Origin of the sequence: Polaribacter marinaquae, from assembly GCF_038019025.1 — a bacterium.
GTDB classification, from domain to species: Bacteria; Bacteroidota; Bacteroidia; order Flavobacteriales; family Flavobacteriaceae; genus Polaribacter; species Polaribacter marinaquae.
Genome location: NZ_CP150496.1, coordinates 27,501 through 85,171 on the forward strand (window position 1 = coordinate 27,501; position 57,671 = coordinate 85,171).

The following is a 57,671-nucleotide window of genomic DNA, read 5'->3' on the forward strand; positions in this document are numbered from 1 at the left end:
CAGTCATTTTTTCTTTTTTACTCCATTCTGGTTGTAAAAATAACTGACATTTATTTGAAACTTTAGCAGCTTGTTGTTCTGCAAAATCAAAATCTGATTTGTTATGAATAATCATTTTAAGTTCATCTGCTTCAGGATAACACTCATCTAAAGGTAATTTTGTTTTTTTAGGAGACAGACAAAACCAATCCCATTTTCCTGAAAAGGAATATGCACCTGAGGTTTCTATGTGTGTTTTTATATTATTATTTTGTAATAAATCAGTAATATAATCCATAGACCACATTAAAGGTTCACCACCAGTAATTACAACTGTTTTAGCGTATTTTTTAACATTGTCTACTATTTTATCTGCTAATGTTGGTGGGTGTAATTCTGCGTTCCAACTTTCTTTAACATCGCACCAATGGCAACCTACATCGCAACCACCAACTCTTATAAAATATGCGGCTGTACCCGTGTGAGCGCCTTCACCTTGTATTGTATAAAATTCTTCCATTAGAGGAAGCATTATACCTTTGTTTACTAAATCTTTTGTATTTTTATCCATCTTCATTAAAATCTACCATAATGGTTTAAGTTTGCAAAGGTAGTTTTTTGTAATTCAAGAATAAAAAGAATAATAAATTAATTCTAAATGCTTAATTATCAAAACATTTTTGTAAATTTGCACTCCTTTTTACGAGAACAGATTTAGAAAAGGAATTAAAAAAACAATTTATAAAAACAACTCTTTGCGTTTACGTCGTTAGAAATCTGTAAAACAATAAGATACAAAATTATTTTAGACACATGTCTGAAGAAACAAAAAACACTGAAGAGCAGGTAGCTGCAACTGAAGTACAAGAAACAGCAACTCCTGCTGTAGATCCAAAACAATTTTTAGCTGATTTTAACTGGCACAAGTACGAACAAGGTATTGAAGCTGTAGATGAAGATAAATTAAAAGCATTTGAAACTGCTTTAGAAGGAACTGTTGGATTTGTAAATGAGCGTGATGTAATTGAAGGAACTGTAATTAGAATTACAGATAGAGATGCAATTATAGACATCAACTCTAAATCTGAAGGAGTTATCTCTTTAAATGAATTCCGTTACAACCAAGGTTTATCAGAAGGAGATAAAGTAGAAGTATTAGTTGACAAAAGAGAAGATTCTTCTGGTCAGTTAGTATTATCTCACAAAAAAGCAAGAGTAATTAAAGCATGGGAACGTGTAAACAATGCTCATGAAACTGGTGAAGTAGTTAACGGTTTTGTTAAGTGTAGAACTAGAGGTGGTATGATTGTAGATGTTTTCGGTATCGAAGCATTCTTACCAGGATCTCAAATTGATGTTAAGCCAATTAGAGATTACGATCAATACGTAGAGAAAACTATGGAATTCAAAGTTGTGAAAATCAACCACGAATTTAAAAACGTTGTTGTATCTCACAAAGCTCTTATTGAAGCTGATATTGAATTACAGAAAAAAGAAATCATTGGTCAGTTAGAAAAAGGACAAGTATTAGAAGGTATTGTTAAAAACATTACTTCTTATGGTGTATTTGTTGATTTAGGTGGTGTTGATGGTTTAGTACATATTACAGATTTATCTTGGTCTAGAATTAACCACCCGAATGAGGTTGTTGAATTAGATCAAAAATTAAACGTTGTAATTTTAGACTTTGATGATAACAAATCTAGAATCCAATTAGGATTAAAACAATTATCTGCGCATCCTTGGGAAGCTTTAGATACTGACTTAAAAGTTGGTGACAAAGTAACTGGAGAAGTTGTAGTAATTGCAGATTATGGTGCATTTGTAGAAGTAGAACAAGGAGTAGAAGGATTAATTCACGTTTCTGAAATGTCTTGGTCAACTCACTTACGTTCTGCACAAGACTTCGTAAAAGTTGGTGATAAAGTAGAAGCGCAAGTTTTAACTTTAGATAGAGAAGACAGAAAAATGTCTCTTGGTATCAAGCAATTACACCCAGATCCTTGGACAGATATTACAACTAAATTCCCAGTAGGTTCTACTCATACAGGTACTGTAAGAAACTATACTAACTTTGGTGTTTTCGTAGAATTAGAAGAAGGAATCGATGGTTTAGTATATATTTCTGACTTATCTTGGACTAAGAAAATTAAGCATCCATCAGACTTTGTTACTGTTGGAGACAAATTAGAAGTACAAGTATTAGAATTAGATGTAGAGAACAGAAAGTTAAACTTAGGTCATAAGCAAACTCAAGATAACCCTTGGGATGCTCACGAAGCTACGTATGCAATCGGTTCTACACACGAAGGAACAATCAAAGAAAAGAATGATAAAGGAGCAGTTGTAACTTTTGCTGATGGAGTAGAAGGTTTTGCACCAACAAGATTCTTAGAAAAAGAAGATGGTTCTAAATTAGGAAAAGGAGATACAATCGAATTTGTAGTTTTAGAATTTTCTAAAGAATACAGAAGAGTTGTAGTTTCTCATACTTCTATCTTTAGAGAAGAAGAAAAGAGAAATGTAAAAGCAGCAGTTAAAAAATCTGCAGACGCAGAAAAAACTACACTTGGAGACATAGGTGGTTTAGCAGCTCTTAAAAAGAAAATGGAAGCTGGTAACAAAAAGTAATCTTACTTTTTAACAAGCCGATATTTATAATATCTAAAAGCCGATGCAGTTTTGCATCGGCTTTTTTATTTCTATTATTTGGGCGTTACCTTTTAGGTAGGGCTTTACACACTCGCTTTTTGTTCATACTTCACAAAAGAGCTCAAACAAATGCTACAATCCCTAACGCAACTATTTGCTAGCCAATTGCAAAGTATAAAGTCAGTACATGTTAATTTATTTTAGATAACCATTTAATAAATTTATCTTTGTGTATCTAAAATAAAGACAAAAAATATAATGACACTTATAAAATCAATATCAGGTATTAGAGGAACAATTGGTGGTAAAACTGCAGACAATTTAACCCCAATAGACGCAGTAAAATTTGCATCCGCTTACGGTGCTTTTATCAAAAACAGAAATCCTAATAAAGATAAAATAACTGTTGTAATTGGTAGAGATGCCCGTATTTCTGGAAAAATGATTTCTAGTTTGGTTGCAAATACTTTAGTTGGTTTAGGCATAAACGTTGTAGACTTAGGTTTATCTACTACACCAACAGTAGAAGTTGCTGTACCTTTAGAAAATGCAGAAGGTGGTATAATTTTAACAGCTTCACATAATCCGAAACAATGGAATGCCTTAAAATTATTAAATGAAAAAGGTGAGTTTTTAAATGGATCTGAAGGAGAAAAAATTTTAGCATTAGCAGAAAGTGAAGATTTTGAATTTGCAGATGTTGATGATTTAGGAGTGTATTCTAAAGATGCTTCTTATTTAGAAAAGCACATTCAAGAAGTTTTAAATTTAGAATTGGTAGATGTAGAGGCTATTAAAAATGCAAATTTTAAAGTTGTTGTAGATGGTGTTAATTCTACCGGAGGAATTTTTATACCTGCTTTATTAAAAGAGTTAAATGTAGAATGCGTAGAATTATATTGTACACCAAACGGACAATTTCCACACAATCCAGAACCTTTAAAAGAGCATTTAACAGACATTTCTGAACTGGTTGTTAAAGAAAAAGCAGATTTTGGTATTGTTGTAGATCCAGATGTAGATAGATTAGCTTTAATTTCTGAAGATGGTTCTATGTTCGGAGAAGAATATACTTTAGTAGCTTGTGCCGATTATGTTTTAGGAAAACTAGGTGGCGGTAATACAGTTTCTAACTTATCTTCTTCTAGAGCTTTAAGGGATGTTACAGAAAAACATGGCGGAACTTATACCGCATCTGCTGTTGGTGAAGTAAATGTTGTAATAAAAATGAAAGAAACTAACACTGTAATTGGTGGAGAAGGTAATGGAGGAATTATTTATCCGGCATCTCATTATGGTAGAGATTCTTTAGTTGGTGTTGCACTATTTTTAAGCCATTTAGCAAATAATAAAATGTCTTGTAAAGAATTAAGAGATTCTTATCCAAGTTATTTTATGAGTAAAAATAAAATTCAATTAACGCCAGAAATTAATGTTGATGCTATTTTAGAAACAATGGCAACAACTTATAAAGATGAAGATGTGAATACTATAGATGGTGTAAAAATAGATTTTGCTGATGAATGGATTCATTTAAGAAAATCTAATACAGAACCAATTATTAGAATTTATACAGAAGCTAAATCTCAAACAGCAGCAGATAATTTAGCAGAGAGATTTATAAAAGAAATTAAAGCAATTATTTAAAATAATTTAGATTGAAAAAAAACATTTTAGTTTTAGCGATACTTTTTTTTAGTACGCTTACTGTTTTAGGACAACAAAATAAAAAGTTTTCTAAGAAAAATAAGGTAGTAAATAAAGGTAAGTTTTTTGTTTATTGGGGATGGAATTGGTCTAGTTACACAGATTCTGATATCCGTTTTAAAGGTAAAGATTATGATTTTACATTATCTGATGTTAAGGCACAAGATAGACCAACTAAGTTTTCTGTAAATAATTATTTTAACCCTGGTAATATAACAATTCCTCAGAATAACTATAGAATTGGTTACTTTTTTAAAGAAAACTATACAATTTCTATTGGTGTAGATCACATGAAATATGTGGTTAACAACGATCAAAATGTTACTATAAATGGTAATATTAATATTGGAAATGCAAAATATGATGGTACCTATAACAATCAGAATATACAATTAACAGAAGATTTTTTAAGATTTGAGCACACAGATGGTTTAAATTATGTAAATGTAGAAGTTAAAAGATTTGATAATATAGATCATTGGTTCGGATTAGATTTAAAAAACCTTCAAATAAATTTAACTGAAGGAATTGGAGTAGGAGGTTTGTATCCTAGAACAGATACATCGCTTTTAGGTAAAGAAAGACATGATAACTTTCATTTATCTGGTTGGGGAGTTTCTGTTGGTGCCGGATTAAATATAACATTTTTAAAACATTTTTATATTCAATCAGATTATAAAATTGGTTATATAAACATGCCAGATATTAAAACATCTTTAAGTTCTGCAGATTCTGCCTCTCAAAGTTTTTATTTTTTCGAGAATAATATATTAATAGGAGGAAGATTCAGAATTTTTTAAAACAGTTTACAATGAATTTAGAAGCATATTTTGATAAGTTTAGAAAAAATATAGTTGGTATAAACCAAAAATTTGAATCTCCTTATGGTTTGCAAAATCTAATTTACACAGATTGGACGGCTAGCGGTAGATTATATCATCCTATAGAAGAAAAATTGTTACATAAGTTTGGACCATTTGTTGCAAATACACATACAGAAACTTCTACTTCTGGTGCAGCAATGACTTTAGCTTATCACGAAGCTAGAAAAATTATTAAACGTCATGTTAACGCAAATGAAAACGATGTTTTAATAACTTCGGGTTCTGGTATGACAGGAGTTGTAAATAAGTTTCAAAGAATTCTAGGACTAAAAGTTTCTGAAAGTTTAAAAAATTATACAGAATTACCAGAAGAAATAAGACCTATAGTTTTTATTTCTCATATGGAACATCATTCTAATCAAACCTCTTGGTTAGAAACTATTGCAGATGTAGAAGTTGTGCCTTGCAATAATGAAGGTTTAGTTTGTTTAGAAAGTTTTGAAAAAAGCATTAAAAAACACGAACACAGAAAAATTAAAATAGCTTCTATAACTTCTTGTTCTAATGTAACAGGTATAAAAACCGATTATCATAAAGTAGCAAAATTGATTCATAGTTATAATGGTTTATGTTTTGTAGATTTTGCTTGTTGTGCACCTTATGTAGATATAAACATGCATCCAGAATCAGAAGATGAATATTTAGATGCTGTTTTCTTTTCTCCTCATAAATTTTTAGGAGGACCAGGAAGTTCTGGCGTATTAATTTTTAATAAAAGTTTGTATAAGAACACAATACCTGATAATCCAGGTGGCGGAACGGTAAGTTATACAAATCCTTGGGGACAACATGATTATTTTGATGATGTAGAAACAAGAGAGGATGGCGGAACACCTGCTTTTTTGCAAACAATTAGAATCGCACTTTCAATTCAGTTGAAAGAAGAAATGGGAACTGATAAAATTAAAGCGAGAGAAGACGAAATTAATAAAGTTGTTTTTAAAACTTTAGAGAATTTAAACGGAGTAAAAATTTTAGCACCAAACCATAAGGACAGATTAAGTATTTTTTCTTTTTATTTCGAAAAATATCATTTTAATCTTGTGGTAAAGCTTTTAAATGATCGCTTTGGAATACAAACAAGAGGTGGATGTTCTTGTGCAGGAACTTATGGTCATTATTTGTTAAATGTTGACCAAGAAACTTCTAATAGAATTAAAGACGAAATTTTACATGGTTGTAATACTCAAAAACCAGGTTGGGTTCGTCTCTCTGTGCATCCAACAATAACAAATAAAGAATTAGAATTTGTTTGTAATTCTTTAAAAGAACTGTCTGTAAACATAGAAGATTGGGCTAAAGATTATGAATATGATAGCTTAAAGAATGATTATTCTCATAAATCTGTTACACCAATAGAACAAAACTTAGTTAAAGAGTGGTTTAACTTATAGTCTATAAAAATTCAGCCGGAACTTTATCTCTATGCTTAAATCTTTTGTGAGACCAAAGATAGAATTCTGGTTGATTTAAAATATTTTTTTCTGTCAATTCGGTATATAAATCTGTAATTTGATAATTTTCAAAGTCTTTAGCATTTTCAGTTATCAGTTGAAATTCAGTTTTATAATAACCTCTTTTAACTTTTTTAGTTACATAATTGATCACTACTAAATCAAACTTTTTTGCAAGCATTTCTGCACCCGTATGCACCGGAACTTTTATATTAAAAAAATCTCTCCAATAATAAGTTTTATGTGGTTGTGGAGATTGATCGCTTAATAAAATATATGCACCTTGTTTTTTATCAGAAAACCTTTGTTGCATACCTCTAACCATATCAGAAGTTTTATATCCAATAACTCCAAACTTTTCTCTTGAATCTCTAACTTTTTTTTCGAAGTACTTATTATTAAGTTTTGTGTACGCACCCAAAACATCAATATTTAAAACTTTAGGTAAACTTGTAGACCATTCCCAATTGGCTTGATGAGCCCCAACCAATGCGATGCTTTTTCCTTCTTTAGCAAATTTATTTACCAATTGTGGATTTTCATAAGTATATCTTTTCAAAATTTCTTTTTCAGAAATAGAAAAAGCTTTTACGCTTTCCATCATCAAATCCATTAAATGTTTAAAGAATTTTTTTCTGATAATTAAAAGTTCTTTTAAAGGTTTGTTAGGAAAAGCTAATTGTAAATTATCTAAAACTACTTTTTTTCGATATCCAATTACATAATAAATTAGAAAATAGAAAAAATCTGATTTTAAATATAAGATTCTCATTGGTAACTTAGAAAGCAACCAAATTAATGGATAACTAATGGCAAAGACAATAAATTGCATATATAAATTTTAGTGTTGCAAATATCGTATATATATTTAAAATGAAAAGATAAATACTAATGGGTTTTTATTAAGTTTGTTACATGATAGAAAATATAAATAAGGCAATATTATTATTAATGATTGCTAATGTATTAATTTCGATGAAGGGTTTTAAAGAGTATTCATTTCTCGATAAATACAAGTTTCAGGTTAGTAGAATTTTATCAGGAGAGAAAATTAGAATGTTAACTTCTGGCTTTTTACATGTAGATTGGTTGCATTTAGGTTTAAATATGTATGCTTTGTATCTTTTTGGAGATATTGTAACGCAACGTACAAGTACTAGTAATTTCTTAATTATTTATTTTGGAAGCTTGTTAGCTGGAAGTTTATATTCATTTAAAGAGCATAAAAAAGAACCTTATTATAGTGCTGTTGGAGCATCTGGAGCAGTTTCTGGAACTATTTTTTCAGCTATTTTATTAAATCCAGGTATGAAACTATATCTTTTGTTTATACCAATTCCAATTCCAGGATATATTTTTGGAATTGGTTACATATTATATTCTATTTATGGTTTGAAAAATCAAGTTGGTAATGTTGGTCATTCTGCGCATTTAGGAGGAGCAATAGGAGGGTTTATTCTTACAATCATTCTAAATTCCTATTTATTTACATATAACTTAGCTACCATTATATTGTTAGCAGTACCAATAATATTTTTATTAGTTTTTGGAGATAAACTGCCAAAAAAATAAATTACAAGGTTTAGTTTTTAGCAAAAAAAAAGCTTCATAATTTCTTATGAAGCTTTTGAGCGAAAGACCAGGTTCGAACTGGCGACATTCAGCTTGGAAGGCTGACGCTCTACCAACTGAGCTACTTTCGCGTGGTAAAGAGATGCAAATATATAACGTTTTTTAACATCTGCAAGCATTTTTTTTACAAAAAAGATACATTTTTTTAATGTTCTTAATAATGAAATAGTTAGCTATTCATTTTTTTACAAAAAATAATTTTTGAGCTTAAATTATAAGTATTTTAACTTCTAATAATGATTTTAATTCTGCTGAAATTTTACTTTTTTTTAAAAATTAAGAATTTGGCTTATTTATAAAACTGAAGTTCGGTTTTATCTTTGCTGTATAATTATATGTTTAACCCCCAATTTAATCATTATGAAAAATTTTAAACTAGTAGTAATTTTAGCATTATTTGCATTTTCTGCATCAGCACAAGATCTTGCAATGACCACAGTAAACAATTATGGTACTTACACTCCAATAGAAGAAAAAGAAGAGATTATACCATTATTAAATGAATCAAAATACACCTACAAATACAAAGGAGAAAATGTAGTTGTTGTATTTTCTGAAGACAAACATGTAGAGTATTTTAATGAAGGAAAGTACTTTATTAAATCTGACATTTCTTGGGTTTCAGAAGATGAGTGTTATATGACATTACAAGAATCAAATCTTCCTAATTTTCCTTTTAAAAAAGGAATTAAATTAAAAATGAAGATTACAAAAATAAAAAGAGGTTATATTTTTTACGAGTCTACTTTAGGTGGTAGAACTTGGGAAGGAAGAATGAGAAAGTTATATTAATCCCCTAAATTAATATATTCCCCTAAGTTAAATTATACCCCTAATAAATTATAATTTATAAAGTCCAGTTTGTTTGTTCAAACTGGGCTTTTATGTTTCTATTCGTAAAGTGTTTTTAGCTATTTAAGAATATGATCTTGTTTCTAATTTCATAATTAAATCCAAAGAAATAGAGAAATTAAGAATTTTGCTTATTTATAAAACTGAAGTTCGGTTTTATCTTTGCTGTATAATTATATGTTTAACCCCCAATTTAATCATTATGAAAAATTTTAAACTAGTAGTAATTTTAGCATTATTTGCATTTTCGGTATCAGCACAAGATTTTGCAATTACCACAGTAAACAATTATGACACTTATACTTCAATAGAAGAAAAAGAAGAGATTGTACCATTATTAAAAGAAACAAAATACACCTACAAATACAAAGGAGAAAATGTGGTTGTAGTATTTTCTGAAGACCAACATGTAGAATATTTTAATGAAGGAAAATACTTTATTAAATCTGACATTTCTTGGGTTTCAGAAGATGAATGTTATATGACATTACAAGAATCAAATCTTCCTAATTTTCCTTTTTAAAAAGGAATTAAATTAAAAATGAAGATTACAAAAATAAAAAGAGGTTACATTTTTTACGAGTCTACTTTAGGTGGTAGAACTTGGGAAGGAAGAATGAGAAAGTTATATTAATCCCCCAAATTAATATATTCCCCTTAATTAAATTATACCCCTAATATATTATAATTTATAAACCCCAGTTATTAAGCATTTGTTTAATAACTGGGGTTTAAAGTTTTATAAAGTATTTTATATTATAAATTTAGTCAATTGGTAAAGTATTAGATATTGTATTAATTAGTTTCTCAAAATCACTAGATTTATCAAAGAAATCTTGAGCTCCGTATCTTAAACAAGTTCTTTTTAATTCTCGGCTTGTAGAAGAAACGTATACTTTAGGTAGCTTATTATTTTCTTTAAACCATTTTAGTAGTTCAATTCCATTGCCATCTGGTAAGCTTAAATCTAAGGTTACAATATCAACATCAGTTTCTTTCAAATAAGAAATTGCTTCATGTAGAGTTGGCGTTAATCGTATATTTTTAAAAGGCAGAACTCTCTTACTTGCATTAAGAATTTTTTCTCCAATTAAAGGGTTATCTTCTACAATTAGCATGTTTTTTTGTGGATGTTTCAATTATTAATTAAGTTTAATTATTGACCAATTGTAAAATTACAATTAAAGTTAATAATATTATATAGGGGAGTTGCTTATTATTGATATATTATTACATTTCTAAAGAGGTAAATCCTTTTTTTATTGCATATTTAGTTAATTCTGGTATTGTATATAAATCAATTTTTTTCATGATATTATTTCTATGTACATCAACAGTTTTAGAGCTTAAAAATAAAATTTCTCCAATTTCTTTAGAAGATTTTCCTTCTGTAATTAATTGTAAAACTTCTTTCTCTCTTGAACTTAAAAGAGTGTTTTCTATGGTATTTCCTTGTTTAATTATCGATAAAAATTCTTGATTAATATCCTTAGATAAGTATTTTATATCTTGTACAACAGTATTTATAGCAGTAATTAATTCGTTAGAATCACCATCTTTTAATAAATATCCATAGGCACCAGCTTTAAACATTCCTTGTATAAATTGTTTACTAGAATGCATAGAAAGACCGATAATTTTAATGTCAGGACATGTTTTATGAATCTGTTTTGCAGCTTCGATACCATTTAAATTTGCCATAGCTACATCTATAACCAAAACATCTGGCAATAATTTAGAGCAAACACTAATAGCTTCTCTTCCGTCAGATGCTTCTCCAATAATTTTCATATTAGACTTTTGTTCTATTATATTTCTTAAACCATCTCTAAGAAGTTTGTGATCGTCTACTAAAACTATTTTTATTTGGTCGTTGGCTATCATATAGTTAAAGGTATAAAAAAATTAACAGTTGTTCCTAAGTTTTTTTCTGAAGTTATACTAAAAACTCCATTAATATTGGCAATTCTTTCTTGTACGGTAAATAAACCGAAACCAGAACCTGAATAGTTTTTTAAGTTTTTTAATTTACTAGTATTAAAACCAACACCGTTATCTTTAATAACAAACCAAAAACCTAAATTAGTTTTATTAATTTCTAATGTTATTATAGATGCTTGAGCATATTTTAGCGCATTATTTGCAACTTCTTGTATACTTCTATATAACAAAATTGAAGAAGCCTCATCTAGCTCAACAAAGTCTAAATTGGTAATTATTTCGCATTTTATTTTATAAGTGTTTTCTATGTTTTCAAACAACCAATATAAAGTATCTATTATGCCTAATTGATAGAGTGCAGGTGGTGATAATTCGAAAGTTATTTTTCTACTATTTTCTAATGCATCAACAATATGAGTTTCTATAAAATCTAGATCTTCAAAAATTTCTTCTAATTTACTATTTCCTTTAAGTTCGTTAATTTTCATTTTAGAAATCACTAAAGATTGACTTAAATGATCATGAATATTAGATGCAATTTCTTTTTTCTGTTTTTCTTCAATTAAAGTTAACTCGGTGGTTAGTTTTTGTAAGGAAGATTGATACTCATTAATCTCTATATTTGCTAACATCCATTGTGTAATGTCTCTTGCTGTTGTTACAAAGTAACTAATTCTATCATTCTCGTAAATAGGAGTCGACAAAAACTCTAACCAAATATAGTCTCCATTTTTATGTTTTGCTCTAAAAGGGTGCGCCTCTGTTTTTAAATTTTTATTAACTTCATCTATAGCCTCAAATAAACTATCTAAATCATCTTTATGTACTATCGAAAGAATTTTTTTACCAATAAAATCTGATTGTTTATAGCCTAAAAGGTTTTCTATTGATGGACTAATGTACTTAAATGTTCCGTCTGGTTCTTGTAAACAAATTAAATCACTAGTGTTATTAGCAAGTAAACGATACATTTCTTCTGCTTTGTCAACCTTATCTCTATTTATTTTTTTTCTGTAATATCTTGTAAAACACCTCTTAAAAAGATTGTTTCACCATTACTGTTAACTTCAGAGTAACCAATTACATTTAACCAAAGTAGTTCATTTTGTTCGTTTTTAAAATTTAATTCTAGATTAAAACTTTTATTTTCTGCAATACATATGTCAATTGCCTGTTGTAAAATTTCTTCAGATCCATTAACGTAATATTTCATTAATTTATCTAACGGAGGGATAGTTCCTATAGGTAAACCATGAATTTTAAAAATTTGATCTGACCAGCTAACATTTTCTGTAATTAAATCTAGCTCCCATGCACCAACTCTTGTAATTCTGCCAGATTCATTTAGCAAAAATTTACTTCTTTCAGCAGCAATTAGTGCTTTTTTTATTTCATCTTTACTGTCTCTTAAGTTTTTTTCTATTAATTTTTGATGCGTAATATCATTCATTACAACCACAGCACCTAGTTTTTTACCCTTATTGTCATGAAAAGAAGCTCCGTTACAAAGTACAATTCTAGGTTCCTGATTAACTGATTTTATAACAATTTCTTCATTAGTTAAAATTTTACCATTAAAAGCTTGCATTAAAGGAATTTCTTCTTTCTTTAAAAGGGTTTTATAATCTGATTTATATAAGCCATAATTTTCTGCCCATTTCTCTTGAGGAATTTTAAGAATATCTACACCGTGCCATTCTTTAGCTGTCTTATTAAATAGAACAATTTCACCTTTATCATTACATGCAACAATTCCGGCATTTTGATTTTCTGTCATGGCAATAACAAACTCATTTTGACTTTTAAGCTTGTTTTGAGCAAGCCTAATTTCTGTAATATCTTCTATTATACTTAAAACGTATTTTTTATTACCAATTAAAATAATTTCAGCATTTGCTTTCCAAATTCTAAGTTCTCCAGATTTAGTAATAAATTCAGATTCAAAATTTTTAACGCTGCCATTTTTAATTAATCTATTAAAATAGATGTTTCTTTTCCTTTGAGACTTCCAAATTCTAGCCTGTATATTAACGGTACCAATTAATTCTTCTGGTGTGTAACCAGATATTCTTGCAGCGGCATCATTTACATCAACAATTTTGTGTTCATCAAAACTATTTAATATTATTAAATTAAGACTGTTTTTAAATATTTTAAAGAATTTTTCTTCGCTTTCTTTTAATTTAATATTGATGTTTTTATTTTCTGTAATATCTTGTAAAACACCTCTACGACCTATAATTTTTTTGTTTTCATCGTAAATTGGTTGTACCACATTTCTAATCCAAACTACTCTTTTGTTATTATTAATTAGTTTTAATTCAAGATCATAGGGTGTACCGTTTTCATCTAGCTCTTTATTTGCTTTAGAAATTTTTAATTGAGATTCTTTGTCAAATTTTTTAAATATTTCTTCTCTTTTCGGTGCTGTTTTTTTAACGTCACTCTCGTAAATTACATGGATATATTCAGACCAATTTACTCTTTCAGATGTCTTTATATATTCCCAATATCCAATTTTAGCTAATTTACTAGCTTCATTTAAAGAGGTTTCTTTTTGTTCTAATAATTTTAAAGAACTTTCAATTTTATTTTTAGCTAAGACTCTTTGTGTTATATCTCTGGCAGAAGTAACAAAATAACTAATTTTATTATTTTCGTATACTGCAGAAGTAATAAATTCTAACCAAATATAATGACCAAATTTATGTTTTACCCTAAATGTATATGCGTTATTATCGTAATCTGTAATAAATAATTTTTTACCTATTGTTTCTCTTAATTTCTGGATATCATCAGAATGAACATAATTAAAAATTTTTTTTCCAAGAAACTCTTTACTATCATAGCCCAATATTTTTTTTATTGATGGACTAATATATTTAAAAGAACTATCTACATTTTGTAAACAGATAATATCATTAGAATTTTCTGTTAGTAATCTATATTTTTCTTCAACTTTTTTTTTGTCGATTGCCGTAGTTTCAAATTTTTGTTTATAACTTAAAGGTTGAAAAACATCTTTTATTTTAAAAAATACAAGGTCTCTATCTGTAGTGTCTAAAAACCTTAAATACATATAAAATAAAACACTAAAATAGGTTGCCAATATTCCTTTTGATTGCAACCCTTTTGTAATTACGGGAATTAACTTATCTGATTTCCAGAAAGAAAGTGTTGCATAGAATATTGTATCAAAACTTACTACAATTATCATTGTAATAAAAATTTGTAAAAATAAAAACCTTGTTTTTTTTGCTATAAATTCGAACAGAATTATTAATATAAGAGAATCTAAAAGTATAGCAATATTAGAAACAGTAGAGATGTACGGTGAGTTTTTAAATGGTTTTGCAGAATTTGCGATGGCATTATCAATTAAAGGATCTTCAATTTTCCAATTGAAAACCTGTAGTAAAAGTGTGATTAACAAATTTACTAGAAACAATGCATAAATAACTTTTTTTGTTTCTTTGGCATCTTCTTTAATATAAATAATTAATAAAGCAAAGAGTGTTACAGTTACAAATATTGATGAACCTTGAGATATTAAGTGATTTGTTGGATAATTAGAATCTATACTATTAGAAAGAAATATTTGAACAAACTGAAATAAACCCAAACTAGCATAAAGGACACTTAAACCTAGTTTTTTTCTAACTTTAAATAATAGTAATATAATAAAAGCAACAAAAGAGCTTTGAACAAATAGTGTTGTAAATTGATAAAATGTCATGGCAAAAATTATTAAAATTGATAACAGAAATATCAACTTTTAGGGAGATTTTTTCTAAATATAAAAAAAAATGTGTTTTATTAAAATTTAAATGAGTTTTTGTTGAATATTCTGAACGTTGTGACTTTTTGATGGTGATTTAGGGATGTTAAAAACGACAGTTGTACCGTTGCTTATTTCTGATGAAATATTGAATTTTCCTCGAATATTTTCTATTCTTTCTTTAACTGTAAATAACCCAAAACCAGAACCGTTTGTATTGTGATTGTTTTTTAATTTTTTGGTATCAAAACCATTACCATTATCTTTAAATATAAAAGAGATGTAATTAGAGTTCTCATCAATATTCAATGTAAAAAAAGATGCCTTAGAATATTTTACAGCATTATTTACAACTTCTTGTATACTTCTATAAAGTAAAATAGATTTTGTATCATCCATTTTTACAGTATCTAAAGTTGTATAAATATCAGATTTTATTTCATATGTTTTTTCAATGTATTCAAATAACCAAAACAACGCATCTACAATTCCTAATTGATATAAAACAGGAGGAGAAAGTTCAAAAGTAATTTTTCGACTATTGTCTAATGCATCAGTAATATGATTTTCTATAAAATCTAAATCTTTTATTAGTTTTTCATATTCTTTATTACGTTTTAATTCTTTAATTTTCATTTTAGAAATTACTAAAGATTGACTTAAATGATCATGAATATTTGAAGCTATTTCTTTTTTCTGTTTCTCTTCTATTAACGTAATTTCGGTTGTTAACCTTTTTAAAGATTTTTGATATTCTTGTATATTTTCATTGGCCACCATTGTTTGTGTTATGTCTCTTGCTGAAGTTACAAAGTAATTAATATCATCACCATTGTAAACAGGTGTAGATAAAAACTCTAACCAAATATAATGTCCTTTTTTATGTAAAGCCCTAAAAGGAAATGCATGAGATTTAACTTCTTTAGAAATATTGAAAAAAGTGTTTTTTAAAGATTTTAAATCCTCTGGGTGCACTATATCATATACTTTTCTGCCTATAAATTCTTCTTGTTTATAACCAAGAATGTTTTCTATTGATGGGCTTATATATTTAAACGTACTATCATATTCTTGTAAACATATTAAATCGTTGGTATTATCTGCTAGTAATCTATATAATTCTTCTGCTCTAGCTATTTTATCAATACTTTCTTTTTTGTCTGTTATATCTTGTGCTAAGCCACGTCTTCCTATTATATTTTTATTTTCATCAAAAATAGGCTCTGCAACATTTCTTACCCAAACAGCTTTACCAGTTTTTTTATGATATATTTTCATTTGTATATCATAAGATACGCCATTATTAGTTAGGTCTAATGTTGCTTGTTTAATAACAGGTAAAGAATCTTTATCAATTTGGGCTACAATGTCTGCCCTTGGTGGTAAAGGTTTTGCTTTATCTAAACCGTAAATATCATATAAATATTCAGACCATCTAAAATCGTCTTTAGCAATTATATATTCAAAGTATCCTATTTTAGCTACTTTGCTAGCTTCATCCATAGAAGCTTTATTTTTTTCTAATTGTTTTAAAGAATTTTCAATTTCTTTTTTAGATCTTTTTAGTTCTATTCTATTTAACTTAGAATCTGTAATGTCTTGTAAAACACCGCTTCTACCTATTACATTTTTATCGTCGTCATAAATTAAGTGTCCTATAATTCTAATCCAAACTTCTTTATTTACAAAATTTGTCATTTTAAGTTCGATGTCATATGGTATTCCATCAGCGTCTAATTTCTTTGTAGCACTAATTAATTTTTCTAAGAATTCACCCTTATAAACAGCAATCATTTCCTCTCGAGATGGTATTTCTTTATTAGGATCTAAACCAAATATTTTATAAACATAATCTGACCAATAAAAAGCATTGGTTTCAAATAAATAGTCAGAATATCCAATTTTTGCAATTCTACTAGATTCTCTTAGTGATAGTTCTTTTTTTTCTAATAATCTTAAAGAGATTTGTAACTCTTTTTTGGAGTTTTCAATTTACTTTGAACTTTCTTATATTTTGTAATGTCTTGTAAAATAGCTCTTCGACCTATTAATTCTTTATTTTTATTAAAAATAGGTTGGGCTATATTTCTAACCCAAAACTCTTCACCATTTCTTTTAATACCCTTTAATTCAATATCACCTGGTTGCCCTTTAGTATTTATTTTATTGATAAGGTTTTTTAATTTTATTTTAGATTTTTCATCAAAAAAAGTTAAAACATCTTTTAAAGTCGGTGTTCCGTTTCTTGGGTTTAAACCAAATATTTTATAAGCGTAATCAGACCAAATAAAAGTATCGGTTTTAGTATTATATTCTATAAATGCTAGTTCTCCTATTTTACCGGCAATATTTAAGGAATCTTCATTTTTTTCTAAAAGTTCTAAAGAATTTTCTAATTTTAACTGCGCTTGTTTGGTATGAGTAATATCATGTAATACGCCTCTTCTTCCAACTACTATTTTATTAGCACCAAAAACTGGTTCTATAATCAATCGAAGCCAAATAATTTTATTTATTTGATTTTTACCTTTAACTTCAATATTAAATGATTTGCCTTCTTCTTGAAGAGTTTTTATGTTTTTTAGGATTCTTTGTCTAGATTCTTTTTCAAAATAATTTAAAAAGGTTTCTTGAGGTGGTGGACGATCAGATGGTTCTAAACCAAAAATGTAAAACAGATAATCAGACCAGATATAAGTTTTTTTCATAGCATCATACTCTATAAAACCCATTTTACCAATTCTACTCGCTTCATTTAGAGCTTTTTCTCTTTTTTGTAATAATAATAAAGAGTTGTCTAATTTGTTTTTCGATATTATTCGATCTGTAATTTCTCTTGCAGAAGTTACAAAAGATGTAATTTTATTATCTTGATAAATTGGTGATGTAGAATATTCTATCCATATATAATGACCTAATTTGTGTTTTAATCTAAAAATTAGTGGTGTTTTTTGATTATTTTTTAAAAACTCTTTTTCAGATATTTTCTTTTGAAGTTCTTCAATATCATCCTTATGAACTATAGAAAAAATTTGTTTTCCTAAAAAATCAGATTGTTCATAACCTAAAATATTTTTTATTGAAGGACTAACGTAACTATAATTACCATTAAGTTCTTGTAAACAAATAATATCATTAGAATTTGTTGTTAGTAAACGATACATTTCATTCGCTTTTTTAATATCATTTACTGCTACTTCAAATTTTTGCTTATAACTAAGTGGCTTAAAAACATCTTTAATTTTAAAATAAACCAAATCTTTGTCTGTCTCATCTAAAAACCTTAGATAAAAATAAAACAGCAAACTATAATAAATAGTAAAACTATTTTTTGAGATTAAACCAGAAACTATAATATCAATTAAGTTATTAGAATTGAAAAAAGTGAAAACGGAAAAAAAGATAGTATCAAATGTTAAGACGACAAACATTGTAATACTAATTTGTAGAAAAAGAAATCTTATTCTTTTAGATATAAATTCGAAAGTAAATATTAATAATAAAGCATCTAAAAATAATGCAATATTACCTACAATAAAAGAAGGTGTATTTTTTAAAAAGTTGTCTGTTACACTAAAAGAATTTTTAGAGTTTATGCCGTTTAAGTTCCATAAAAAAGAAATTACTATAAAATATATTAAAATATTGGCAATTAATATGGTAGATATTATTTTTCTAGTTTCGTTAGCATCTTCTTTAATGTAAATTAATAATAAAGTAAAGAGAGAAATAGTTACAAAAATAGAAGATCCTGGTGTTACTAGAAAATCGTACGCAAAATTTTGAAAAACACTGTTTAATATAAAAATCATGACTTGTACAAATTGAAACAAGCCAAGACAAGCGTACAAAACACCTTTACCAAGTTTTTTTCTAAATTTAAATAAAAGAAGGATTACAAAAGCAACTAAGGTGCTTTGTAAAAATAAAATTAATGTAAGGTTATAATTCATAGCTTAAGATTATGGGGGTACTTAAGGGTAGAAGGGACTTAATATAGAATTATAAAAATATCAAATAAATTTTAATAATCAATAAAATAAAGTGATTTTTATTTGGTAAAACTTTATTACAGAGTAAGTTATTTTAAATAATCTTAATTTAAGATTATTTAAAATACTTATAAATTGAATTTTAAGGAAGTTTAAAACATAAAAAAACAGTTTAGAATACACTAAACTGTTTTTTAAATTTGTAGCGAAGACGGGATTTGAACCCGTGACCTCAGGGTTATGAATCCTGCGCTCTAACCAACTGAGCTACCTCGCCATTGGTTTGCGGGTGCAAATATAGACACTTTTTACAAACCTGCAAGAAGTGTTTTAATTTTTTTTTAATTGAATTAATACCTATATTGTTCGCCTAACAAAACAAACAATGGATAAAGTAAAATTCGAATTAGAAATTCCAATTCACGCATCGCCTAATATGCTATATCAATACATATCTTCACCTTCTAGTTTACAAGAATGGTTTGCAGATAAAGTAAACTCTAGAGGTAAAGTTTTTAGCTTTGTTTGGGAAGGTACAGAAGAGTTAGCAAATTTAATAACCAAAAAGGCAGGTGAAAGAATGCGTTGGAAGTGGTTAGAGAGTGAAGATGATGAAAGTTATTTCGAAATTAGAATTCAAGTAGATCCATTAACAAAAGATGTTTCCTTAATAGTAACAGACTTTGCAGAAGATGAAGATGAGGTAGACGAAGCTAAACAGCTTTGGGAGAATCAAATAGAAGAATTAAGACACACAATTGGTGCTTAATTAGATAAAATACAATTTAAAAACCAGCATTTATTGCTGGTTTTTTTATGTTTATAATACTAAGATTTGTAGTATTTTTGCAGTTCTTAAAATTTAAAGGATGATTAATTTAAACGGTGAGTTATTATTTAAAGAAAACGTAAACCTTTCTATAGATAATAGAGGATTTAAATACGGAGATGCTATTTTTGAAACAATTAAAGTTGTAAACAAAAAAGTTGTTTTTTGGGAAGATCATTATTTTAGATTGATGGCTTCGATGAGAATGTTGCGTATGAAAATTCCTATGGAATTTACTTTAGAGTTTTTAGAGAAAGAAATTTTAAAAACAATAGCAGTTATAGATGACGCACCATCTTATAGAGTTCGTTTAAATGTTTATAGAAAAGATGGTGGTTTGTATACACCAAAAACTAACAAAGTTGATTATTCGATTGAAGCTAGTGAAAATACTTATGTTTCTAAAAATGAGTATAAAGTTGATGTTTTTAAAGATTTTTACAACTATTCTGGTTTGCTATCTACAGTAAAAACAAATAATAGAATGCTTAATACTCTAGCAAGTATTTATGCTAATGAAAACGATTTAGATAGTTGCGTTCTTTTAAATGAAAGAAAAGGAGTAGTAGAGGTTACCAACGGAAATATATTTGTTGTAAAAGGTAATGTTGTTAAAACACCTGCCTTATCAGAAGGATGTATTAAAGGTATTGTAAGAGGAAAAATCATAGAAATCTTAACTAAAAATAAAGATTTTACTATCGAAGAAACAACGATTTCTCCGTTTGAGATACAAAAAGCAGACGAAGTTTTTATTACAAATGCAATTGTTGGTGTACAAGCAATAACTAAATACAAGAAAAAAACATTTACAACTAGTTTGGCTACAAAATTACAAGCCAATTTAAATGTTTTACAAATTGCTGGTAATTAATTTAAGTTAAAATCGTTTGGTGCGTTTGCCCAAAGTTTATAGTTACCTCCTTTTTCTAGTAATTTATTTTTCCAAAGACTTTCTTCGTCGTTAGAAAAAATGTTTTCGAAGTTATTTTCTGTAACAAACCAAGAGTTTCCGCTTAATTCGTCTTCTAGTTGATCTTTATCCCAACCAGAATAGCCTAAAAAGAATCGAATATCAGATTCTTCTAGCAAGCCACTGTTAAGAAGGTCTTTTAGTTGCTTAAAATCTCCGCCCCAAAACACACCGTTAGCAACTTCTATGCTATTGTCTAACAATTGTGGTATTCTGTGCACAAAGTATAAATTATCTTGTTCTACAGGGCCGCCTTGGTATATATTAAAATCGCAATCTATTTCTGGTAATAAATCTTTAATACAATACTCTAATGGTTTATTTAAAATAAAACCGACAGAATTATTATCTGTATGTTCAGTTAATAGAACAATAGCTCTGTTAAATGAATTGTCGTTTAAGATAGATGGTTCTGCAACCAAAAGCCTACCTTTTTTTGGGAGGAGTTTAGACATTCAATTTTTTTATTTAAATATAGGTAAAATTTTAACAAAAAAAAACTCTCTTAAAAAAGAGAGCTTTTATTTTATTTAAAACTGTAATTATTAGTTTACAGCATCGCTTAATCCAGCTCCAGCTTTAAATTTTGCTACATTTTTAGCAGCAATTTCAATAGTTTTTCCAGTTTGAGGATTTCTACCAGTTCTTGCAGCTCTATTAGATACAGAAAAAGTTCCGAAACCAACTAAAGCAACTTTATCTCCCTTTTTTAAAGAAGAAGTTACGTTACCTGTAAAAGACTCTAAAGCTGCTTTAGCTGCTACTTTAGAAATTCCTGCGTCAGCAGCCATTGCATCGATTAAATCTGATTTGTTCATAATGAATTGATTTTTAAATTATTTTTATTATACTTTTTGCTTAATAGCTTAACAAATATAGACGGATTGTGGGTTTACGCAAATATGAAGGCCCAAAAAAGGGCATTTTGTTAATAAATGTAGGTCAATTGTTAATAAAGCATGCTTTGAAAATCAAAAAACTCTACAAACCGCATCAATAAAGGCTTTACATCATTTTTGCATCCGAAGAAAAATGAAAGCCATTTAATAAGCTTTTTGCATCCATCTTTTTCTTACCGGAAAGTTTTATTTCATCAATAATAATATAGCCACCATTTACTGCAACTTGTAATTCTTTTTTAGATGCAATAATACTTCCAAAACTAAAAGTGTGTGTTTCTATTTGTTTACTTACAGCATAAATTTTAGCAGAAATTTCTTCATCATTATTATATATTAAAGTCCAAGCTGCCGGAAAAGGGTTTAAACCTCTAATTTTATTATAAATATTTTCTAAACTATCTGTCCAATTTATTTTTGTGTTTTCTGGGTTTAATTTTGGTGCAGATTTTTCTTCTAAATCGGGTTGTTTTGTGGTAACTACATTTCCTTTTGCAATATAATCTACAGTTTTAGAAACTAAACTTGCACCTAAATGCATTAATTTGTCGTGAAGACTACCTACAGTTTCTGTTTCTAAAACTGTAATTTCTTCTTGTAATATAATTTCTCCGGTATCAATTTTATCATCAATAAAAAATGTGGTTACACCCGTTTTTGTTTCTCCGTTAATTATAGACCAATGTATTGGTGCTGCACCTCTATATTCTGGCAATAAAGAAGCATGTAAATTAAATGTACCTAATTCTGGCATTTGCCATACAACTTTAGGTAACATTCTAAAGGCAACAACAATTTGTAAATTGGCGTTTAAAGATTTTAATTCACTTAAAAAATCTTCGTTTTTTAAGTTAGTTGGTTGTAATATTTTTAAATCTTGAGATTTTGCATACTTTTTTACTGCAGACTCATTTATTTTTCTTCCTCTACCGGCAGGTTTATCTGGTGCAGTAATTACGCCTGCAATTGTATAGTTGTTTTCTACTAAATGTTTTAAAATGGCCACGGCAAAATCTGGCGTTCCCATAAAAACGATACGCATATCTTTCATATTTATATTTTTAGTTGAAATTTATTTAGATTATTTAATATTAGTTTATCTTCTGCAAGAAGCGTTTGCAAATGTATTAAAATGTCTTTCTCTTTAGCATTTAAAAAATTAGTAATTTCTTTTGAAGACAATTGTTTGTTTGGGTTTAGAAGTTCTATAATATCTTCGGATAAGTTTTTAGTTTGCTTTTTTTTGATAGCTAAACAAACATCACAGATGCCACAGTTTTCTTGTTTAATTTCGTCAAAATATGCCAAAAGTTGCTTACTTCTACAAACTTTGTTGTTCTTTATAAAAGCGATGAAGTTTTTTGCTTTTTCTTCCTTTAGAAATAGAAATTGTTTTATTTCTTTTGAATATCTATTGATAGTTTTATCATCTTCTCTAGGCATTAGAAAATTTAAAGCAGCATTTTCGTTAGATTGATTGTATACAAGTAACTGTTGCTGTTCTAATAATTCTAAATTCTGAATTACTTTATTAGAAGTTATTCCTGCTTTCTTGGCAATAAAGAATTCGTTTATTTTTATTTCATCTTCAAACAAACCTCCGTAAGTTCTTAAAAGTACATTTATAAAGTTTTTTAAAGAGTTATTATTGTTAGAAAAATTTAAGATTGAATAATGAGATGCTGTGACCTTTAAAGTAGATTTTTTATTAAAACTACTATTAAGTTCTATAATACCATAATTAACCAATAATTTTAGAATAGCATCTGTTTTAAGAACTTGTAAGTTGTACTTTTTACAGAACTCATAAAAATTAAAAGCATAAACTTCTTCAGAAATTTCACCTAAGGCTATTCTAAATTGTTGATATAACTTTTTATGAACTTCTTTAATTTCTAAAATAGAAGGTATAGAGTTTTCTATTTGCTTTTGATGTAAATAAATGTCATGTTCACTATATAATAAGACACCGAAAGATTTTTTTTCATTTCTACCAGCTCTACCTGTTTCTTGTACGTAGTTTTCTAAACTATTTGGTAAATTAAGATGAATTACCAACCCAACATTGGGTTTGTCTATTCCCATACCAAATGCATTGGTTGCTACAATTATTGGTGTTTTCTCTAACATCCAATTATTAAAAGCCTTTTCTTTATCTATAACAGTTAAACCTGCGTGATAAAAAGTGCTTTTAAAGTTTTTAGCATTTAAAAAATTAGAGATTTCTTCAGTTTTTTTTCTTGAATTTACATAAACAATTGCTGGTGTTTTAGTTTTTCTAAAAATACTTGTAAGTCTTTCTAGTTTATCTTCAATTTTAAAAACTTGATATGCTAAGTTTTCTCGAAAAAAAGACTTTTTAAAAAGCAAAGTGTTATTTAATTCTAGATTGGTTTCAATATCTAACAACACTTTTTTATTGGCTGTTGCAGTTAATGCAATAAAACCAACTTCTGGTAAAATTTCTTTAAGAACTTTTATATTTCTATAAGAAGGTCTAAAATCATGTCCCCATTCAGAAATGCAATGCGCTTCATCAATTGCAACCAAGTTTACATTTAATTCTTTAATTTTTTGCTGAATTAAAGATGATTGCAATCTCTCTGGCGATATGTATAAAAACTTTACTTTACCGAATTTAATTTTATCGAATAGTGTTACAATTTCATCTTGCTGACTTCCGGTAGGTATTGTAATAGCTTTTATATTTTTCTGTTTTAAATTCTCTACTTGATCTTGCATTAAAGCAATTAAGGGCGAAACCACAATACAAACTCCTTCTTTTACCAATGCAGGTACTTGAAAGCAAATAGATTTTCCGCCACCGGTTGGTAATAATGCAATGGTGTCTTTGTTGTTTAAAACTGCAGAAATAATTTCTTTTTGAGGTGCTCTAAAGGAGGTAAATCCCCAATATTTTTTTAATATATTTTCTGGTGATAACATCATTCGCTTGTTAGCGAATTTAAAATGAAGTTTGTACGTTCTTCTATAGAACCAAAAGGCACATTTATTAAATTATAACCCAAATCTGAATAGGCTTTTACCAAAAACTTATCAATTTGTACAGATTCTACAAAAGATTCATAACGTTCGTTGTCTGTGGTGTGTATTTCTTCCCAAGGTGAAAAATGAAATATTTTGGTGTATTCATATTTTTTGCACTTTTCTATGAAGTAATCTGGATATTCTGTTTTAAAATAATCCATATAAGCGTGAACATCTGGTATTCCTCTATCAAAAAAAACAATGTCTTTTTTTAAATCTGTTGCTTTTAAGTATTGATTTTCTCTACCTTCTAAAAGCATTTTGCTAAATAATAAAGGCTCTGTTAAAAAAAGTTGATCGATACCATCTTCTTTAGCCTTTAAAGTTACCTCTCTAGAAACTTCTGGCATACAATAATATCCCTTTTTAATAAGTTCATTTATAATAGTAGTTTTACCAGTTCCTGGTCCGCCAATAAGAACAATTTTTTGCTGCATCGCACAAAAATAAATCATTCCGTTTATAAAATTAAATTTTAATGTAATTTTGTGTCTTGCAATTTGCAAATAGTTTAGAAAAATTTTTACAATTATTATGAGTAATAAAAACGAATTTTATAGCAAGTTAAAAATTCAATTAGATGATACTACTAAGTTTCCTGCAGATTATCTCTATAAATTTATTGTACCAAGTACAGAGAATCAAGTAGCAGAAGTAGAAGCAATTTTTAATAACACAGGCGCTGTAATAAATACAAAAAAATCTAAAACAGGTAAATACGTTAGTGTTTCTATTATTTTAAAAATTAAATCTTCGGATGAAGTTATAGCATATTATAAAAAAGCAGAAAATATTAAAGGTATTATATCATTATAGTTAAGTCTTATGAAAAGTAGGTTTTTATCAATTTGTATATTGTTTTTAGCAATTAATGTTTATTCGCAAGATTCTAAAACATTGATTACAATTAATAAAGAAAAAATTTCTGTAGCAGATTTTAAACGGGTTTATGAAAAAAATTTAGATGCTATAGATAATGAGGAAGCTAAAGATGTAACTAAAAATTTAGATTTATACATCAATTATTTATTAAAGGTTAAAGAGGCTTACAAAATTAAGTTAGATACTTTACCTTCTTATAAAAGAGAAATTGCTACTTATAAAAACCAATTAGCAGCACCTTATTTACAAGACACTTCTTTTATTGCAGACTTGGTTAAAGACATTTACTTTAGAACAAAAAATGAAGTAAAAGCAAAACATATTTTAATCAGAACTTCTAAAGATGCAATGCCAAAAGATACTTTAGTTGCTTACAATAAAATTTTAGACATTAGAAATAGAATTGTTAACGGAGAAAGTTTTGAAAAACTAGCAGTAGAAACATCCGAAGATAGATCTGCAAAAGGAGATGCCAAAAGAGGTATTCCTGGTAATAAAGGTAATTTGGGCTATTTTAAAGCTTTTCAAATGGTTTCTTCATTTGAAGATGTAGCGTTTGCTACAAAAGTAGGTGATGTTTCTATGCCTTTTAGAAGTCAGTATGGGTATCATATTTTAAAAGTTGATGATTTAAGACCATCTAAAGGAGAAATTGAAGCGGCACATATTTTAATAAAAGATACTACAAATGCTAGTAAAATTAAAATTGATGAGGTTTACAATAGACTTCAAAATAATGAGTCTTTTGAAAAATTAGCAAACTTATTTTCAGATGATATCGGTTCAAAAGGAAGAGGAGGAAAGTTAAACAGATTTGGCACTGGTAGAATGGTAAAAGAATTTGAAGATGCTGCATTTTCATTAAAAAACGTTGGCGATTATTCAAAACCTTTTAAAACCCGTTTTGGTTGGCATATTGTAAAGCTTTTAAGAAAACATCCTATTAAGTCTTTTGCTGAAATGGAAACAGAGCTTCGTAAAAAAATTAAAAGAAGTTCTCGTATGCAAATGTCTGAAAAAGCTATAATTAATAAGTTAAAAGCAACTTATAAAATTGTAGAAAATGAAAAAGCAAAACAAATTCTTAATCAAAAAAATATTAGATCGCTTTCTAAGGATTCTTTGCAAAACACTATATTAAGCATCAATGATAAGAAAATTACACAAGAGAAATTTGTAGATTACACAAAAAACAGAAGGCATAAACCTATTTTTGTGTTGTTCGAGATGTTTAAAGAAAAAGAAATTTTAGCTTATTACAAAGAAAACTTAATAAAAACTGAACCTGAATACGCTAATACTTTAAAAGAATATGAAGATGGTTTGTTGTTATTTGAACTAATGCAACAAAAAATTTGGAACAAATCTTCTAAAGATTCTTTAGGTTTAAAATCTTATTTTGATAAGAATAAAGCCAACTATAATTCTAATGAATTAAAAACTGTAAAAGGTGAGGTAATGAATGATTACCAAAATTATTTAGAAGAAAAATGGATTGCAGATTTAAGAAAAAAGAATAAAATAAAAATTCATAAAAAGCAGTTAAAGAAACTGATAAACTATTATAAAGATTAAAATGAGAATTGTATTTGTTATTTTTTGCGCTTTTTTATTTACCTCTTGTCAGTATTTCGAAATGCAAGAAAAAGAAGAACACTCTTCTGAAATTGTTGCCATTGTAAATACAGAAAAACTATTTAAAGAAGATTTAAAAGATCTTTTACCTAGAAATATTACTAAAGAAGATAGTTTAATTTTAGTTAAAAGTTTAATACAAGACTGGGCTGTAAAAAAATTATTTTTAAAAGCTGCAGAAACCAATAATTCATCAGAATCTTTAGATGATATTAATAAGTTGGTACAAGATTATAAAGAAAGTTTATTAATTAATAATTACAAAGAAGATTTAATTAAGCAAAAGTTAGATACTTTAGTAACCGAACAAGAGATAGAAGAATATTATTTAGCCAATAATGAAAACTTTAAATTGAACGAGGTTTTAGTAAAATCTAAATATTTAAATTTTGACAATAATATAAAAGATCAAAAAGAGATTATAGAATTATTTAAATCTGATGATATTGAAGATGCAGAAGAGTTAGAAAGACAGCAATTAAGCTTTAAAATGTATCAACTAAACGACTCTGTTTGGACAGAATTGGATAAGATTTTGTTAAAACTACCATTTTCTAAAGAAAATCTGTTAAAAAAATCAAAATTCATTCAAAAACAAGATTCATTAGGTTTATATTTGGTGGCTATAAAAGACGTATTAAATAGAAATGATATAGCACCATTAAGCTATATTAAGCCAACGATAAAAGAAATGATTTTACACAAGCGTAAAATCGAGTTAATAAGAGAGATTGAAAAACTAATAGTAAAAGATGCCACAAAAAACAATAATTTCAAAATATACTAAAATCTTTATTACAGCTGTATTATTTGCAGTAACATCATTACAATTAAATGCACAAAAAGTTAAAATAGACGGTGTAGCAGTAGTAATTGGTAAAAATATTGTTTTAGATTCTGATATTGCAAAATTTAAGCAAGAAGTAGAATTTAAAAGTGAAGGGAAAATTAAAATTTCTGATTGTGAAATGTTAGAAGAGTTAATGGAACAAAAATTACTTTCTCATCATGCAGTTATAGACAGTATTACTGTTTTAGATACAGAGGTTAACTCTAAAGTAGACAGAAGTATACAGTTTTTTGCACAAGAATATGGTTCTATAGACAAAGCAATTGCTGCTTATGGGTTTAATGATTTAGACGATTTAAAGAGTGAACTGTTTAATGTTCAGAAAGAAAATGCGTTAATAGAAAGAGAACAACAAAAAATTACAGAAAAAGTAGATGTTACACCAGAAGAGGTACGTTTGTACTTTAACGGTTTAAAAGAAAAAGGAGACTTACCAGAATTTACTGCAGAGATAGAATTGGCTCAAATAGTTTTAAATGCAGAACCTACAGAAGAAGAAAATAACAAAGTAATTGCTCAATTAAACGAAATTAGAACAGAAATTTTAAACGGTGCTAGTTTTAGAATGAAAGCAATTATTAATTCTAAAGATCCTGGTGTTACGCAAGACGGAGGAAGAATACAGGTTACTAAAGAAGCTAACTTAATTAAAGAGTTTAAAGAAGTTTCTTTTTCATTAGAAAAAAATGAAATTTCAGAGCCATTTAAAACACTTTTTGGTTATCATATTATTCAGGTTCATGAAATTAAAGGAAATACAAGAGTTGTATCTCATATTTTATTACAACCAGAAATACCAGAGTCTAGGTTAACAGAAACTAGATTAAAAGTTGAAGAAATTAAAAATGATATTAAAGCAGGTAAATTAACTTTTGAAGAAGCTGTAAAAAAATTTTCTGATGATAAAGATTCTAAAAACAACGGAGGAGTAATTATTAACGGTTATACGGGCGAGACTAAATTCGATTTAACAAGAATGGATCCTGCAATGTATGCAAGAGTTAACGATTTAAAGAAAGGTGAATTTACAGACGTTTTTTATGATGAAGCTAGAGGAGGAGAGAAGATGTATAAGTTTATCTTAATGAAAGATAGAACAGATACGCATACAGCAGATCTTGTAGATGATTATGTTAAAATACAAGCACTGGCTTTAAAGAAAAAGAAAGAAGAGGTAATAGAAAAGTGGTCTAATGATAAAATTAAAGATACTTATATTAAATTATCATCAGATTACAAGAGTTGTACTTTTAATAAAAATTGGAAAAAAGAAACAGGTAAATAATGTCAGACGTTAAAGCGGTAAATAACCTAGTACAAAAGTTTGAAACTTTAAAAAAAGAAATTGGTAAAGTAATTATCGGTCAAAAAGAAGCAGTAGATTTTACACTATTATCTGTTTTTTGTGGAGGTCATTCTTTATTAATAGGTGTGCCCGGTTTAGCAAAAACATTATTAGTTAATACTGTTTCAGATGCTTTAGGCTTAAATTTTAAAAGAATACAGTTTACGCCAGATTTAATGCCTTCGGATATTTTAGGAAGTGAAATTCTTGATGAAAGCAGGCAATTTAAATTTATTAAAGGTCCTATTTTCTCTAATATTATTTTAGCAGATGAGATAAATCGAACTCCGCCAAAAACACAAGCAGCTTTGTTAGAAGCAATGCAAGAACGTTCTGTAACTGTTTCTGGTACGCATTATAAATTAGATTTACCGTTTTTTGTTTTGGCAACACAAAACCCAATTGAACAAGAAGGAACTTATCCTTTACCAGAAGCGCAATTAGACAGGTTTATGTTTTCTATTAACTTAGAATATCCAAGTTTTGTAGAAGAGGTACAAGTAGTAAAAAGTACAACAAGTAACATAAAAGAAACGATCAACGCTATTTTTACTGGTGATGAAATTGTTGAAATTCAGAAATTAATTAGAAAAATTCCTGTTGCAGACAATGTTATTGAATATGCTGTTGGTTTGGTTGGAAAAACAAGACCAAAAGCTTCGGCTGCTACAGAAATGGTAAAAAGCTATTTAGATTGGGGTGCAGGACCAAGAGCTTCTCAGAACTTAATTTTAGCTGCCAAAGCTCATGCTGCAGTTAGTGGTAAATATTCACCTGACATTGAAGATGTAAAAGCTGTTGCAATTCCTATTTTATCGCACAGAATTGTTAAGAATTATAAAGCAGAAGCAGAAGGTGTTTCTATTGCAGATATTATCAACTCTTTGTTGTAATATTATTCTTCTTCATCTTCTTTAGCCGGATTTTCAAAAAAGCTAAAAACGTTACCGCCATATCTTTTATCGTAACTATGCTTTGCGTGTTTTGATAAATCTGTATGCTTAGAATGTTCTACAATTAAAACTCCGTCTTCATTTAAAATACCTCTTTCAAAAACTAAATCTACAATTTTTAAGAATTGATCTTCTTCAAAATCGTAAGGTGGATCAGCAAAAACTACATCAGAAGTTAAATTTGTTTTTTCTAAGAATTTATAAACGTCACTTTTGTAGGTGTTAATATCTAAATCTAAGGCTTTAGCAGTAGAATTTATAAACTTTATACAACCAAAGTGTGCATCTATTGCATAAATGGTTTTAGTACCTCTAGAAGCAAATTCGTAACTAATATTTCCTGTGCCGGCAAACAAATCTATAACAGAAATAGCATCAAAATAATAGGTGTTGTTTAAGATGTTAAACAAAGATTCTTTAGCCATATCTGTAGTAGGTCTAACAGGTAGGTTTTTTGGCGCTGATAAGCGTCTTGATTTTAATTTACCAGAAATAATTCTCATGAGCCTAAAAGTATATAATTTGAGTGTTTCGGAATTTTTAATTCATTAAAAATAGCTTTTTCACTTTCTAAAAAGTAAATGTTTTTAATGTATTTGTAGGTTAATTTATAAATAGCAGTATTTAAGGTTATATTACCTGTAAAATACAAAGGAAACTCTAAAGTGTCTAAATTTAATTGTTCTGCAACAAATAAGATGTAATAGATAAAATCTTCTTTAGAGTTGTAAGAAAATGTATTAAAAAGTAGCAATTGCTTATTCTCGATAACCACAATGTCTAAAGTTGTTTTACCAACATTTACATACATTGTTTTATTATTAGATTTATTTACTTTTAATAACTTTTCAATTAAAACCGTACTGTAATGCTTGTATTCGAATTCACCAAAATTTTGAAATAAATAGTTATTGATGTTCACATAAGGAACGTAAACGTTTTTGGTTTTAAGTACATCGATACTATCAAAACTAATAAAATCTGTAACTAACGTTTTTATATTATAATTTAAATAAGTAGCTAGTTCATTTTCATCAAAGAATTGATCTGGCACTAATGCTGCTAAATTATTCTGATGAATAACTGTTACAGAAGTGAAATCATTTTGAAGCTTTGTGTCTTTTTTAAATATTTCTTCAATTTTAAGAAGTAAGTTTTCTGGTGTATTTAAAGTTGTTTCAAACTCGTATTCACAAAAATATACTTCTTTATTTAAGCTATTATTATAGATACAAAAAGAAAATCCATCCAAATTAAATTGGATGGATAATCTATTATCTTTTAATGTTTTCAAAGAAATACTACTATTCTTTTTTATCACCTTTTTTGTCATATGATGGAGGCCAGTTACCTGCTGTTGTTACTTCGTCTAAAGAACCAACAGAAACATATTCTCCTTTAATTTGATCAGCAGCAATTACTTCTAATTCTTGCTTAACTAAAGATTCGTTCATACCTTCTAATAAAGCTTTTTTAGGAGTTTTTGCCATAAAAGTAGGTACAACTAAACCTTGTACTTTTTCTACAGTTCCTACTTCTAATTCAAACTCAGTTCCTTTTAAACCAGGTACACTAAACATTGTTTTGTAATCTCTGTCTTTAAAGTATTTTAATACAGGTTCGTAACCAATTGTATCTGTAACTCTTCTTTCTACTTCATCTGTAATACCACCACCTTTGTTAACAGTTTCTACAATTGTTTTTGTATTTGTTAAAGCTAATTTAGCAGTATCTATAAATTTGATTAAAGCGTTTTTATCTTTTGTATAATTACCGTTTGCTTCGTAATATTTTACTTCTGCATCTCTAATCATCTTAAGATTATCTACAACTTTAGCATATCTTGTAATCTTATCTTTGTTAAAGTTAATTGGCTCCATAATACCGTTGTATATTTTAAAGCCTAAAAATACTGCTAAGAATAAAAGTAAAATAGATGGAATCCATCTTAACTTTAGAGGTAAATATTTAACTATAACAATAGCTATAATTACTGCAGCTAAAACCGCAGCTAAAATCATTCCTAATAATCCCATTTTTAATGTTTTTTTTTAATAGTCCTATCGCAAATCTACAATTTTTTTTCAATGATAAAAATTTTTATTTATAAATCGACGTATCTTTGTTATTTTAATTAATATATGATAGAATTACCTGCAGATTTTAACAAAGAATTGTTAAAGAAATTCCCACATCAACCAACAATAAAACAAAAAGAACTTTTAAATTTACTAAGCAGTTTTATTTTTAATAAAGATAAAAATGCTCTTTTTTTGCTTAAAGGATATGCAGGAACAGGTAAAACAACTACAATTGGTACTTTTGTAAATTCTTTATGGACAGCAGGTAAAAAAGCGGTTTTACTTGCACCAACTGGTAGAGCAGCTAAAGTTATTTCTCTTTATTCTAAGAAACCAGCTTTTACAATTCATAAGAAAATATATTTTCCTAAAAAACAATCAAACGGTTCTGTGGCCTTTGTTTTACAACCCAATAAACATAAACATACTATTTTTATTGTTGATGAAGCTTCGATGATACCAGATAGCAGACAAAACCAAAAGTTATTTGATACAAGTTCACTTCTAGACGATTTAATATCTTATGTGTATTCTGGTGATAATTGTAAACTTATTTTTATTGGTGATACCGCACAATTACCTCCGGTTAAATTAGATGTTTCACCTGCTTTAGAACAAGATACTCTAACATACGATTTTGACAAGCAAGTAACAGAAATAGAATTAGACGAGGTTATGCGTCAACACGAAAATTCTGGAATTTTAGCAAACGCAACATCTTTAAGATTGTTGTTAAGAAACGAGGATGATAATTTTCAGTTTGATTTAGATTTTGTAGACATAAAAAGGTTAGAAGATGGTTATGATATTGAAGATGCTATTGTTACTTCTTATGAAAGTAGTGGAGTAGAAGATACTGCTTTTATTGTACGTTCTAACAAAAGGGCAAACCAATACAATCAACAAATAAGATATAATATTAGAGGTCAAGAAAACGAAATTTCTGCTGGAGATTATATAATGATTGTTAAGAATAATTATTATTGGTTGCCAGATTCTTCTAAAGCAGGTTTTATTGCAAACGGAGATATTTGCGAAGTTTTAAAAATTTTTTCTATTAAAGAATTATACGGATTTAAGTTTGCGGAAGTAGAAATTAGAATGATTGATTATCCGGATATGCATCCTTTTGAAACGGTGTTGTTGTTGGATACACTTGTAAGTGAAAGTCCGTCTTTAACTTATGATGAATCTAATAAATTGTATCAAGCGGTTTTAGAAGATTATGCTCATGAAAAATCGAAATACAAGCAATTTATGTCTGTAAAAAAGAATAAGTATTTTAATGCGCTACAAGTTAAATTTTCTTATGCGATGACATGTCATAAATCTCAAGGAGGTCAATGGAAAACTGTTTTTATAGAACAACCATATTTGCCAGATGGAGTTTCTAAAGAATATTTTAGATGGCTTTACACGGCAATTACTAGAGCACAAGAAAAATTATATCTTATCGGTTTTAAAGACGATTTTTTTATTGAATAATTTATTTAATAAGGTAATTAATGTTTATTGAACCGTATTTGTGTCCATTATCAAATTTTAATCCTTTAGATTTATTTGTGTTATAATTAAACGTATAACCAAAATTAAATCTGTTCGCAGTAAATTTAAAACCAGCTTCAATTCTAAAAACAACAGGAACAAGTTCGTTTGTAATCTCGCTACCGTTATTTAAAAAACTCCCTTCTAGAGTGGCGTCATAAAAAGCATATCTTATGGTTGGTTTTATAAAAATAAAAGCTTCTGATTCTCTGTAGAAAGAAGAGTTTTTATTATTTAAGTTTGTGTTAAAAGCTATAGAATTTGCAAAATCTTGTAAAGGTTTAAAACCTATTCTTGTAAATAATCCTGTAGAAATATTTGTATAAACTGTACCTAATTTTGCAGAATTTACCCAAGTTAGATCTAGATGATTGCTTTCATCTTTACTAATAAACCTATTATAATCAGTATTAAAATTTAAACCTAGTGCGCTTTTAATCTGATATTTCCAACCTTGGCCCTCTTCAAAACCATACATGTTATGAATAAAATTTTGCATTTCCATAGCATATGCATCAGGACCAATAATACCTAATTGAAAGGTAGTTTTAAAGTTTTGTTTGTTTTTATAAATTCTATTGATACTAAATGCACCAAATAAATAACCAGCAAATGGTCTATCATGCTCGTCGATGTTTTTTGTGTTTGCTTTGGCAGGTGTAAACATTTCGTGACCAATTTGCCATTCAATAATTTTTTTATCTAAAGAAGTATTGGTTTTCTTAGAAAGATATTTAAAAGATAAAAACATACCGTTGGTATAATATCTATCATCATAAGTAGATGTGTATAAATCGTTATCTGTAATAAAACTAATTTCCTTAGAATATTTCTCTTGAGAAAAGCAAATAATAGAGCAAAATAAGAATAAAAAAAGTACTTTCTTTTTCATAGAAAACAAATATAGAACAACTTGTTTAAATTCATATTTATTTAACTTTATTTAGAAAAAAAAGTAATATTTTTAATCTTCGAAAAATTATATATGAGTACAAGCAAAAATTTTACTTCAGAAGACTTTGAAAACCTAAAAAGTAACGAAGACCTTTTAGAACTTATTAAAGAAAAAAGTAGTTTATACAAAAAAGTACTTAAAACTCATGTTTATACAGAAGAACTACGTCTTTTACAAATAGAATTGGTAAAATTACAACGTTGGATTTCTAAGGAAAATAAACGTGTTGCTATTATTTTTGAAGGTAGAGATGCTGCAGGAAAAGGAGGAAATATTAGACGATTTATGGAACATTTAAATCCGAGATCGAGTAGGTTAGTAGCTTTAAATAAACCAACAGAAGTAGAAAAAGGACAATGGTATTTTCAAAGATATATTAAAGAATTACCCAACCCTGGTGAAATCGTTTTTTTTGATAGAAGTTGGTATAATAGAGCTGTTGTAGAGCCTGTAATGGGGTTTTGTACAGACAAACAATATAAAGAGTTTTTGGTTCAGGTGCCAGAGTTTGAACATATGATGTATGAAGATGGCGTAATAATTATAAAATTTTGGTTGTCTATAACTAAAGATGAACAACTTAAAAGGTTTGAAGAACGTAAAGAAAATCCTTTAAAAAGATGGAAATTCAGTCCGGTAGATAAACAAGGACAAGCTTTGTGGGATAAATACACGCATTATAAGTCGGAAATGTTTTCTAAAACGCATACAGCATATAGCCCTTGGATGATGATTAAAACCAACGATAAGCAAGTTGCAAGATTAGAAGCCATAAGACACGTTATTTCTCAGTTCGATTATGAAGGAAAAACTTCAAAAATATCTCTAACTCCAGACCCAAATGTTGTAATGCGTTATTACAGGTCTAATACCAATATAGATTAAGACTATGGATAAAAAACTTACACAAAAGCAATTAAATAAGTTAACAACTAAAAAAGGTTTTCTAGCTCTTTTATCTAAAGACCCGTTAAGTACAGAGAAGAGTTTACGTTATGTAGATTATCAGAAAAAGTTAAAAAAATTACAGGTAGAATTAATTCGTTTGCAAACGTGGGCAATTAATAATAACGAACGTATTATAATTGTTTTTCAAGGAAGAGATGCTGCCGGAAAAGGAGGTGCTATTCGAAGATTAACAGAACGAATAAACCCTAGACACATGCGAATTGTGGCTTTACCTAAACCCACAGAAGATGAAAAAACGCAATGGTATTTTCAACGCTACGTAGAACAATTACCTAAAGCTGGTGAAATTGTTTTTTTTGATAGAAGTTGGTATAATAGGGCTGTTGTAGAACCTGTAAACGGATTCTGTACTGCAGAAGAGTACGAGATTTTTATGAATCAGGTAAACGATTTTGAAAAAATGATTTTAGAATCTGGAATTCATTTGGTTAAAATTTATATGTCTATTTCTAAAAAAGAACAAGCTAAACGATTTGCAGACATTAAAAGCAATCCATTAAAACAATGGAAAATGACCAAGTTAGACGAGAAAGCTCAATTACTATGGGATCAATATACAGTTTATAAAAAGGCGATGTTTCAGAGAACCAATACAGCAATTTCTCCTTGGAAAGTTATTAGAGCAAATAGAAAAACAGAAGCGAGAATTAATGTTATAAATCACGTTCTTAACAGTATTCCTTATGATAAAGATTTAGAAATTTAAAGAATAAAATTTTTAATAGCATTAAATAAATAATATACTTCTGCAGCAATTTCTTCATTAGTTTCTAAATATGTTTTTGTTTGCTCAGAAGTTCCGTCAGAAAATTTCGGATCTACAAAAGGTAAATGAAACCTTTCTATTGCAGTTGGTATAAACGGACAATTTTTATCAGCATCATTACAAGTTGTTATCACAAAATAGGGTTCTTTATTAATTTCGTGATCGTAACGTTTAGAAAAGCCTAATATTGATTTTTTACAACCTAGAAAAGAGATTAAATATTTCGGATTTTGATGAGAGAAATCTTTTACATTAAAATCGAAACCAGCAGATTGTAATGTTTTTACAGAGTTTCTGTTAAAAGATGTAACTTCTGTTCCACCAGAAAAAGCATTGATATTTAATGTAAAGTAATTAGCAGCAAAATAAGACCAAATTTGTGCTATTTGACTTCTTCTAGAATTATGTGTACAAATAAAATTTATGTTTGCAGCACCATTATCAATATAAAACTTTGCAATTTTTTCAGAAATCTTAGTAAGTATTTCTTTTCTCTCATCTTGAAGTATAATTTTTTTTGAAGAGAGTTTAAAGAAGTTTTCTGTAGAAACGGCAAAAGTTTTAGACATATGCTTATTTTTGTAGTAAAGTTAGTAGCTTATATCTTTAAATTAATTAAAATAATGTTAAGAAAGGGTTTAGAAATTGGTAATACTGTTGCAGTTTTAGACGATGTTTTAAAAGGAAAAGTGGTTGCAATTGATTACAACTTAATTTCTATAGAATCTTTAGATGGCATGCTTTTTAAATTTGATGAAAAAGAATTGGTTAAGATTGAAGTAGAGCAACATGAGTTGTCTAAATTTTCTGATATAAATAATAACTTTTTAAAAGAAAAAACTACAGAGGTTAAGAAGAAAAACAGTTTTTTTAAGAAACAAAAGCAAGAATTTTTAATGGAAATAGATTTGCATATTAACAAGCTAACTAAGTCTGTAAAAGGTTTAGATAACTACGATATGTTAAATTTACAGTTAGATACTGCAAAAAGAAAATTAGAATTTGCAATTCATAAAAGAATTTCTAAAATTGTTTTTATACACGGAGTAGGCGAAGGGGTTTTAAAATCTGAACTGCATTCACTTTTAAATAAATACCCAGTTAAATATTACGATGCTTCATATAAACAATATGGTTTAGGTGCCACAGAGGTTTATATTTTTCAAAACTCAATCTAATAAAAAAATTAGTATGAATGCTATTTATTTAGACAATGCAGCTACCACGCAAATGCATCCAGAAGTTATAGAAGTTATGCAAAACTCTATGGCAACAAATTTTGGTAATCCATCTTCAATTCATCAATTTGGTAGAAAAGCAAAATCGAGTGTAGAAACTGCTAGAAAAAATATTGCGAAGCAATTTCATGTGTCTGCCGCAGAAATAATTTTTACGTCAAGTGGTACAGAAGCAGATAATTTAATATTAAATAATGCTGTTTTAAATTTAGGTGTTACTAGAATTATAACTTCTAAAATAGAACATCACGCTGTTTTAAATACATGTAAATTTCTAAGTGAAAAATATGATATTTCATTAGAATTTGTTCTTGTTAAAGATAATGGAGATATCGATTTAGAGCATTTAGAAACGCTTTTAAAATCATCAGAAGAAAAAACATTAGTTAGTTTAATGATGATTAATAATGAAATAGGAAATGTATTACCCATAAAAAAGGTTGCTGATTTATGTAAAAGTCATAATTCACTTTTTCATTCGGATACTGTGCAAGCGATTGGTAATTATAAACTTGATTTATCTGATATTAATATTGATTTTCTTGTAGGAAGTGCTCATAAATTTCATGGACCAAAAGGCGTAGGATTTGCTTTTTTTAGAAAAGGATTTGGTATAGCGCCAATGCTTCATGGTGGAGAACAAGAAAAAGGTGCTAGATCTAGTACAGAAAATGTACATGCTATTTTGGGTATGGAAAAAGCATTAAATATTTCTTACGCAACAATTGAAAAGAATAAAAATTACATCGAAACTCTAAAGATTTATTTTATTTCTGAATTAAAAAAAATATCTAAAGAAATTAAGTTTAATGGTAATTCAAGTAATTTAGATAGTAGTAGTGCTACTATTTTAAGTGTTCGTTTTCCTGTTAAAAACGATATGCTTTTATTTAGTTTAGATTTATTAGGAATTGCTGTTTCTGGTGGAAGTGCTTGCCAGAGTGGAAGTAATAAAGGTTCGCACGTACTTTCTGAAATTTTATTTGACGGTGAAGAAGATAAAACTTCTGTCCGATTTTCATTCTCTAGAAATAATACAATTGAAGAATTAGATTTTGCAATTACTAAAATTAAAGACTTTATAAAGTAAAAAAAAAGAGAATCTTTAAGATTCTCTTTTTAATAAAAAAACACTAGTTGATTAGTATTTTTTTGGAAACATCACCTCTATTCGTTTTAATCTTTATAATGTAAATTGCTTTAGACAGATTATTTACATCTAAGATTTTCTTGTTTTCGTTGTTCAAACTCCAAGTATTTATTTCTTGACCTAGTATAGAGTATAAATTAACTTTACTCATTTCTAAGCCGTTTAACAATTCGATATTAATGTTTTTATCTGTTTTGTTGTAAAATATATTAAAGTCGTTTGTTAGAATATTGTCTTCTGTACTTAATACAACACTTTCTTTAAAAGCTAAGAAAAATCTATCAGTATATTCTCCTTTAGGTAAATTAAACTTTACTTTACCTTCTTTTAAATTGTATGTTTTGTTTTCTAATTTATCTAAAATGTATAAATCAGAATTATCAAAGTTGATTTCATCTATTTCAAGACTAATTTCATCATCTTGACCAATTATTATTTCTAAAGGAACTTCTAGATCTTCAGTAATATTTTGAATTCCTGTAATTGCATATTTTTCATTATTATCAGAGAATTTCCAATAGAAATCTGTATTATTTACATCAAACGTAAAACTATCATAACCTTTATCATATTTAAAAGAGTTATTGTATTTAAAAGATATACCAATTTGTCTGTGCAATTCAGTACCAGTTTGTCCTGTGTAATTCATTCCTAATTTTAGAATAGGTAATTGTTTTCTAGTAGCAGTTACTTTCTTTTTATGTTTAATGTTAGATTTAAAAAATGTAGACTGCGCTCCTTCAACAATATTTTCTCTTTGGCTGTTGTTAAAAACAATTGGTCCTCCGTCTTGGTCTCCACTTATAAAGAAACCTTGTCCTACAGCAATGTATTCTAAAGGTTCGCTATATGCAGAATTTGCATTTAAACCAGCGGTTGGTTGGCAAGTAATTTCTCCGTCATCGTCTTTTAAATTAATACTATCAATATATAAATTAAAAATACTTAAAGATTCTATTGTAAAATCGCTATTCACCTGAATACAATCTGTAATTGTAAAATCGGTATAAACAGTAGAAGCAGGTAATGTGTATTCTGTAGTGTTTGTTTCGTTAATTTTAACTCTTATTAAAGCAGGTGTATTAGATTTATAATTAATTGTTAAACCATCAACAGCTCTTGATAACCTATTAAATTCTACATATTCATTTAAAGCATTTAATAAAACTACATTATTTCCTCCATCGTTTGTTGCAGTTCCTGTAGTAGTAGCATCAATAGCCTCCATATTAAAATCAAAAGGACCTGAAATTGAAGGTGCATTTGCAGCTAGTCCCATCGCCAAATTCTTTGTTGCATAACCACCAATATAACCATTAAAAGAATGTCCGGCTTGTGTAGTTGATGCATCTTCTTCTCCAGCGTGTTGCCAAAAATATAAGGTACTTGTTGTTGAATCTTCGTTATCTTCTAAAAATTTTGATGAGCTTATTGCAGAAGGATAAGGGTTACCAACTAAATAAGATTGATTTCCGCCAACAGCAGTATTTAAATTACCATCGTTTGGTGTACCGGTAAATGTATAATTTTGTTGTGTTCCAGGACCTTTTAAAGTAAATCCATCTGTAACAGGTATAGATCCTGTACTTTTTTTCTGACTCCAACTAGACCTTTTACCATCTGCACTAGCATAAGTATAAATCCAATATTCTGAAATTTTAATTGGACTAGAAACTTCACCATCATAACCACCTACAAAGTTTATATCTACAATATTTGATGTAGCGGAAGTAGCAGATGTTCCGTCTTTTAAAACATCAGCAATGGTAAAAGATGTTCCTCCAACCGGAGAACTCATATAGTTGTATCTAAATTTACTTGGCGTAGGCGAGTTTTGATCGATTAATAATTTTCCGGCACCAGTTACTTTAGAAGTAGTTTCATGAGTTTGTATTAATTGAGAATTTCCAATCAATCTAATTTCACTATTTGCATTACCTAATGTTATATCTTCAGATACAACTAATAGGTTATTATCTATAGACAATTTATTACCAGAATTAACGGTTAATTGTCTTGCTTTTAAAATTCCTGTATGAGTATAATCTTGATTTATAACAACTCTTCTGGTTCTATCTGGATAACCGTTAGACCAAGTACCACCTGTTAAAATTGTAGGATTTACTCTGTGTACACCTAATCTTAAGTTAGATTCTGTATTTGCAGACGCAATTTCAGATATTACAGGATCATGGGGATGTCTTTCTGGACCACCTAAATCTTTATCTCTATAAGGATCTAAATCTTCATTTACATAAACAATCCATTCTGTATTTGTAAAATCTTTATTTGTAGAAAGAACTTCATCACTTCTTACATAGATTTTATCATTTTCAAGATTAATTGCGCTTTCGTACCTGTTTATCCAATCATTTAAACCTGTAGCGATACTTTTTGGATGAGATAAAACTAAAATATCGTTCTCACCAATTATAGAAGTAATTCCATCATTAGTAATACCGGTGTAACTTGAAGTTGTATTGTTAATTATAATTGACTCTCCTGGGGCAAGTGCTGTTGGAATTGTTAATAAACTATTAGGTACAACAGAAGTTTGTGGGCCTGTTTTGTTTTCAAATAAAGACAATTCGATAGTGTTTGCTAAAATACTATTTGTAGGGTGTATGTTTGTGATTTCTATAACCCTACTAGTACCTTCTAAATAAAATTGAGTAATCATTGGCGTACCCGAAAGGTGTGTATCTCTATAATCTACATCTCCAATAGTAGTTGCATCGTTATCAATATCTGGTAGTGTATTTGGATCATCAATACTAGCATTTACATCTAAATAGTCATCAGCAGGATATAAAGAATTATCCAATCCGTTTTCTCCAACAGTGCCATTTGTAACTCCGTCATTATCTGTATCGATAGTATAACCAACTTCAAAAGTATCAAAAAGAGAGTCGTTATCAGAATCTAAATCTGTAAAGTCGGCATTGTCAATTCCGTCTGTATTTACAGGTATTAATCCTGTTCCGTAAGCTGTATCTAAACCATTAACTGTATATACATAATTAGGAGCTATATAGTTTAAAGTAGTTTGAGCTTCGATGTTGTCTGGTATTCCATCGTTATCAGAATCAATATCTAGATCATTATTTATACCGTCTCCATCAATATCAATATCATCTGCAAAACATGATTGAGGTGTTGTTCCGTATGCAAAATTGTCAATTGCAAACCTATCTCTTGCGCATTTATCGATTGAACCAGATGTTATAGTAAATTTTATTTCTATTTCATTTACTGCTATTGAGTTTATAAAAGCTATTGTTGCTTCCTTCCTATTTCCTACATTAATAGATCCATTTACAAGAGTAGTTTTATCGCCTCTATATAGTTCCATTAAACCCGCACTATCATTACCAAAATTAGCAGCTTTTATAAATGCAAGTAATTTGCTGTTGGCAATTACTTCTAATTCATACTTTAAATCACTTGTTCCATTAGTATCAAAAAAGTCATTAATATCAAAGCTAAAGGCATAAACAGGGTTTTCAAAGTTTAAATGTAATGAATAAGAATCCCCAACATTAGAGCCTCTTTCGGGTGTCACATCTATTGTAGGTGTATTTGTGCCGCCAGAAGCAAATTCACTAGATGTTGTGATTCTTAATTCTGAATTATTTCCAATAGGACTACTTTGACAACCTTCACCTGTATCAGGGTTATAGTCTGGAGCATAATAATTTGTTGTAAATGTTACTGTACCATCATAATTTGACGTTGTGGGGTTTATACCAAAAAAGACTTCATCATTAAGACTATTAGGTTTTATAGATGTATTTCTCTGGATAATATAATTAGCATTATTAGCACTACTGTTAAGTACAGTTAAATTTATACCTTTCTGATAGGCCGATTCTTGAAAACCAGATTCTTGATACCCAAGTCCATTATTATTGTTTCCAATACCAAAAATACTATAACCACCATCTTCCCAAATTTCGGCGTCACTGGCAGGACTTGCAGCTCCAGGAATCACACAGTTTTCAACTGTGTCTAGAATACCATCATTATCATCATCGATATCTACTGTGTCTGCATAACCATCTCCATCTGTATCTTTAGAGCTAATAGAAAAAATTGCGGGTATAAAGTTTATATCATACTTTGGGTTATTAGTATTAGTTATCGTTCCTTGATTGATATTGTAATTTCCAACGGCCTCACCTGCATCTCTATCTAAAGAACCAACTAAGGTATCACCACTATCTAAAGCACCTGAAGTTATTTGATATGTAAATACAGGATCTGCATCACCAAACTCTTTAGAACTGGCATCTGCAGTAATTGTAATTGGTATTCTTGGTGTTACAGAAAGCGTTTCTGTAATTGTTAAGTCGTCTATACCTGCTTCAATAATATCACCATTTGCAGTTCCGTCTGCTGCACTTACTCTAATTATAACATTTGATCCAGCGGGAATAGTTGCAGTTGCTTCTGTCCATACAGGTGTTGTATTAACATCGCCAATAAATACTAAATTAGAAAAATTAGTTCCATTATCATAAGAAATTTCTAATCTAAAAAAATCTCCAGCGTCATCATTTGTATCTCTTTGCCCAAAAAAGTACCAAATAGAAAATTCTGATTCTTTTATAACATTATATGTTGGTGAGGTAGCAAAAACGGTACCTCCATCTACATCTATATTTCCAATACTAGTATTTTGCCCTGTAACAAATGCATTTGTTCCGGTTGGAGTATGATCATCTTCTAATTGATAAGTAGTTGCATTTGGATTTATATTTACAAAAGTTCCTGTATTTGCGTTAGTTCCATTTGTAGACCAAGTATTACCACTTTCAAAGTTTTCAGAGTAATTTGAATCACATATATTTAAAGTTATGTAGTTTATTGTTCCTCCATCTCCATCAGCTGTATCTGTAACTTCTAAAACCCAATCTCCATTTGCGTTTTCCCCATTAAAATCGGATAAAAGGCCTTCTGGAGCATAAGTGCCTGAAATTTCTGAATTACCAGTTGGTAATGTGTTAGCAGATGTATCATCGAAAGTTACATTCGAGTAATTATTGCCATTTCCACCATTTCCAGTACTTAATTCTACTCTTGTGTTTGCTGGTGATATTAAAAAGATATTCAAATCTGAATTCCAAGTGTGATTAATGTCTAAAGTGACATTAATATCCGAAATAGAAAAATTATCAGAAACATTTATAGTAGTGGTGTAAACAATATTTCCAACGTTAGAAATAGATGTTCCTGGGTTTTCTGTATAATTTGTACAGGTCTGTGCATTACTATACAATGAAATAAATAGCAATAATATAAATGGCATAGATAGCCAATTACTTTTAGATTTAGGGGTCATAAAGTATTGTTTTAGGGGTTAATAAAGTGGTTTTATGCACTTTAATAGTTTACAAATATATTGTTTTTTTTTAGATACCAATTTGATGTAAAAAAAAAACCGAAACTTTGATGTTTCGGTTTTTAAATTTATAAAGAATTTATTTTCTTTTTTGTTGTGCTTGCTGTTCTTGCGCTTGTTTCATAGCTTCGTCTATTCTTTGTCTAAACTTGCTTTTTTTCTTTTCTGGACGCTTTTTATTTTCTTCTATTTTAGCATGAATTTTTTCTTCATCAATTACAAAGTTTTTAATTACTAACATGATTGCAATTGTTAAAAGGTTTGATATAAAGTAATACAAACTTAAACTACTTGCATAATTGTTAAAGAAAAATAGCATCATAATAGGAGAGAAGTAAATCATATACTTCATCATCTTACTCATATCTGGCATCCCTTCTTGAGTAGGAGCTTGCATATTTGCTTGCTGACTTTGATTCATTTTCATGTAAAAGAAAATTGCAACAGATGCCAATATTGGAAATAAACTTACGTGATCGCCATAAAAAGGAATACTAAAAGGTAATTTGAAAACAGTATCATAAGAAGATAAATCGTTTGCCCATAAAAAGCTTTCTTGTCTTAAAGATAAGTTTGTTGGGAAAAATTTAAATAAAGCGAAAAATACTGGCATTTGTAAAAGTGCAGGTATACAACCAGACATCATGCTCACTCCGGCTTTTCTTTGAATTGCCATGGTTTCTTGTTGACGCTTCATTGCGTTTTCTTTACCAGGATATTTCTCGTTTAGTGCAGTTAATTCTGGTCTAATTACCTTCATTTTTGCACTTGATAAATAAGATTTGTAAACCAAAGGAGACATTATAATTCTAACAACAATTGTCATTAAAATAATAATTAATCCGTAGTTAGATAAAAATCCTTTTAAGAAATTGAATACAGGATAAAATATTGTTCTGTTTAAAAAACCGAAGATTCCCCAACCTAAATCAGAAATTTGATCTAAATCTGTATCAGCATACTTATCGCTACTTAATAAATTATAATCACTTGGTCCGTAGAACCATTTCATATTATAATTTAGTTCTCCGTTAGATAATTCTAAAGGTGTTTTTAATTCGAATTTTTTAGTAAATACAGTATCAATTTCTTCATTTAAAACTAAATCGGTAGAAGTAATTGTAGCGTTATTAAATGGCTTTTCTGATAATAAGTTAGAGGTGAAAAAGTGTTGTTTGTAAGCAACCCAATCTACATCGTTTAAAATTTCTGATTTACCAGCACTAATGTCATCAACTTCATCTTCTGCCTTGTAGTAGAAGTTGGTATACATTGTATTTTCTGTCTTGATACTTTTTTCATTTCTAAATCCTTTTAAAGACCAATCTAAATTTATTGGATTAGAAGAATTTATAACATTACCCAATCCTTGAGATCTAACAGAAAAATTAACCATATAATTATCTGGTTCCATTTCATATCTATACTCTAAAAATTTTGTTTCAGAAACTTTTAGTTTCATAGAAACAATTTGATTCTCTCCGTTTTTGGTAACATTTGGTTCAAAAAATAAATCTTTAGTATTTAAAATTCTATTGTCTGTAGTACCAAAATTAATATTGAATGATGCATTTTTTTCTTTGATTAAATATAAAGGCAAAGAATCGTAGGTTTTGTAATTCTTAACTAAAGCTTCTTTAATTTGACCACCTTTATTATCAATAGTTAATTTAACAACCTCATTTTCTAATATAGAAACTCCAGAAGTAGCATTCATTGCGCTTTGTGCAAACGCACCCAATTCATTTTTTAAAGCTATTTGCTTTAAAGAATCATTTTGATAAGCAGTTTCTTTAACTAAAGTGTTATTAGTGTTAGAAGATTCTGTTGAATTAACTACACTTGTTTGTGTAGAATTATCAGTTTCTTCAATTGCTGGTTTTTGTGTGCTCATCCACCAGAAAACGATACCACCCAATAAGATTAATCCAATAAAAGAATTTAAGTCGAATTTTTTTTGTTCCATTATGTTATTTTAAATGTCAATTTGTCATTTCTACTTTACTTAAAAAAAGTAAAAGCCGACAAATGTAGCAAAACTGAATATAATTTAATAGATTTTACTACTGTTATTGTTACTATATTAAATAGTTCAAATAGTGTTCCTAAAATTAGGTTGTCATTTTATATATAAAAGAATGGTTTTCTAAATTGTAATAATTACTTTTTAGAAAACCATTTTATTATTTTTTAGATTGTTTTAAAGAAGCCTTTATAAAATCTACAAACAAAGGATGTGGCTTTAAAACGGTACTTTTATATTCTGGATGATATTGTACACCAACAAACCAATCGTGCGTTGGTATTTCTACAACTTCTACTAAACCGGTTTTTGGATTTATACCTGTTGCTTTCATTCCGGCAGCTTCAATTTGTTCTAAATAATCATTATTAAATTCGAATCTGTGTCTGTGGCGTTCGCTAATTAATTCTGATTTATAAGCTTTAAATATTTTAGAATCTTTTTTAAGTTCACAATCCCAAGCACCTAAACGCATTGTACCACCTTTTTCGGTAACATCTTTCTGGCTTTCCATTAAGTTGATAACTGGATGTTTTGTGCTTTTGTTCATTTCTGTAGAACTTGCATTATCTAAGCCTAAGATATTTCTAGAGTATTCGATAACTGCCATTTGCATACCTAAACAAATTCCGAAGAAAGGAATATTATTTTCTCTAGCATATTTTACAGCTCTAATTTTTCCTTCGATACCTCGATCACCAAAACCTGGTGCAACTAAAATACCATTAACACCTTGTAATTTTTTTTCAGCATTTTTAGGAGTTAAGCTTTCTGAATGTACCCACCGAACTTTTACTTTTGTTTCATTAGAAGAACCAGCATGAATAAATGCTTCTGTAATCGATTTATAAGAATCGTGTAATTCTACATATTTACCAATTAAAGCAATTTCTACTTCGTGTTGCGGGTTTTTATGCTTCTGTACAAATTCATTCCAAGTTTTTAATGCAGGTTCTTTTTTAGAAGTAAGTTTTAATTTATTTAAAACTACCGTATCTAAACCTTGTTCTAGCATTAAATTTGGTACATCATAAATTGTTTCTGCATCTATAGATTGTATAACATCTTCCTTTTTAACATTACAAAATAAAGCAAGTTTACGTTTTATGTCATCAGAAATATCATGTTCTGTTCTACAAACTAAAATATCTGGACTTACACCACTTTGCATTAACATTTTTACAGAGTGTTGTGTAGGTTTTGTTTTTAATTCTCCGGCTGCAGCTAAATAAGGCACTAATGTTAAATGTATAACAATGGCATTTTCTTCGCCTTTTTCCCATAACATTTGGCGCACAGATTCTACATAAGGTAAAGATTCTATATCACCAACAGTTCCTCCAATTTCTGTAATTACAATATCAAAATCGCCTGTTTCACCTAAAAGCTGAATTCTACGTTTTATTTCATCAGTAATATGAGGAATTACTTGTACCGTTTTTCCTAGAAATTCTCCTTTACGTTCTTTATTAATTACAGATTGATAAATTCTACCTGTAGTTACATTATTAGCTTGAGAAGTTGGTATGTTTAAATAACGTTCGTAATGCCCAAGATCTAAGTCTGTTTCTGCACCATCATCTGTAACATAACATTCGCCATGTTCATAAGGGTTTAAAGTTCCTGGATCTATATTAATGTATGGATCTAATTTTTGAATGGTTACAGAAAAGCCTCTTTCTTGTAATAATTTTGCTAAAGATGCTGCTATAATTCCTTTTCCAAGGGATGAAGTTACGCCTCCTGTTACAAAAACGTATTTAGTGTTACTCATGGTGTTGTTAGGTTTAGGCAAAAGTACTAACTCTAAAAATTCTGTCAAATAAAAAAGGTAAAAACATTTATAAATTTTATATTTTTGAACCGTGAAAAAATATTTTTAATTTTTTTACAATTTGTGTTTGTCAAAAATAAAAACAGTTGTATATTTGCCCACGCTTTAAAAGAGGTAAAAATCTTTAAGCAACAGTAAAGTAATCAAGAAGATATTTAAAAATACATATAATGCCGAAAAGAACTTACCAGCCATCGAAAAGAAAGAGAAGAAACAAACACGGTTTCAGAGAAAGAATGGCTTCTGCTAATGGAAGAAAAGTTTTAGCTAGAAGAAGAGCTAAAGGAAGAAAGAAAATTTCTGTATCTTCAGAATTCAGACCAAAAAGATAATATAATGATTAACAAATGTTAATGATTTAAAGGTGTTGCTATTTTTTAGTAACACCTTTTTTTATATCTAATCATTAACTATTTTTACAAAAATAAACAACAACACAACAAATTTTTACCATGCCAAAAAGAAAAGACCTAAATTCTATTTTAATTATTGGATCTGGACCAATTGTAATTGGTCAAGCATGTGAATTCGATTATTCTGGTTCACAATCTTTAAGATCTTTAAGAGAAGATGGTATAGAAACAATTTTAATTAATTCTAACCCAGCAACAATCATGACAGATCCTTCTATGGCAGATCATGTGTACTTGTTGCCTCTTACTACTAAATCTATTATTCAAATTTTAAAAGAGCATCCTCAAATTGATGCTGTTTTGCCAACAATGGGTGGACAAACTGCATTAAATTTATGTATTGAGGCAGATGATAAAGGAATTTGGAAAGATTTTGATGTAAAATTAATTGGTGTAGATATTGATGCCATTAATGTAACAGAAGATAGAGAGCAGTTTAGAGAGTTAATGATAAAAATTGGTGTGCCAATGGCACCTCAAGCAACTGCAACTTCTTTCTTAAAAGGAAAAGAAATTGCACAAGAATTTGGTTTTCCATTAGTAATTCGTTCTTCTTATACGTTAGGTGGAGCAGGAGCTTCTATCGTTTATGATCCAGAAGATTTTGACGAATTATTAAGTAGAGGTTTAGAAGCATCACCAATACATGAGGTGATGATTGATAAAGCAATGATGGGATGGAAAGAATATGAATTAGAATTATTACGTGATAAAAATGATAATGTTGTAATTATATGTTCTATAGAAAATATGGATCCTATGGGAATTCATACAGGAGATTCTATTACGGTTGCACCAGCAATGACACTTTCTGACAAAACGTATCAGAAAATGCGTGATATGGCAATTCATATGATGCGCTCTATTGGAGATTTTGAGGGTGGTTGTAATGTACAATTCGCAGTTTCACCAGATGAAAAAGAAGATATAATTGCCATTGAAATTAACCCAAGGGTTTCTAGATCCTCTGCATTAGCATCTAAGGCAACTGGTTATCCTATTGCAAAAGTAGCTACAAAATTAGCAATCGGTTATTCTTTAGATGAATTAGAAAACGGAATTACAAAATCTACATCAGCTTTATTTGAGCCTACATTAGATTATGTAATTGTAAAAATACCTCGTTGGAATTTTGATAAATTCGAAGGTTCTGATAGAACTTTAGGTTTACAAATGAAAGCTGTAGGTGAAGTGATGGGAATCGGACGTTCTTTTCAAGAAGCATTGCACAAAGCAACTCAATCTTTAGAAATAAAGAGAAACGGTTTAGGTGCAGACGGAAAAGGATACACAGATTATAATCAAATTATAGACAAATTAACCAATGCAAGTTGGGACCGTGTATTTGCAATTTATGATGCAATTGCAATGGGAATTCCGCTAAGTAAAATTTATGATATCACAAAAATAGACATGTGGTATTTAAAACAATATGAAGAATTATTTCACTTAGAAAAAGAAATTTCTACCTATTCTATAGACACTATAGAGAGAGATTTATTGTTAGAAGCTAAACAAAAAGGTTACGGTGATAGACAAATAGCTCACATGCTAAAATGTTTAGAAAGTGAAGTTTATACGAAGAGAGAAGAATTAAAAGTACAACGTGTATTTAAATTGGTAGATACTTGTGCGGCAGAGTTTAAAGCAAAAACTCCTTATTATTACTCAACTTTCGAAAATGAAATTGAAACCGCAGAAGGAGAAATAACAATAGCTAATGAAAGTATTGTTTCTGATAAAAAGAAAATTATTGTTTTAGGTTCTGGACCAAATAGAATTGGACAAGGTATTGAGTTTGATTATTGCTGTGTTCATGGTGTTTTAGCGGCTGCAGAATGTGGTTACGAAACGATTATGATCAACTGTAATCCAGAAACAGTATCTACAGATTTTGATACTGCAGATAAATTATATTTTGAGCCTGTTTTTTGGGAGCATATTTATGACATTATTCGTCATGAAAAACCAGAAGGTGTAATTGTACAATTAGGAGGACAAACTGCATTAAAATTAGCAGAAAAGTTAACAAGCTATGGTATTAAAATTATAGGAACTTCTTTCGAAGCATTAGACATTGCAGAAGATAGAGGTAGATTTTCATCAATGTTAAAAGATAATAACATTCCTTATCCAGAATTTGGTATCGCAGAAACTGCAGATGAGGCTTTAGAGTTAGCAGATCAGTTAGATTTCCCTATTCTTGTAAGACCTTCTTATGTATTAGGAGGGCAAGGGATGAAAATTGTAATTAATAAAGAAGAATTAATTAAGCATGTAGTAGATTTATTAGGTAGAATGCCAAATAATAAATTATTATTAGATCATTATTTAGATGGTGCAATAGAAGCAGAGGCAGATGCAATTTGCGATGCAGATGGTAACGTTTATATAATTGGGATTATGGAGCATATTGAGCCTTGTGGAATTCACTCAGGAGATTCTAATGCAACTTTACCAGCCTTTAATTTAGGTGAGTTTGTTATGCAACAAATTAAAGATCATACACATACTATTGCAAGAGAATTAAAAACCGTAGGTTTAATAAATATTCAGTTTGCAATTAAAGATGATGTTGTTTACATTATCGAAGCGAACCCTAGAGCATCTAGAACAGTTCCGTTTATTGCAAAAGCATACAAAGAACCTTATGTAAATTATGCTGCAAAAGTTATGCTTGGTCATAATAAAGTAACTGATTTTGATTTTAACCCTCAATTAGAAGGTTTTGCAATTAAACAACCCGTATTTTCATTCAATAAGTTCCCGAATGTTAATAAGAAATTAGGTCCAGAAATGAAATCTACAGGAGAAAGTATTCTATTTATAGATAGTTTAAAAGATGATGATTTTTATAATTTATATTCAAGAAGAAAAATGTATTTAAGTAAATAATAATTTTTTACTTCAACTAAAACATCCAATTCTAAATGTAGAGTTGGATGTTTTTTTTATGTATAAATTATTTTTGTTTAATTTATTTAACAAAAGATTAAACATTTTTAAGCCTATTTACTATTTTGTTTTCATAATTTTGACGACAATTAAAAACCAAAACACAAATTATGAAGACAAAAAATTTATTATTAGCATTATCAATTGTAGGATTTTTATCTGCTACATCATGTAAATCAGCTAAAACAGAAGAAGTAAATAATGTAAAAAAAGAAGTAGTTGCAAAGGTTGAAGAAAAGGTGCAAACACCAAATATTGTTGAAGTTGCTGTAGGAAATGAAAATTTCTCTACTTTAGTAGCAGCAGTAAAAGCAGCAGATTTAGTAAGTACTTTAAGTTTAGATGGCCCTTTTACTGTATTTGCACCTACAAACGATGCTTTTGCAAAATTACCAGAAGGAACGATAGCAAATTTATTGAAAACAGAAAATAAGGCAACTTTAACTAGTATTTTGACTTACCATGTTGTTTCTGGTAAATTTGATGCAGCAGCTGTTGTTGCCGCAATAAAAGCTAATAACGGTGCTTTTGAAGTAACTACTGTTCAAGGTGGTAAGTTGGTTGCATCTTTAGATGGTGAAAGTGTAATTTTAAAAGATGAAAAAGGAAACACGTCTAAAGTAATAATGGCAGATGTTGCAGCTTCTAACGGTGTAATACATGCTATTGATAGCGTTGTAATGCCTAAGTAATTACAAAGCATAGAATAAAAAAGCTCTCAAATTTTGAGAGCTTTTTTTATTTAAAATATGTTTTTGATTTCTCCCAATAAATATCCATTTCGGTTAAAGACATTTCAGAAAGATCTTTACCAGCGTCTTTGGCAGCTTTTTCTAGAAACTGAAAACGATTGATAAATTTTTTATTAGTTTTCTCTAAAGCATTTTCAGGGTTAACATCAATAAAACGAGCGTAATTTATCATAGAAAATAAGACGTCACCAAATTCTTTTTCGGTATTTTCTTTGTTTCCTGCTTTAATCTCTTCGTTTAATTCTTCAAGTTCTTCTTGTACTTTTTCCCAAACTTGTTCGGGTTGTTCCCAATCGAAACCAACGCCCGCTACTTTTTCTTGAATTCTACTTGCTTTTACAACTGCAGGTAAACTTTTAGGAACACCTTCTAAAACAGATGTATTGCCTTCTTTTAGCTTTAATTTTTCCCAATTTCTTTTTACATCTTCTTCATTATCAACTTTTACATCGCCGTAAATATGAGGATGTCTATTTATTAATTTGTCAGAAATTGTATTGGCTACATCAGCAATATCAAAAGAATTCTTTTCGCTACCTATTTTAGCATAAAAGACGATATGCAAAAGCACATCGCCTAATTCTTTTTTTATTTCTTGTAGATCGTTGTCTAAAATAGCATCTGCTAATTCATATGTTTCTTCTATGGTAAGATGCCTTAAACTTTCTAATGTTTGTTTTTTATCCCACGGACACTTCTCTCGAAGATCATCCATAATATCTAACAAACGATTAAATGCGGCTAGTTGCTCTTTTCTAGAATTCATATAAATTAATTTGTAAAAATTTAGAGTTACAAATAAACAGTAACAATAAATTTAAAAATTATTCTGCGCTTTCTTCAGAAGTTTCTTCTATTTTAGAAAAATCCATACCAGCTTTAACCAAAAGGTTAAACCATTGAATTACTTTTTTAATGTTAGAAGTATACACTCTTTCTGCATCATAATCTGGTAAAACTTCAGCAAAAAATGCTTCTAGTTTTTTACCACTTTCTTTGTGAGAAATAGCTTCTTTACCTTCTGTTTTCTCGAACATCGCCTTAAAAACCTGTAGTAAAGGAATGTCTTCTTCGTAAGTATAAATTGCAATGTTTTCTAACAAACTAACATTTTGAGTCGCATTAATAGCGATACGTTTGTTGTCTGTTAAAGAAGCAACAATAATTGCATTTTTAGATTGAGAAACTACTTGGTATAAACCTGCTTTACCTGTTACGGCTATAATTTTATTAAATTCCATGTTATATATTTTGTGTCTTTATATTAAGACTATTTACCTTTTTTTTGATTTGGAAAACGCATTCTATAATCTGCTCTAATTTTTCCTTTAGAAATGTTTTCTAATTTCTTTTTGATGATTCTTTTCTTTAATGAAGAAAGTTTATCTGTAAACAATATACCTTCTATATGATCATATTCGTGTTGAAAAACTCTTGCTGCTAAACCATCTAAAGATTCTGTATGCTTTTCGAAATTTTCGTCTAAATATTCAATAGTAATATTAGGTTTTCTAATAACATCTTCTCTAACATCAGGTATACTTAAACAACCTTCATTAAAAACCCATTCTTCACCTTCTTCTTCGATAATTTTTGCGTTGATAAAAACTTTATTAAAATCTTTTAATGCAGCTCTATCTTTGTCTGATAATTCTTCATCTTCTGCAAAAGGAGATGCATCAATAACAAATAAACGTATTGCTTTGCCAATTTGAGGAGCTGCTATACCAACACCAGAAGCATTGTACATAGTTTCTTTCATATTGGTAATTAGTTTTTCTAAGTCAGGATAATCTTTAGTTATCTCTGTAGCAACTTTTCTTAAAACCGGATCTCCGTACGCAACAATTGGTAATATCATTTATTTTTATTTAAAAACGTTTGCAAAAATACAATTTACAATTACTATTGACGAATTTTTGAATTGAGAATTTTTAAAATTCAATAATTTTTAAACCGATTTTAACATTTAATAAGCTAAAAGTAATTAAGAAATCGATTTTACATATTGTAAAGATAAGATTGCAGTATAATTGTAGCACTAATTTCGTCAATCATGGCTTTGTTTCTACGTTGCTTTTTCTTCATTCCGCTATCAATCATCGTTTGAAAAGCCATTTTAGATGTAAAACGTTCGTCTATTCTTTTCTTCGGAATTTGAGGTAGTAGTTTTTCTAACTTTTTCATAAATGGCAATATTAAGACTTCACTTTCGCTATCAGTATTGTCCATTTGCTTTGGTTTTCCTATTAAAATAAGTTCTACTTTTTCTTTAGACGTATATTCTTTTAAAAAGGACAAAAGTTCATCAGTATTTATAGTTGTTAAACCAGATGCTATTATTTGTAATTCATCTGTAACAGCTACTCCTGTTCTTTTTTTTCCAAAATCTATTGCTAAAATTCTAGCCATTTATAATTGTTTTAGCAAAAATACGATTTTTAAACAAAGCAGAAATATCTGTTTAAAAAATGTATCTTCGCTTTCAGTTTTTACAGATACATTTATATTTGCAGAAATTATACCATTAAAATGAAAGAAATTAGAGAAATTATAGAATCAGCATGGGAAAACCGTGAATTGTTAAAAGAGCAAAGCACGATAGATACAATTAGAAAAGTTGTTGATTTATTAGATAAAGGAGAGTTAAGAGTAGCCGAACCTACAACAGATGGTTGGCAGGTAAACGAATGGGTAAAGAAAGCAGTAGTTTTATATTTCCCTATTCAGAAAATGGAAACTTTAGAAGCAGGTATTTTTGAATATCACGATAAAATTCCTTTAAAGAAAAACTTTGCAGAAAGAGGTATTAGAGTTGTACCAAATGCAGTAGCAAGACACGGTGCTTATATCTCTGCCGGAACTATTTTAATGCCAAGTTATGTAAATATTGGTGCTTATGTAGACGAAGGTACAATGGTAGATACTTGGGCAACAGTTGGTTCTTGTGCTCAAATTGGTAAAAATGTTCACTTATCTGGTGGTGTTGGTATTGGTGGTGTTTTAGAACCATTACAAGCTGCACCAGTAATTATAGAAGACGGTGCTTTTATAGGTTCTAGATGTATTGTTGTAGAAGGTGTCCATGTAGAAAAAGAAGCGGTATTAGGTGCAAACGTTGTGTTAACAATGAGCACAAAAATTATAGATGTTACAGGTGATGAACCAGTAGAGATGAAAGGTAGAGTTCCTGCACGTTCTGTTGTAATTCCTGGAAGTTATACAAAAAAGTTTGCAGCCGGAGAATTTAATGTACCTTGTGCTTTAATTATTGGAAAAAGAAAAGAAAGTACAAACAAAAAAACGTCTTTAAACGATGCGTTACGTGAATATGACGTAGCTGTTTAAGACTTAATATGCTATGACAAAAATATCGGCAATAATACCTACACTTAATGAAGAGATTCATATTGCAGATGCAATTAAATCTGTAAGTTTTGCAGACGAAATTATTGTTATAGATTCTTATAGTACAGATAAAACTTTAGTAATAGCCGAAAAGCTAAATGTAAAAATCATCAAGCGAAAGTTTGATGATTTTTCTTCTCAAAAAAACTTTGCTATTCAGCAAGCTTCCTATGATTGGATCTATATTTTAGATGCAGATGAACGTGTTACAGAAAGTGTAAAACAAGAAATTTTAGAAGCTGTTAAAAATCCGGGTAACTTTGTTGGGTTTTATGTTCGTAGAAGTTTCTATTTTGCAAATCAAAAAGTAAACTATAGTGGTTGGCAAAGAGATAAGGTAGTTCGATTATTTTTAAAAGATAAATGTCAATATAGAGGTGTAGTTCATGAAACTATTGTTTCTAAAGGTGAGTTGGGTTTTCTTAAAAATAAAATTGATCATTTTGGTTATAGAAATTATAATCATTTTATTGCTAAAATAAATCATTATTCGATTTTAAAAGCTCAAGAACTTCATAAAAAAGGTAAAAAAGTAAATGCCTTTCATTTATTAATCAAGCCAACTGCCAGGTTTTTTATACATTATGTAATCCGTTTAGGTTTTTTAGACGGATTAACGGGATTAATTTTATCAAAAATACTAGCGTATTCTGTTTTTACCAGATATATAAAGTTATGGTTATTAAATAAAGGTATTGAAGAAAATTAATTGCTTTTATAAAAGATAATATTCCTAAAAAATCGATAATTTTTATAGGTTAAAAATGCAATTAGTTGCCAAATTGGTCTTAAAATTTCTCTTAAAATCTTTTTAACTTTCGGCATACTTTTTTGTTGAATGGTTGTGCCACCAACATTTTTATCATTACTACTAACATAACTTTTAACAGTAGTGTAAACTTTTACTTTGTGTTTAAATACATCTTGCTTTAAAACATCTATTGGTGCATAATATGTGGTTAAGTTTTTAGCTAATAATTTAGCAGCATCTTTACCTATTATTTGCCCTGTTGTTTGTAAAGCAGGTATTGCAAACTTGTTCAATAGTTCTTTGCTTTCTATAGATAAAAAACCTTTTCTACCTGCAATATCAATAAAATCTTTATTAGTGGCAGAAATTAAGATTTTTTCTAAATCATCAAAAAAATCATCAGTTAATAATGCATCATCTTCTAAAATAATTGCAAAATCTTCTTTTTGTTTGGCAACAATACTCCAAAGATCAAAATACGTTTTTGTTAATCCTATTTCACCATCGTTTAAATACGGAAAATGAGTAAGTATATTGTGTTGTTTTTTTGCTTTTTCTAAATATGTTTTAGGTAATTCTTTACCATAAACGGCAGGCATTCTGGTTAATGGAATATTCAATTTTTTAAATTGATTTTCCATAAAATTTCTTCTTTCTAAGCTTTTATCTAAATTTATGTAGTAAACTTTATAAGTCATCATATTTTTATCCAGTTTTGGCAAGCAATTTCGTTTACTTTATCTACAAACCAATTTCTTGGTGCAATTATAGTTTTATTTTTATTTCTATTTAACCAAGCTCCCCACCAAGAAAAACTGCTGTTTGCTGTAATATTATGTTTACATAAGCTCATTAAATAAATGTCTTCATGTGGTAAACATTTATGGTTTATATAAACAGCATTTTCGATAACTAAATTATCTTTTGTCCAATTGATATCATCAGAAAAAATAAAAAAAGAAACATTAGAATGTTTTTTATTGATGATTTTAATAGCTTCTTTATAATATGCTAAACTACAAGTTCCGTGAATAGTGTTCGATTTTGAATCTGTTACATAATCACCGCGCCTAATATGTATAGAACAGCTAGTTTCTGATTTTAAAATTTCGGTTTTATATAGTTTAGTAGAGTTAGAAAGTTCT

At 28.6% G+C, this 57,671-nt stretch carries 51 protein-coding genes and 2 tRNA genes (2 of these 53 cut by a window edge); 24 read left to right on the forward strand and 29 right to left on the reverse strand.

Going from position 1 to position 57,671, the window contains the following annotated elements; genetic code table 11:
• A protein-coding gene (locus WG950_RS00130; RefSeq protein ID WP_340933257.1) for a 7-carboxy-7-deazaguanine synthase QueE crosses the window boundary here: on the reverse strand, positions 1-550 show its 5' portion. The gene continues 80 nt to the left of window position 1, outside the view; 550 of the gene's 630 nt are visible here — the first part of the coding sequence; it begins with the start codon at positions 548-550; its stop codon lies beyond the left edge, outside the window.
• Positions 551-792: 242 nt separating this feature from the next.
• Here WG950_RS00130 and rpsA point away from each other — a divergent pair, with 242 nt between their 5' ends.
• From rpsA to WG950_RS00150, 4 genes are all read left to right on the forward strand, one after another.
• Positions 793-2,610, forward strand: a complete 1,818-nt coding sequence (gene rpsA, locus WG950_RS00135) for a 30S ribosomal protein S1 (protein WP_079736912.1) — start codon at positions 793-795, stop codon at positions 2,608-2,610.
• Positions 2,611-2,889: 279 nt separating this feature from the next.
• Positions 2,890-4,278: a phosphoglucosamine mutase gene (gene glmM / locus WG950_RS00140; protein WP_340933260.1), complete on the forward strand. Its 1,389-nt coding sequence runs from the start codon at positions 2,890-2,892 to the stop codon at positions 4,276-4,278.
• A gap of 11 nt (positions 4,279-4,289) precedes the next feature.
• Positions 4,290-5,138, forward strand: coding sequence for a hypothetical protein (locus WG950_RS00145; protein ID WP_340933263.1), 849 nt, complete (start codon positions 4,290-4,292; stop codon positions 5,136-5,138).
• Between the two features lie 11 nt (positions 5,139-5,149).
• Complete coding sequence (locus WG950_RS00150) at positions 5,150-6,616, forward strand: aminotransferase class V-fold PLP-dependent enzyme (RefSeq protein WP_340933265.1); 1,467 nt, start codon at positions 5,150-5,152, stop codon at positions 6,614-6,616.
• A gap of 1 nt (position 6,617) precedes the next feature.
• Here WG950_RS00150 and WG950_RS00155 read toward each other — a convergent pair whose 3' ends face one another.
• On the reverse strand, positions 6,618-7,508 hold the full coding sequence (locus WG950_RS00155) for a lysophospholipid acyltransferase family protein (RefSeq protein WP_340933267.1): 891 nt from the start codon (positions 7,506-7,508) through the stop codon (positions 6,618-6,620).
• An 83-nt stretch (positions 7,509-7,591) separates the two neighbouring features.
• Here WG950_RS00155 and WG950_RS00160 point away from each other — a divergent pair, with 83 nt between their 5' ends.
• Positions 7,592-8,248, forward strand: a complete 657-nt coding sequence (locus WG950_RS00160; RefSeq protein ID WP_340933269.1) for a rhomboid family intramembrane serine protease — start codon at positions 7,592-7,594, stop codon at positions 8,246-8,248.
• A gap of 58 nt (positions 8,249-8,306) precedes the next feature.
• Here WG950_RS00160 and WG950_RS00165 read toward each other — a convergent pair.
• Positions 8,307-8,379 (reverse strand) — tRNA-Gly (locus WG950_RS00165).
• 289 nt (positions 8,380-8,668) lie between these two features.
• Between WG950_RS00165 and WG950_RS00170 the strand changes: the two genes are divergently transcribed.
• A complete protein-coding gene (locus WG950_RS00170; protein ID WP_340933271.1) occupies positions 8,669-9,100 on the forward strand; it encodes a hypothetical protein in 432 nt (143 codons plus the stop codon).
• 262 nt (positions 9,101-9,362) lie between these two features.
• Positions 9,363-9,683: a hypothetical protein gene (locus WG950_RS00175; protein ID WP_340933273.1), complete on the forward strand. Its 321-nt coding sequence runs from the start codon at positions 9,363-9,365 to the stop codon at positions 9,681-9,683.
• Between the two features lie 241 nt (positions 9,684-9,924).
• On the opposite strand, the gene WG950_RS00180 is transcribed toward WG950_RS00175, so the two are convergent.
• From WG950_RS00180 to WG950_RS00210, 7 genes are all read right to left on the reverse strand, one after another.
• The gene (locus WG950_RS00180) at positions 9,925-10,299 is read right to left on the reverse strand and encodes a response regulator (RefSeq protein ID WP_340933275.1); all 375 of its coding nucleotides are present in this window, start codon (positions 10,297-10,299) and stop codon (positions 9,925-9,927) included.
• A gap of 91 nt (positions 10,300-10,390) precedes the next feature.
• Positions 10,391-11,044 (reverse strand): response regulator transcription factor, encoded by a 654-nt coding sequence (locus tag WG950_RS00185; RefSeq protein WP_340933277.1) that lies wholly within the window; start codon positions 11,042-11,044, stop codon positions 10,391-10,393.
• A complete protein-coding gene (locus WG950_RS00190; protein WP_340933279.1) occupies positions 11,041-12,072 on the reverse strand; it encodes a PAS domain S-box protein in 1,032 nt (343 codons plus the stop codon). The genes WG950_RS00185 and WG950_RS00190 overlap by 4 nt, the downstream gene beginning before the upstream one ends.
• A gap of 29 nt (positions 12,073-12,101) precedes the next feature.
• Positions 12,102-14,837 carry a PAS domain S-box protein gene (locus WG950_RS00195; RefSeq protein ID WP_340933280.1) on the reverse strand — a complete coding sequence of 912 codons (2,736 nt, stop codon included), beginning with the start codon at positions 14,835-14,837 and terminating at the stop codon, positions 12,102-12,104.
• Positions 14,838-14,924: 87 nt separating this feature from the next.
• Positions 14,925-16,871 (reverse strand): PAS domain-containing protein, encoded by a 1,947-nt coding sequence (locus WG950_RS00200; RefSeq protein WP_340935216.1) that lies wholly within the window; start codon positions 16,869-16,871, stop codon positions 14,925-14,927.
• Positions 16,835-18,832 carry a PAS domain S-box protein gene (locus tag WG950_RS00205; protein ID WP_340933282.1) on the reverse strand — a complete coding sequence of 666 codons (1,998 nt, stop codon included), beginning with the start codon at positions 18,830-18,832 and terminating at the stop codon, positions 16,835-16,837. Before WG950_RS00205 ends, WG950_RS00200 begins: the two co-directional genes overlap by 37 nt.
• A gap of 242 nt (positions 18,833-19,074) precedes the next feature.
• Positions 19,075-19,148 (reverse strand) — tRNA-Met (locus tag WG950_RS00210).
• 108 nt (positions 19,149-19,256) lie between these two features.
• Between WG950_RS00210 and WG950_RS00215 the strand changes: the two genes are divergently transcribed.
• Both WG950_RS00215 and WG950_RS00220 read left to right on the forward strand, forming a co-directional pair.
• The gene (locus tag WG950_RS00215) at positions 19,257-19,640 is read left to right on the forward strand and encodes an START-like domain-containing protein (protein ID WP_340933285.1); all 384 of its coding nucleotides are present in this window, start codon (positions 19,257-19,259) and stop codon (positions 19,638-19,640) included.
• Between the two features lie 100 nt (positions 19,641-19,740).
• Positions 19,741-20,574, forward strand: coding sequence for an aminotransferase class IV (locus WG950_RS00220; RefSeq protein ID WP_340933286.1), 834 nt, complete (start codon positions 19,741-19,743; stop codon positions 20,572-20,574).
• Here the strand turns inward: WG950_RS00220 and WG950_RS00225 are convergent.
• From WG950_RS00225 to WG950_RS00245, 5 genes are all read right to left on the reverse strand, one after another.
• Positions 20,571-21,128, reverse strand: coding sequence for a YqgE/AlgH family protein (locus WG950_RS00225; protein WP_079736899.1), 558 nt, complete (start codon positions 21,126-21,128; stop codon positions 20,571-20,573). The genes WG950_RS00220 and WG950_RS00225 overlap by 4 nt on opposite strands.
• Positions 21,129-21,218: 90 nt before the next feature.
• Positions 21,219-21,491 (reverse strand): HU family DNA-binding protein, encoded by a 273-nt coding sequence (locus tag WG950_RS00230; RefSeq protein ID WP_079736898.1) that lies wholly within the window; start codon positions 21,489-21,491, stop codon positions 21,219-21,221.
• A gap of 187 nt (positions 21,492-21,678) precedes the next feature.
• Positions 21,679-22,623 (reverse strand): methionyl-tRNA formyltransferase, encoded by a 945-nt coding sequence (fmt, locus tag WG950_RS00235; RefSeq protein ID WP_340933287.1) that lies wholly within the window; start codon positions 22,621-22,623, stop codon positions 21,679-21,681.
• Between the two features lie 2 nt (positions 22,624-22,625).
• The gene (locus WG950_RS00240) at positions 22,626-24,521 is read right to left on the reverse strand and encodes an ATP-dependent DNA helicase RecQ (protein ID WP_340933289.1); all 1,896 of its coding nucleotides are present in this window, start codon (positions 24,519-24,521) and stop codon (positions 22,626-22,628) included.
• On the reverse strand, positions 24,518-25,075 hold the full coding sequence (locus tag WG950_RS00245) for an ATP-binding protein (RefSeq protein WP_340933290.1): 558 nt from the start codon (positions 25,073-25,075) through the stop codon (positions 24,518-24,520). Before WG950_RS00245 ends, WG950_RS00240 begins: the two co-directional genes overlap by 4 nt.
• Before the next feature lie 79 nt (positions 25,076-25,154).
• Between WG950_RS00245 and WG950_RS00250 the strand changes: the two genes are divergently transcribed.
• The 5 genes from WG950_RS00250 (at position 25,155) to WG950_RS00270 (ending at position 30,225) form a co-directional block, all read left to right on the forward strand.
• A complete protein-coding gene (locus WG950_RS00250) occupies positions 25,155-25,436 on the forward strand; it encodes a DUF493 family protein (protein ID WP_079736896.1) in 282 nt (93 codons plus the stop codon).
• A gap of 81 nt (positions 25,437-25,517) precedes the next feature.
• Positions 25,518-27,077: a peptidylprolyl isomerase gene (locus WG950_RS00255; RefSeq protein ID WP_340933293.1), complete on the forward strand. Its 1,560-nt coding sequence runs from the start codon at positions 25,518-25,520 to the stop codon at positions 27,075-27,077.
• 1 nt (position 27,078) lies between these two features.
• Positions 27,079-27,924 carry a hypothetical protein gene (locus WG950_RS00260; RefSeq protein ID WP_340933294.1) on the forward strand — a complete coding sequence of 282 codons (846 nt, stop codon included), beginning with the start codon at positions 27,079-27,081 and terminating at the stop codon, positions 27,922-27,924.
• Positions 27,890-29,272, forward strand: coding sequence for a peptidylprolyl isomerase (locus WG950_RS00265; protein ID WP_340933296.1), 1,383 nt, complete (start codon positions 27,890-27,892; stop codon positions 29,270-29,272). Before WG950_RS00260 ends, WG950_RS00265 begins: the two co-directional genes overlap by 35 nt.
• Positions 29,272-30,225 carry an AAA family ATPase gene (locus tag WG950_RS00270; RefSeq protein WP_340933298.1) on the forward strand — a complete coding sequence of 318 codons (954 nt, stop codon included), beginning with the start codon at positions 29,272-29,274 and terminating at the stop codon, positions 30,223-30,225. Before WG950_RS00265 ends, WG950_RS00270 begins: the two co-directional genes overlap by 1 nt.
• 2 nt (positions 30,226-30,227) lie before the next feature.
• On the opposite strand, the gene WG950_RS00275 is transcribed toward WG950_RS00270, so the two are convergent.
• The 3 genes from WG950_RS00275 to WG950_RS00285 are packed head-to-tail and all read right to left on the reverse strand — an operon-like array spanning position 30,228 to position 32,321.
• Positions 30,228-30,788: an RsmD family RNA methyltransferase gene (locus WG950_RS00275; RefSeq protein WP_079736891.1), complete on the reverse strand. Its 561-nt coding sequence runs from the start codon at positions 30,786-30,788 to the stop codon at positions 30,228-30,230.
• Positions 30,785-31,579: a DUF3822 family protein gene (locus WG950_RS00280; RefSeq protein ID WP_340933302.1), complete on the reverse strand. Its 795-nt coding sequence runs from the start codon at positions 31,577-31,579 to the stop codon at positions 30,785-30,787. Before WG950_RS00280 ends, WG950_RS00275 begins: the two co-directional genes overlap by 4 nt.
• 10 nt (positions 31,580-31,589) lie before the next feature.
• Positions 31,590-32,321, reverse strand: a complete 732-nt coding sequence (locus WG950_RS00285) for a hypothetical protein (protein ID WP_079736890.1) — start codon at positions 32,319-32,321, stop codon at positions 31,590-31,592.
• A 105-nt stretch (positions 32,322-32,426) separates the two neighbouring features.
• Here WG950_RS00285 and WG950_RS00290 point away from each other — a divergent pair, with 105 nt between their 5' ends.
• Positions 32,427-33,851, forward strand: a complete 1,425-nt coding sequence (locus tag WG950_RS00290; RefSeq protein ID WP_340933303.1) for an ATP-dependent DNA helicase — start codon at positions 32,427-32,429, stop codon at positions 33,849-33,851.
• A gap of 1 nt (position 33,852) precedes the next feature.
• On the opposite strand, the gene WG950_RS00295 is transcribed toward WG950_RS00290, so the two are convergent.
• Complete coding sequence (locus tag WG950_RS00295; protein WP_340933304.1) at positions 33,853-34,803, reverse strand: lipid A deacylase LpxR family protein; 951 nt, start codon at positions 34,801-34,803, stop codon at positions 33,853-33,855.
• A gap of 93 nt (positions 34,804-34,896) precedes the next feature.
• Here WG950_RS00295 and ppk2 (WG950_RS00300) point away from each other — a divergent pair, with 93 nt between their 5' ends.
• Both ppk2 (WG950_RS00300) and ppk2 (WG950_RS00305) read left to right on the forward strand, forming a co-directional pair.
• Positions 34,897-35,751 carry a polyphosphate kinase 2 gene (ppk2, locus tag WG950_RS00300; RefSeq protein WP_079736887.1) on the forward strand — a complete coding sequence of 285 codons (855 nt, stop codon included), beginning with the start codon at positions 34,897-34,899 and terminating at the stop codon, positions 35,749-35,751.
• A 4-nt stretch (positions 35,752-35,755) separates the two neighbouring features.
• A complete protein-coding gene (gene ppk2 / locus WG950_RS00305) occupies positions 35,756-36,541 on the forward strand; it encodes a polyphosphate kinase 2 (RefSeq protein WP_077809652.1) in 786 nt (261 codons plus the stop codon).
• Here the strand turns inward: ppk2 (WG950_RS00305) and WG950_RS00310 are convergent.
• Entirely contained in the window at positions 36,538-37,170 is a 633-nt protein-coding gene (locus WG950_RS00310) for a hypothetical protein (RefSeq protein WP_340933308.1), read from the reverse strand. The genes ppk2 (WG950_RS00305) and WG950_RS00310 overlap by 4 nt on opposite strands.
• A gap of 54 nt (positions 37,171-37,224) precedes the next feature.
• Here WG950_RS00310 and WG950_RS00315 point away from each other — a divergent pair, with 54 nt between their 5' ends.
• Together WG950_RS00315 and WG950_RS00320 are read left to right on the forward strand one after the other, a co-directional pair.
• Positions 37,225-37,779: a Smr/MutS family protein gene (locus WG950_RS00315; RefSeq protein ID WP_340935217.1), complete on the forward strand. Its 555-nt coding sequence runs from the start codon at positions 37,225-37,227 to the stop codon at positions 37,777-37,779.
• Between the two features lie 13 nt (positions 37,780-37,792).
• Positions 37,793-38,929 (forward strand): cysteine desulfurase family protein, encoded by a 1,137-nt coding sequence (locus WG950_RS00320; protein ID WP_340933310.1) that lies wholly within the window; start codon positions 37,793-37,795, stop codon positions 38,927-38,929.
• Between the two features lie 43 nt (positions 38,930-38,972).
• Here WG950_RS00320 and WG950_RS00325 read toward each other — a convergent pair whose 3' ends face one another.
• From WG950_RS00325 to WG950_RS00335, 3 genes are all read right to left on the reverse strand, one after another.
• Positions 38,973-44,297 carry an MBG domain-containing protein gene (locus WG950_RS00325; RefSeq protein ID WP_340933312.1) on the reverse strand — a complete coding sequence of 1,775 codons (5,325 nt, stop codon included), beginning with the start codon at positions 44,295-44,297 and terminating at the stop codon, positions 38,973-38,975.
• A gap of 172 nt (positions 44,298-44,469) precedes the next feature.
• Entirely contained in the window at positions 44,470-46,356 is a 1,887-nt protein-coding gene (yidC, locus tag WG950_RS00330; RefSeq protein ID WP_340933314.1) for a membrane protein insertase YidC, read from the reverse strand.
• Positions 46,357-46,573: 217 nt separating this feature from the next.
• Positions 46,574-48,187, reverse strand: a complete 1,614-nt coding sequence (locus tag WG950_RS00335; protein ID WP_340933316.1) for a CTP synthase — start codon at positions 48,185-48,187, stop codon at positions 46,574-46,576.
• A gap of 230 nt (positions 48,188-48,417) precedes the next feature.
• Between WG950_RS00335 and rpmH the strand changes: the two genes are divergently transcribed.
• The 3 genes from rpmH to WG950_RS00350 all read left to right on the forward strand — a co-directional run bounded on the left by rpmH (position 48,418) and on the right by WG950_RS00350 (position 52,307).
• The gene (gene rpmH / locus WG950_RS00340; RefSeq protein WP_077809647.1) at positions 48,418-48,579 is read left to right on the forward strand and encodes a 50S ribosomal protein L34; all 162 of its coding nucleotides are present in this window, start codon (positions 48,418-48,420) and stop codon (positions 48,577-48,579) included.
• 120 nt (positions 48,580-48,699) lie between these two features.
• Positions 48,700-51,555, forward strand: a complete 2,856-nt coding sequence (gene carB / locus WG950_RS00345; protein ID WP_340933324.1) for a carbamoyl-phosphate synthase large subunit — start codon at positions 48,700-48,702, stop codon at positions 51,553-51,555.
• 170 nt (positions 51,556-51,725) lie between these two features.
• Positions 51,726-52,307 (forward strand): fasciclin domain-containing protein, encoded by a 582-nt coding sequence (locus tag WG950_RS00350; protein WP_340933326.1) that lies wholly within the window; start codon positions 51,726-51,728, stop codon positions 52,305-52,307.
• 46 nt (positions 52,308-52,353) lie between these two features.
• Here the strand turns inward: WG950_RS00350 and mazG are convergent, their stop codons facing one another.
• The 4 genes from mazG to ruvX all read right to left on the reverse strand — a co-directional run bounded on the left by mazG (position 52,354) and on the right by ruvX (position 54,779).
• The gene (mazG, locus tag WG950_RS00355) at positions 52,354-53,133 is read right to left on the reverse strand and encodes a nucleoside triphosphate pyrophosphohydrolase (protein ID WP_340933327.1); all 780 of its coding nucleotides are present in this window, start codon (positions 53,131-53,133) and stop codon (positions 52,354-52,356) included.
• A 58-nt stretch (positions 53,134-53,191) separates the two neighbouring features.
• Positions 53,192-53,608, reverse strand: a complete 417-nt coding sequence (locus tag WG950_RS00360) for a DUF5606 domain-containing protein (RefSeq protein ID WP_077809643.1) — start codon at positions 53,606-53,608, stop codon at positions 53,192-53,194.
• A 29-nt stretch (positions 53,609-53,637) separates the two neighbouring features.
• Positions 53,638-54,228, reverse strand: a complete 591-nt coding sequence (gene def, locus WG950_RS00365) for a peptide deformylase (protein WP_077809642.1) — start codon at positions 54,226-54,228, stop codon at positions 53,638-53,640.
• Positions 54,229-54,368: 140 nt separating this feature from the next.
• Complete coding sequence (gene ruvX, locus WG950_RS00370; RefSeq protein ID WP_340933333.1) at positions 54,369-54,779, reverse strand: Holliday junction resolvase RuvX; 411 nt, start codon at positions 54,777-54,779, stop codon at positions 54,369-54,371.
• Between the two features lie 120 nt (positions 54,780-54,899).
• On the opposite strand from ruvX, the gene WG950_RS00375 reads away from it, so the two are divergent.
• On the forward strand, positions 54,900-55,715 hold the full coding sequence (locus WG950_RS00375; RefSeq protein ID WP_077809640.1) for a 2,3,4,5-tetrahydropyridine-2,6-dicarboxylate N-succinyltransferase: 816 nt from the start codon (positions 54,900-54,902) through the stop codon (positions 55,713-55,715).
• 13 nt (positions 55,716-55,728) lie between these two features.
• Positions 55,729-56,484 (forward strand): glycosyltransferase family 2 protein, encoded by a 756-nt coding sequence (locus WG950_RS00380; protein WP_340933336.1) that lies wholly within the window; start codon positions 55,729-55,731, stop codon positions 56,482-56,484.
• Here the strand turns inward: WG950_RS00380 and WG950_RS00385 are convergent.
• Complete coding sequence (locus WG950_RS00385) at positions 56,481-57,227, reverse strand: glycosyltransferase family 25 protein (RefSeq protein ID WP_340933337.1); 747 nt, start codon at positions 57,225-57,227, stop codon at positions 56,481-56,483. The genes WG950_RS00380 and WG950_RS00385 overlap by 4 nt on opposite strands.
• Positions 57,224-57,671: the 3' portion of an alpha-1,2-fucosyltransferase gene (locus WG950_RS00390; RefSeq protein WP_340933339.1), read on the reverse strand. 356 nt of this gene lie beyond the right edge of the window; the window shows 448 of its 804 coding nt (coding positions 357-804); its start codon lies beyond the right edge, outside the window; its stop codon occupies positions 57,224-57,226. Before WG950_RS00390 ends, WG950_RS00385 begins: the two co-directional genes overlap by 4 nt.

What these genes read in the sequence shown, in the direction of transcription:
- WG950_RS00295 (WP_340933304.1), bottom strand. Translation starts at nt 34,803, where the DNA reads ATGAAAAAGAAAGTACTTTTTTTATTCTTATTTTGCTCTATTATTTGC.
- WG950_RS00230 (WP_079736898.1), bottom strand. Translation starts at nt 21,491, where the DNA reads ATGAACAAATCAGATTTAATCGATGCAATGGCTGCTGACGCAGGAATT.
- WG950_RS00220 (WP_340933286.1), top strand. Translation starts at nt 19,741, where the DNA reads ATGATTAATTTAAACGGTGAGTTATTATTTAAAGAAAACGTAAACCTT.
- WG950_RS00155 (WP_340933267.1), bottom strand. Translation starts at nt 7,508, where the DNA reads ATGCAATTTATTGTCTTTGCCATTAGTTATCCATTAATTTGGTTGCTT.
- WG950_RS00260 (WP_340933294.1), top strand. Translation starts at nt 27,079, where the DNA reads ATGAGAATTGTATTTGTTATTTTTTGCGCTTTTTTATTTACCTCTTGT.
- WG950_RS00170 (WP_340933271.1), top strand. Translation starts at nt 8,669, where the DNA reads ATGAAAAATTTTAAACTAGTAGTAATTTTAGCATTATTTGCATTTTCT.
- WG950_RS00195 (WP_340933280.1), bottom strand. Translation starts at nt 14,837, where the DNA reads ATGACATTTTATCAATTTACAACACTATTTGTTCAAAGCTCTTTTGTT.
- mazG (WP_340933327.1), bottom strand. Translation starts at nt 53,133, where the DNA reads ATGAATTCTAGAAAAGAGCAACTAGCCGCATTTAATCGTTTGTTAGAT.
- WG950_RS00265 (WP_340933296.1), top strand. Translation starts at nt 27,890, where the DNA reads ATGCCACAAAAAACAATAATTTCAAAATATACTAAAATCTTTATTACA.
- WG950_RS00250 (WP_079736896.1), top strand. Translation starts at nt 25,155, where the DNA reads ATGAGTAATAAAAACGAATTTTATAGCAAGTTAAAAATTCAATTAGAT.
- WG950_RS00320 (WP_340933310.1), top strand. Translation starts at nt 37,793, where the DNA reads ATGAATGCTATTTATTTAGACAATGCAGCTACCACGCAAATGCATCCA.
- WG950_RS00240 (WP_340933289.1), bottom strand. Translation starts at nt 24,521, where the DNA reads ATGATGTTATCACCAGAAAATATATTAAAAAAATATTGGGGATTTACC.
- WG950_RS00325 (WP_340933312.1), bottom strand. Translation starts at nt 44,297, where the DNA reads ATGCCATTTATATTATTGCTATTTATTTCATTGTATAGTAATGCACAG.
- WG950_RS00285 (WP_079736890.1), bottom strand. Translation starts at nt 32,321, where the DNA reads ATGGGATTATTAGGAATGATTTTAGCTGCGGTTTTAGCTGCAGTAATT.
- fmt (WP_340933287.1), bottom strand. Translation starts at nt 22,623, where the DNA reads ATGAAAGATATGCGTATCGTTTTTATGGGAACGCCAGATTTTGCCGTG.
- WG950_RS00205 (WP_340933282.1), bottom strand. Translation starts at nt 18,832, where the DNA reads ATGAATTATAACCTTACATTAATTTTATTTTTACAAAGCACCTTAGTT.
- WG950_RS00385 (WP_340933337.1), bottom strand. Translation starts at nt 57,227, where the DNA reads ATGATGACTTATAAAGTTTACTACATAAATTTAGATAAAAGCTTAGAA.
- WG950_RS00335 (WP_340933316.1), bottom strand. Translation starts at nt 48,187, where the DNA reads ATGAGTAACACTAAATACGTTTTTGTAACAGGAGGCGTAACTTCATCC.
- WG950_RS00190 (WP_340933279.1), bottom strand. Translation starts at nt 12,072, where the DNA reads ATGTATCGTTTACTTGCTAATAACACTAGTGATTTAATTTGTTTACAA.
- rpsA (WP_079736912.1), top strand. Translation starts at nt 793, where the DNA reads ATGTCTGAAGAAACAAAAAACACTGAAGAGCAGGTAGCTGCAACTGAA.
- WG950_RS00150 (WP_340933265.1), top strand. Translation starts at nt 5,150, where the DNA reads ATGAATTTAGAAGCATATTTTGATAAGTTTAGAAAAAATATAGTTGGT.
- WG950_RS00380 (WP_340933336.1), top strand. Translation starts at nt 55,729, where the DNA reads ATGACAAAAATATCGGCAATAATACCTACACTTAATGAAGAGATTCAT.
- WG950_RS00375 (WP_077809640.1), top strand. Translation starts at nt 54,900, where the DNA reads ATGAAAGAAATTAGAGAAATTATAGAATCAGCATGGGAAAACCGTGAA.
- yidC (WP_340933314.1), bottom strand. Translation starts at nt 46,356, where the DNA reads ATGGAACAAAAAAAATTCGACTTAAATTCTTTTATTGGATTAATCTTA.
- WG950_RS00185 (WP_340933277.1), bottom strand. Translation starts at nt 11,044, where the DNA reads ATGATAGCCAACGACCAAATAAAAATAGTTTTAGTAGACGATCACAAA.
- WG950_RS00315 (WP_340935217.1), top strand. Translation starts at nt 37,225, where the DNA reads ATGTTAAGAAAGGGTTTAGAAATTGGTAATACTGTTGCAGTTTTAGAC.
- WG950_RS00290 (WP_340933303.1), top strand. Translation starts at nt 32,427, where the DNA reads ATGATAGAATTACCTGCAGATTTTAACAAAGAATTGTTAAAGAAATTC.
- glmM (WP_340933260.1), top strand. Translation starts at nt 2,890, where the DNA reads ATGACACTTATAAAATCAATATCAGGTATTAGAGGAACAATTGGTGGT.
- carB (WP_340933324.1), top strand. Translation starts at nt 48,700, where the DNA reads ATGCCAAAAAGAAAAGACCTAAATTCTATTTTAATTATTGGATCTGGA.
- WG950_RS00160 (WP_340933269.1), top strand. Translation starts at nt 7,592, where the DNA reads ATGATAGAAAATATAAATAAGGCAATATTATTATTAATGATTGCTAAT.
- WG950_RS00275 (WP_079736891.1), bottom strand. Translation starts at nt 30,788, where the DNA reads ATGAGAATTATTTCTGGTAAATTAAAATCAAGACGCTTATCAGCGCCA.
- ruvX (WP_340933333.1), bottom strand. Translation starts at nt 54,779, where the DNA reads ATGGCTAGAATTTTAGCAATAGATTTTGGAAAAAAAAGAACAGGAGTA.
- WG950_RS00215 (WP_340933285.1), top strand. Translation starts at nt 19,257, where the DNA reads ATGGATAAAGTAAAATTCGAATTAGAAATTCCAATTCACGCATCGCCT.
- ppk2 (WP_079736887.1), top strand. Translation starts at nt 34,897, where the DNA reads ATGAGTACAAGCAAAAATTTTACTTCAGAAGACTTTGAAAACCTAAAA.
- ppk2 (WP_077809652.1), top strand. Translation starts at nt 35,756, where the DNA reads ATGGATAAAAAACTTACACAAAAGCAATTAAATAAGTTAACAACTAAA.
- rpmH (WP_077809647.1), top strand. Translation starts at nt 48,418, where the DNA reads ATGCCGAAAAGAACTTACCAGCCATCGAAAAGAAAGAGAAGAAACAAA.
- WG950_RS00270 (WP_340933298.1), top strand. Translation starts at nt 29,272, where the DNA reads ATGTCAGACGTTAAAGCGGTAAATAACCTAGTACAAAAGTTTGAAACT.
- WG950_RS00350 (WP_340933326.1), top strand. Translation starts at nt 51,726, where the DNA reads ATGAAGACAAAAAATTTATTATTAGCATTATCAATTGTAGGATTTTTA.
- WG950_RS00175 (WP_340933273.1), top strand. Translation starts at nt 9,363, where the DNA reads ATGAAAAATTTTAAACTAGTAGTAATTTTAGCATTATTTGCATTTTCG.
- WG950_RS00245 (WP_340933290.1), bottom strand. Translation starts at nt 25,075, where the DNA reads ATGATTTATTTTTGTGCGATGCAGCAAAAAATTGTTCTTATTGGCGGA.
- WG950_RS00310 (WP_340933308.1), bottom strand. Translation starts at nt 37,170, where the DNA reads ATGTCTAAAACTTTTGCCGTTTCTACAGAAAACTTCTTTAAACTCTCT.
- WG950_RS00360 (WP_077809643.1), bottom strand. Translation starts at nt 53,608, where the DNA reads ATGGAATTTAATAAAATTATAGCCGTAACAGGTAAAGCAGGTTTATAC.
- WG950_RS00225 (WP_079736899.1), bottom strand. Translation starts at nt 21,128, where the DNA reads ATGTCTAAACTCCTCCCAAAAAAAGGTAGGCTTTTGGTTGCAGAACCA.
- def (WP_077809642.1), bottom strand. Translation starts at nt 54,228, where the DNA reads ATGATATTACCAATTGTTGCGTACGGAGATCCGGTTTTAAGAAAAGTT.